This window comes from Fibrobacter sp. UWB5 (assembly GCF_002210295.1).
Classification (GTDB): domain Bacteria; phylum Fibrobacterota; class Fibrobacteria; order Fibrobacterales; family Fibrobacteraceae; genus Fibrobacter.
This window is the reverse complement of the sequence record NZ_MWQH01000013.1, coordinates 1-40,525: the sequence shown is the minus strand read 5'-3', so window position 1 is coordinate 40,525 and position 40,525 is coordinate 1. Positions and strand designations below refer to the sequence as shown.

At 52.0% G+C, this 40,525-nt stretch carries 34 protein-coding genes; 15 read left to right on the top strand and 19 right to left on the bottom strand.

The features are described 5' to 3' along the window. Window positions 1-128: 128 nt before the first annotated feature. Genes B7989_RS13515 through thiS form a run of 3 tightly spaced genes read right to left on the bottom strand, consistent with a single transcriptional unit; the run spans window position 129 to window position 1,798 of the window. Window positions 129-905: a thiazole synthase gene (locus B7989_RS13515; RefSeq protein ID WP_088628990.1), complete on the bottom strand. Its 777-nt coding sequence runs from the start codon at window positions 903-905 to the stop codon at window positions 129-131. Between the two features lie 33 nt (window positions 906-938). Beyond that, window positions 939-1,604: a thiamine biosynthesis protein ThiF gene (gene thiF / locus B7989_RS13510; RefSeq protein ID WP_233144434.1), complete on the bottom strand. Its 666-nt coding sequence runs from the start codon at window positions 1,602-1,604 to the stop codon at window positions 939-941. After that, complete coding sequence (gene thiS, locus B7989_RS13505; RefSeq protein WP_233144433.1) at window positions 1,604-1,798, bottom strand: sulfur carrier protein ThiS; 195 nt, start codon at window positions 1,796-1,798, stop codon at window positions 1,604-1,606. The genes thiF and thiS overlap by 1 nt, the downstream gene beginning before the upstream one ends. Before the next feature lie 140 nt (window positions 1,799-1,938). Here thiS and B7989_RS13500 point away from each other — a divergent pair, with 140 nt between their 5' ends. Beyond that, entirely contained in the window at window positions 1,939-2,904 is a 966-nt protein-coding gene (locus B7989_RS13500; protein ID WP_088628989.1) for a hypothetical protein, read from the top strand. Between the two features lie 2 nt (window positions 2,905-2,906). On the opposite strand, the gene B7989_RS13495 is transcribed toward B7989_RS13500, so the two are convergent. The 4 genes from B7989_RS13495 to B7989_RS13480 form a co-directional block, all read right to left on the bottom strand. Then, complete coding sequence (locus B7989_RS13495; RefSeq protein WP_233144432.1) at window positions 2,907-4,796, bottom strand: family 43 glycosylhydrolase; 1,890 nt, start codon at window positions 4,794-4,796, stop codon at window positions 2,907-2,909. 81 nt (window positions 4,797-4,877) lie between these two features. Then, window positions 4,878-6,878 carry a family 43 glycosylhydrolase gene (locus tag B7989_RS13490; RefSeq protein WP_088628988.1) on the bottom strand — a complete coding sequence of 667 codons (2,001 nt, stop codon included), beginning with the start codon at window positions 6,876-6,878 and terminating at the stop codon, window positions 4,878-4,880. 227 nt (window positions 6,879-7,105) lie between these two features. Further along, window positions 7,106-8,047 (bottom strand): malate dehydrogenase, encoded by a 942-nt coding sequence (gene mdh, locus B7989_RS13485; protein ID WP_088628987.1) that lies wholly within the window; start codon window positions 8,045-8,047, stop codon window positions 7,106-7,108. Between the two features lie 125 nt (window positions 8,048-8,172). Further along, on the bottom strand, window positions 8,173-9,066 hold the full coding sequence (locus B7989_RS13480) for a hypothetical protein (protein ID WP_088628986.1): 894 nt from the start codon (window positions 9,064-9,066) through the stop codon (window positions 8,173-8,175). Window positions 9,067-9,141: 75 nt separating this feature from the next. On the opposite strand from B7989_RS13480, the gene yfcE reads away from it, so the two are divergent. Continuing rightward, window positions 9,142-9,711 (top strand): phosphodiesterase, encoded by a 570-nt coding sequence (gene yfcE / locus B7989_RS13475; RefSeq protein WP_088628985.1) that lies wholly within the window; start codon window positions 9,142-9,144, stop codon window positions 9,709-9,711. A gap of 1 nt (window position 9,712) precedes the next feature. Continuing rightward, window positions 9,713-10,966, top strand: a complete 1,254-nt coding sequence (locus B7989_RS13470; RefSeq protein ID WP_088628984.1) for a hypothetical protein — start codon at window positions 9,713-9,715, stop codon at window positions 10,964-10,966. A gap of 2 nt (window positions 10,967-10,968) precedes the next feature. Here the strand turns inward: B7989_RS13470 and B7989_RS13465 are convergent, their stop codons facing one another. The 4 genes from B7989_RS13465 to B7989_RS13450 all read right to left on the bottom strand — a co-directional run bounded on the left by B7989_RS13465 (window position 10,969) and on the right by B7989_RS13450 (window position 15,726). Beyond that, entirely contained in the window at window positions 10,969-11,715 is a 747-nt protein-coding gene (locus tag B7989_RS13465; RefSeq protein WP_088628983.1) for an amino acid ABC transporter ATP-binding protein, read from the bottom strand. Continuing rightward, window positions 11,705-13,195, bottom strand: a complete 1,491-nt coding sequence (locus B7989_RS13460; protein WP_088628993.1) for an ABC transporter substrate-binding protein/permease — start codon at window positions 13,193-13,195, stop codon at window positions 11,705-11,707. Before B7989_RS13460 ends, B7989_RS13465 begins: the two co-directional genes overlap by 11 nt. 65 nt (window positions 13,196-13,260) lie before the next feature. Then, window positions 13,261-14,967: a PCMD domain-containing protein gene (locus B7989_RS13455; RefSeq protein ID WP_088628982.1), complete on the bottom strand. Its 1,707-nt coding sequence runs from the start codon at window positions 14,965-14,967 to the stop codon at window positions 13,261-13,263. A gap of 18 nt (window positions 14,968-14,985) precedes the next feature. Further along, on the bottom strand, window positions 14,986-15,726 hold the full coding sequence (locus B7989_RS13450) for a hypothetical protein (RefSeq protein WP_088628981.1): 741 nt from the start codon (window positions 15,724-15,726) through the stop codon (window positions 14,986-14,988). Between the two features lie 63 nt (window positions 15,727-15,789). Between B7989_RS13450 and B7989_RS13445 the strand changes: the two genes are divergently transcribed. The 4 genes from B7989_RS13445 (at window position 15,790) to argH (ending at window position 20,386) form a co-directional block, all read left to right on the top strand. Then, window positions 15,790-16,677: a TIGR01212 family radical SAM protein gene (locus B7989_RS13445; protein WP_088628980.1), complete on the top strand. Its 888-nt coding sequence runs from the start codon at window positions 15,790-15,792 to the stop codon at window positions 16,675-16,677. A 71-nt stretch (window positions 16,678-16,748) separates the two neighbouring features. After that, window positions 16,749-17,273 (top strand): adenine phosphoribosyltransferase, encoded by a 525-nt coding sequence (locus tag B7989_RS13440; protein WP_088628979.1) that lies wholly within the window; start codon window positions 16,749-16,751, stop codon window positions 17,271-17,273. A 111-nt stretch (window positions 17,274-17,384) separates the two neighbouring features. Next, a complete protein-coding gene (locus B7989_RS13435) occupies window positions 17,385-18,872 on the top strand; it encodes an NCS2 family permease (RefSeq protein WP_198959563.1) in 1,488 nt (495 codons plus the stop codon). Window positions 18,873-18,949: 77 nt separating this feature from the next. Beyond that, window positions 18,950-20,386: an argininosuccinate lyase gene (gene argH, locus B7989_RS13430; protein WP_088628978.1), complete on the top strand. Its 1,437-nt coding sequence runs from the start codon at window positions 18,950-18,952 to the stop codon at window positions 20,384-20,386. Between the two features lie 57 nt (window positions 20,387-20,443). Here the strand turns inward: argH and B7989_RS13425 are convergent, their stop codons facing one another. The 6 genes from B7989_RS13425 to B7989_RS13400 form a co-directional block, all read right to left on the bottom strand. Further along, entirely contained in the window at window positions 20,444-21,718 is a 1,275-nt protein-coding gene (locus B7989_RS13425) for a hypothetical protein (RefSeq protein WP_088628977.1), read from the bottom strand. Further along, complete coding sequence (locus B7989_RS13420) at window positions 21,712-23,061, bottom strand: hypothetical protein (protein WP_144265086.1); 1,350 nt, start codon at window positions 23,059-23,061, stop codon at window positions 21,712-21,714. The genes B7989_RS13425 and B7989_RS13420 overlap by 7 nt, the downstream gene beginning before the upstream one ends. 11 nt (window positions 23,062-23,072) lie before the next feature. Continuing rightward, window positions 23,073-23,507: a hypothetical protein gene (locus B7989_RS13415; protein WP_088628975.1), complete on the bottom strand. Its 435-nt coding sequence runs from the start codon at window positions 23,505-23,507 to the stop codon at window positions 23,073-23,075. Between the two features lies 1 nt (window position 23,508). Then, entirely contained in the window at window positions 23,509-24,318 is an 810-nt protein-coding gene (locus B7989_RS13410; protein ID WP_158212930.1) for an FISUMP domain-containing protein, read from the bottom strand. A 103-nt stretch (window positions 24,319-24,421) separates the two neighbouring features. Next, complete coding sequence (locus B7989_RS13405) at window positions 24,422-25,705, bottom strand: FISUMP domain-containing protein (RefSeq protein ID WP_088628973.1); 1,284 nt, start codon at window positions 25,703-25,705, stop codon at window positions 24,422-24,424. A gap of 165 nt (window positions 25,706-25,870) precedes the next feature. After that, the gene (locus B7989_RS13400; RefSeq protein ID WP_088628972.1) at window positions 25,871-27,283 is read right to left on the bottom strand and encodes a glycine--tRNA ligase; all 1,413 of its coding nucleotides are present in this window, start codon (window positions 27,281-27,283) and stop codon (window positions 25,871-25,873) included. A gap of 210 nt (window positions 27,284-27,493) precedes the next feature. Here B7989_RS13400 and B7989_RS13395 point away from each other — a divergent pair, with 210 nt between their 5' ends. Further along, entirely contained in the window at window positions 27,494-28,453 is a 960-nt protein-coding gene (locus B7989_RS13395) for a peptidoglycan DD-metalloendopeptidase family protein (protein ID WP_088628971.1), read from the top strand. A gap of 18 nt (window positions 28,454-28,471) precedes the next feature. Next, entirely contained in the window at window positions 28,472-29,386 is a 915-nt protein-coding gene (locus tag B7989_RS13390; protein WP_088628970.1) for a tRNA-dihydrouridine synthase family protein, read from the top strand. Here B7989_RS13390 and B7989_RS13385 read toward each other — a convergent pair. Continuing rightward, window positions 29,383-30,576 (bottom strand): sodium:proton antiporter, encoded by a 1,194-nt coding sequence (locus tag B7989_RS13385; RefSeq protein ID WP_088628991.1) that lies wholly within the window; start codon window positions 30,574-30,576, stop codon window positions 29,383-29,385. The genes B7989_RS13390 and B7989_RS13385 overlap by 4 nt on opposite strands. Window positions 30,577-30,625: 49 nt before the next feature. Here B7989_RS13385 and B7989_RS13380 point away from each other — a divergent pair, with 49 nt between their 5' ends. Continuing rightward, the gene (locus tag B7989_RS13380) at window positions 30,626-31,468 is read left to right on the top strand and encodes a type II secretion system protein (RefSeq protein ID WP_158212929.1); all 843 of its coding nucleotides are present in this window, start codon (window positions 30,626-30,628) and stop codon (window positions 31,466-31,468) included. Between the two features lie 3 nt (window positions 31,469-31,471). On the opposite strand, the gene thiH is transcribed toward B7989_RS13380, so the two are convergent. After that, on the bottom strand, window positions 31,472-32,731 hold the full coding sequence (gene thiH, locus B7989_RS13375; RefSeq protein WP_088628968.1) for a 2-iminoacetate synthase ThiH: 1,260 nt from the start codon (window positions 32,729-32,731) through the stop codon (window positions 31,472-31,474). Between the two features lie 270 nt (window positions 32,732-33,001). On the opposite strand from thiH, the gene rpsO reads away from it, so the two are divergent. From rpsO to B7989_RS13350, 5 genes are all read left to right on the top strand, one after another. Next, on the top strand, window positions 33,002-33,274 hold the full coding sequence (gene rpsO / locus B7989_RS13370) for a 30S ribosomal protein S15 (RefSeq protein ID WP_072978575.1): 273 nt from the start codon (window positions 33,002-33,004) through the stop codon (window positions 33,272-33,274). Window positions 33,275-33,331: 57 nt separating this feature from the next. Beyond that, on the top strand, window positions 33,332-35,551 hold the full coding sequence (pnp, locus tag B7989_RS13365) for a polyribonucleotide nucleotidyltransferase (protein ID WP_369829071.1): 2,220 nt from the start codon (window positions 33,332-33,334) through the stop codon (window positions 35,549-35,551). 168 nt (window positions 35,552-35,719) lie between these two features. Continuing rightward, window positions 35,720-37,420 carry an HD domain-containing phosphohydrolase gene (locus tag B7989_RS13360; RefSeq protein ID WP_158212928.1) on the top strand — a complete coding sequence of 567 codons (1,701 nt, stop codon included), beginning with the start codon at window positions 35,720-35,722 and terminating at the stop codon, window positions 37,418-37,420. 28 nt (window positions 37,421-37,448) lie between these two features. Then, entirely contained in the window at window positions 37,449-39,188 is a 1,740-nt protein-coding gene (gene ispG, locus B7989_RS13355; protein WP_088628965.1) for a (E)-4-hydroxy-3-methylbut-2-enyl-diphosphate synthase, read from the top strand. Window positions 39,189-39,230: 42 nt separating this feature from the next. Continuing rightward, window positions 39,231-40,397, top strand: a complete 1,167-nt coding sequence (locus B7989_RS13350; protein WP_088628964.1) for a phosphoglycerate dehydrogenase — start codon at window positions 39,231-39,233, stop codon at window positions 40,395-40,397. Window positions 40,398-40,525 lie beyond the last annotated feature (128 nt).

Below are 40,525 nucleotides of genomic sequence, written 5' to 3'. Positions count from 1 at the left end.
CGCCAGAAGGCTTCTTTAGAACCACCAGCCTAGCTGGTGGTTTTCGTTCTTACAAAAAGGACGAGCGAAAAGCTCGTCTTTTTTTCGTTACCCCTTCGCCTAGGGGCGAAGCCCCTAAAACCCCGATTTTAATCTCTCAAGAAACCCGTCAGCGGGTCAGAGGCAGAGGCACCGCGGGTCAGCACACGGCCAAGGCCAGCGAGGTACGCCTTGCGACCCGCTTCGATGGCGAGCTTGAAACTCTGGGCCATCATGGGCAAGTCGCCGGCGGTAGCAAGAGCGGTATTCGCCATAATCGCGGCAGCACCCATTTCCATGGCGGCACAAGCTTCGGACGGTTTGCCGATACCTGCATCCACGATAATCGGGAGGTCGATTTCATCGATGAGAATCTGGATGAATTCGCGAGTCGAAAGACCCTTGTTAGAGCCAATCGGAGACGCCAGCGGCATCACGGCTGCGGCACCCGCGTTCGCGAGGTCGCGCGCCACGTTCAGATCCGGGTACATATACGGCATCACGACGAGACCTTCTTTCGCCAAGGTTTCAGTCGCCTTGATGGTTTCGTAGTTGTCGGGCAAAAGGTATTTGGTGTCGCGCATGATTTCGATCTTGACGAAATCACCGCAGCCGAGTTCGCGGGAAAGACGCGCGATGCGCACCGCTTCAGCGGCGTTGCGTGCGCCGGACGTATTCGGCAACAGCGTCACACCCTTCGGAATATAGTCCAGAATGTTTTCATGGTCCTTGGTGTTCGCACGGCGCACCGCGAGGGTCACAATCTGTGCCCCGGCATCGCGCACAGCAGCCTCAATCAGCTTGAGGGAATACTTTCCGGAACCTAGAATAAAGCGGGAATTGAATTCGTGACCACCGATAACGAGAGTATCTTTCTTGTCTGCCATATAGCCTTCTTTTTTGCGAAGGTAAATATAGAATTATTCCATTCCAAGAATCAGGCGAATCACAGTCAGGGCCTGGTGAGCGGCGCAAAGCATCACGCGGGGCGCAATGAGCCCGATTCCGTCATTCACGTCACTTTTGCCGTCACCGCAAACGTAAAAGCGTTTGGTCACCTTGCGGGTCGTAATCAAATTACCGCTATCGTAGCCCGCCATGCCAGAAGCAGCAACCAGGAACTTTTCGGGCATGTTTTCAAGCACCGTGTTCACAAGCATCGCCTTGGCCTCGGCATTGTCAAACGCCTCGCAAATCACGTCGGCCTTGCCAAGCAGCGCCTCCGCATTTTCGGCGGTCACCTTCTCGAAATGCGTTTCGTATTCCGTATACGGCGCAATCTCTTTCAAGTTTGTAAGCAATGCTTCCGGCTTCGGCCTGCCCACTTGGCACGCCTTGTACTGCTGGCGATGCAAATTCGTCACATCGACACAGTCAAAATCAATCAGAATGAGTTTACCGACACCGGCACGAGCCAAAGAAATCGCGATATTCGAACCGAGGCCGCCCAAACCGCAAACAGCAACCGTTGCCGCCTGCAACTTTCGCACGGCTTCTGCACCCTGCCGCTTTTCAAGCGCAGCGTGCATCTCGTTCTGCGAAGGTATGCGAGAAGGTTCGCGCATCTGCGAAAGATTAGCAGTCATCACCCGCCGCCTACAAAATTCACAACCTCGACGACGTCGCCGTCGGCCAGCACCGTTTCGGCATACTTTGCCTTGGGCACAATTTCTTCGTTCCGTTCGACCGCGATGCGTACGGTATTGAACCCGGTTTCTGCCAGGTACTCGGCAACCGTCTTTCCGGCGGCATCGACACTCTGTCCATTAATCGTAAGCATGTGAACAAATATAAAAAAACAACAATCCATCATCATGCCTCGTTTGTAGGCAATATATTTGTTTTGTAATTTATACAACATATTCTGTCATACATTCGCAATTAAAACTTATATTTGCAGGCAAACAAGGAGACACCAGCGTGAAAAAATATTCTCATGCATGGATTGCCTTTATGGCAATCAAGCGTTTGGAAATTATCGCCACCACCACCGACGAAAATGTGATTACAGGCGTCACCGATAAAGTCCGCACCGAAGCCAAGGCACTAGTCAAATGGTTCAAGAACTACCGCGACTTCGTTATCAAGGGAGCCTGGTACCCCGACGATGTTTTCAAGGACATGGCAACGAGCCACATCGTCAAATACCGCCCCGCCGAAGACGGCACCTACAACACCTTCGGCAGTTTGCCTTCGACCCATAGCATTTACACCAAGATGTCCAAGGAATCGCCGCTCAAGGGCAAACCCTACACAATTGAAGGTGGCAACTGCGCAGACCGCTGCGAAGCTATTTCGCACAGCATCATCGACAATTTCAAGATGCTCAACCGCGAAGAAAAGGGCTGTCCCATCGCCACCTCCGGCAACCACATCGCCATGCGATTCTTTATCTTGAGCCACTACATTGCCGACTGCCACATGCCCCTGCACTGCGACTGCCGCCCCTATTCCGACGGCAAGGGCATTCACGGCGGAATTGAAAAGAAATGGGAAGACGCAATCAGCAAGGCATACAAAATCGACAAGGACAACAACCGATTCTTCTACGACCCTGACGGATACCCGCTACCGCTGACAGCATCTTCGTTTACCACGAACGTGGAAAACGACATTGCATCCCGCAAGTACATGCACGGCTGGGGAGGCAAGAACAATAACGTGTGGGACTACATGAGCGTCGTTTCGCAGTATTCCTACCTGTTCTCGTATTTCTTGATTCCCGAAAATTTTGAAAACACGAAATCCATGAAGGAATTCGAAACGGAAACCGAATGGGGCAAATATTTCGAGATGTACAGCACCATGATTTTTAGCGATGCCATTGATTCCGTCGCCCGAATCTGGCTGCACATCTGGATCAAGTACAAGGACTGGCTGAAGTAACCCTAGAACATCACCCTATACGGAATTTGCTTATTATACCGACGGCCCTTGAGGTCGCGGTATTTTTTGTTTTGAGCAGGCAACTGCATATTGTTGCGCGGTGCAATGCGACGGATGGCTGTCGTCGAATCCTTCAAGCCTTCGTCGAACTTGATGTTACCGAGGAGAGTTTCGCCGCCGAGGCCTTCTGCGGTCAGGTAGAAGTCCTGCACGCCCTTGAGCTCCGGCAGGTTGGAGCAGCGCACGTCAATCCACTTGCTCGCATCACCCGCCGAGGGTAATTCGCACTTGGAAATCACGTCGCCCTTCTTGCTATCCTTGCGGATGTTCAGTATGCCGCCTGCGCCGTTCTTCACCTGCACAAGCACGCCCGGGCCCGCAATGGAATCCGTAATCACGTTCTCGAAAATTGCATAGCCGCCATCCTTGATGGCGAACTCATCTTTCTCGGTGAGTCGCACGCGGATACCGTTATCGAAGCCGTTCGCCGGAATCGTATCGCGAATGATGCGCAAGAAATCAAGCCTGTCAAGTTCCGCATAATGCTTGCCCTTCGTAATCTCGATAAAATTCGAACCGCGCTTAAGTTTCGCGGGAATGTACACCACCGACTTCTCGGGGAACGCGCTCCACGCGCCTGTCAGCGGCAGATCCACTTCCTGGTTCTTGCCGTTGATGCTCACAAAGTGGGAACTGCCGTTCGCGCCGTCTTCGGTCCAGTTATTGTCATAGCGGTAGCGAATCAGGTAGTCGCCCGCCTGCGGGATAATCATCGGCAAACGAATCTTGCTGTCTTCGTAATTGATATAGGCGCAGAATTCTCCGTTCGAGGCCATCGAGCTGCTTGAAATATCCACATGAGTCAAAGCGCCTTGTTCCGCTTCGGCGCTCAGGTAACGCCCGAGGAACGGTTGCCCGAGTTCCGGCCAACCGTCATCGGTATAGACGATGTCGCGAACTTGTATGTAGGAATTTCCGCCGTCATTCTTGTCGTAGTAATGGTTTACAAAACGCTGGCGGTTCACGTCCTGGAACGCCTCGCCGCCCGCAGGCCCGTAGTAGCGTCCGTATCGGCTCAACAGAATCGTGCCGCCGCCATTCAGGAGCGCCTTGCCGCTGCGGTCCACATACCCGCCGTCAATGCGGTTGGAGCGCCCCACCGTCGTCTTGTAGGAATTATTCTCGAGGTCAGCGCCCTTCTTGCAGCAGTTATCCCACGCCGTAAACAGGTAGTAGTAGCCGTCGTGCTCGATGAGGCTTGCGCCCTCGATGCCCGAACCGCCGCGGTTCGCGATGTTGATCATCTTCGCACCGTCTTTCACTTTGCCTGTTTCTTCGTTCAGTTCCAGAATGTGGATACCCGTGCCCCACGAACCGAACGCCATCCAGACCTTGCCATCGTTGTCCTTCAGCACCGCCGCGTCAATCGCGTTGTAGGCATCGCTCTTGACCGTGTGAATCACCTCGCCCATGTCCGTCCAGCCGTAGCCGGGCTTGGTCGGGTCGATTTCCTTGCTCGCCATGAACCCCATGCCCGATGAACGGATGCCCATCTCGGAACCGCAATAGTACATGCGGTATTCCCCGCCAATGTAATGAATGTCCGGCGCCCAGATGTCAATCATATTCGGCGCGTACTTGTAAAGCCACTTCGAAAATTCCGGCATGGCGGGATCGCCGTTCTTCCAGTTCAGCGCATCCTCGGAAAACTGCATCAGCATGTGGTTGTCCGTCGTCGCGAGCGCATAGCCGTCCTCGTAACGGATGATGTCCGGGTCATGCCCTGCCCAGCGCGTCTCCTTCGCGTACCAATCGGCCGCAAAAGCCGAACAAACCAAAGTAAGTATTGCCGCAGTCGTTACGACAGACGCCTTGCCAATCCCGAAATTCATTTTTCCTCGCTTTACCCATACACCACAAATCAAAAATACACTAAAAAGTTTCACCTTGCAAGCAAACATTTTCTAGCAGAACTAGAACATCACCCGGTACGGGATTTGCTTGTCAAAGCTACGGCCCTTGAGGTCGCGGTAGCCCTTGCGGGCGGATGCCGGAGAATCGTGGCGTACAGCACGCGGGGCAATCGCGGTCGTACCCGAAGAACTCGAGGTAATGTCTTTGCCGCTGGAGCTAGAAATCGGGTCACCGCACGGTTCCTGATTGCAAACGATTTCTCCCGATGAACTCGCAAACACGATGTTCTTCACAATCGCTTCGCCCGAAACGCCGGATGCTGTCAGGTAAAAGTCCTTCACGCCGCCAATGCTCTTAAGATTCGAGCAGTTCACCGTCGTCCAGCCCTTAGACGTAAATTTCTCGTTGGCCGCCACCAGTTCGCATTCAGAAAGAACGGTCCCATCCTTCTTACCGTCACGAATGCTGAGCTTGCCGCCCGTAAGGCTCTTCACCTCGACAGCCACTTCCGTAGCCACGATGGAATCCGTCACCACGTTCTCGAAAATCGCGTAGCCGCCATCCTTGATGGCGAACTCGTCGTCCTTCGTGAGGCGCACACGGATGCCGTTGTCAAAGCCGTTCGCCGGAATCGTATCGCGAATCACGCGCAAGAAATCGATGCGATCGAGTTCCGCAAAGTTGCCGTTCGGCGAAGGTTCAATCTCAATGAAATTGCCGCCGCGCTTGAGTGTCGCAGGCACCATCACCACAGACTTTTCGGGGAACGTGCCCCAAGAACCTGTCGGCGGGAGCGCCACCGTCTGCGACTTGCCATTCACCGTCACCTTGTGCTCCGCGGCAGCATCGCCACCGTTAGCGTAGCGGTAACGCAGCAGGTAGTTACCCGCTTGCATAATGTTCATCGGCAAGCGAATCTTGGAACCTGCGGTATTCACGTAAGCGAGATATTCCCCATTCGAGGCCGTATTGCTCCGCGTGATTGCAAGGTCGCCCGACACCGCACGCGTCAGCGCACCATGTTCGACTTCGGCACTCAAATAACGCCCGAGGAAGGGCTGTCCCATCTCAGCCCAGTTATCCTCGGTAAACACGACATCACGAATATGAATATGGTTGTACTTGTCGCCATTCAAATCATAGTAGTGATGCACAAAGCGCACACGGTTCAAGTCCTGGAAGGCCTCGCCACCGCCCGGGCCCACATAGCGTCCGTAGCGTTCCAAAAGAATCGTGCCGCCGCCCGTCGCCATATTGTAACCGGCGCGGTCCTTGTACGGGCCCGTCACCTTGTCCGCGCGGCCGTAAGCCGTCTTGTAGGTAGTCTGCTCGATATTTGCGCCCTGCTGGCAACACTTGTCCCACGCCGTGAACAAGAAGTACTGCCCATTATGCTCAATCAGGCTCGGGCCTTCTTCGGCGCCGCCGCTTTCCTTGCTCGTACGGCGGGCAATGTTGTAGACCGTCTTGTCGTCGCTCGCCTGGTAGCCCGTAGTCGCGTCCAGCTTGATCAACTGAATGCCGAGTCCGAACGAACCGAAAGCCATCCAGTAATTGCCCTCGGTATCCTTGACCACGTCGGCGTCGATGGCGTTATACGAATCTGTCCCCTGCTTCGTATGGAAAACATGGCCATGGTCCTTCCAGCCATAGCCAGTGCTTCCCGGCATAATCGAGGTCGTCGACTGGTAACCGATAGCCGAATTGCGCACGCCGAATTCCGACACGCAATAGTAAACGCGGTATTCGCCGTTCATGTAGAAAAGGTCCGGAGCCCAGATGCCCTCGGTCTTGGGCGCGTAGGTATAGGCCCACTGCGGAATGGCGCTCACGGTCGACTTGTGGTCGCGCCAAGTGTAGGCATCTTCCGATGTCCACAGTTGCAGATTGTTGTTCGTGCTCATGAGGGCGTAGCCGTCCTCAAAGCGGATCATGCTCGGGTCATGCCCTGGCTGCAAATTGTCCTTCGCGTACCAATCGGCCGCGAAGGACGTTGCAACACCAAGCGACGCTCCCAATAGCGCCACGAAACCAAAAGATTTTCCCAGGCCCATAACCATTATAAACTCCCTGACGACACGTCTAATCTAAATATATCTTTAAACCCTCCAAAAGTCAATAGATTTTTCATTAAAAAGTCCACACTTTTAGTAAGATAAAACAGAATTATGCAGGTTTTATCAAAATTTCAAAATAAAAAGTCCACACTTCGCGTAACTACAAAAAAGCCCACCCTGAAACAAGCTCAGGGCAGGCTCTTCAAGTCCAATACAATTGGGCGCGAAGGTTACGTATGTGCGTCGACCCATTCAGCGTTCTTGCGGCAGGCGTCAACAGACTTTGCGAAAGCAGCCTTTTCTTCGTCGTTCATAGAAACTTCGATGATCTTTTCGACACCGTTTGCACCGACGACAACCGGCACGCCGCAGTAGAGACCGCTAACGCCGTATTCGCCGTTCAGCTTGGCAGCGCAAGAGAACACGTTCTTCTTGTCGAGGAGGTAGGCTTCAGCCATGTGCACGGCAGAAGTAGCCGGGCTGTAGAAGGCGGAGCCGCGGCCGAGGAGGTTCACGATTTCGCCACCGGCACCGGCGGTACGCTTGGCGAGTTCGGCAAACTTTTCCTTGCTCATGAGCTGAGAAACCGGGATGCCACCGACAGTGACACATTCCATGATGGAAACCATGGTGTCGCCGTGGCCGCCCATCACGAGGGCCTTCACGTCTTCGACAGACACGCCGAGTTCGTCGGCAACGAAGCAAGCGAGACGGGCAGAGTCAAGCACGCCAGCCATACCGATCACCTTGTTGGCCGGGAGACCGGACTGCTTCTGCATGTTGTAGACCATGGCGTCGAGCGGGTTCGTAATCACGATCACGAATGCATCCGGAGCGTTTTCCTTAATGGCTTCAGCGACGGTCTTGATAACGCCGCAGTTCTTGTCCAGAAGGTCGTCACGGCTCATGCCCGGCATACGCGGGAAACCGGCGGTAACGATCACGACATCGGCACCCTTGATAGCAGAGTAGTCGGTAGAACCCTGAAGATCCACGGAGGAGTTGATGACAGAGCGGCCTTCCATGATATCGAGGGCCTTACCCTTAGGCATACCCTGAGTCTGCGGAATGTCGATAAGAACAACGTCGCCAAGATTCTTCTGGGCGATGACGAGAGCCATTGTACCACCGATTTGACCAGCACCAACGAGTGCAATCTTCTTTCTTGCCATGATTTTAACCTTCCTTTTAAGGTAATTAGAATTTTACGCATCAAATATAGCACTTTTTCGTGTTTCAGACAATGGAAAAAACGCCCCTCAAAGCCGAAAAACGGAAAAAATAAGCTAGCCCCGCCCTAAAACAAGTCCAACGTGCTATCCAGGTAGATTTCTTCCCGAACAGGGAGCTGGAATTCGGGTTTGACCATGTAAAAAAGCAAGAATTCCAGGATGAGGGCACTGCCCAGGCTGCGGCCCTCGATTTTGAAATGGCGGAACCCTTGCGGGGCATAAACCTTTTGAATGTCTTCAATTCCGATAAATCCGGGATTTTTCATGGCATCGGAAAACCGGTAACCCCTTTGGGCGTTCGGAGAGGCGCAAACGTGGTCTTCGCAGCTTTCGCCGAGGTTCTTCCGGCTCACGTTCTCATAGCAATTTTTCCGGTCGGGGCACCCGAACCAGCAGCATTCATTGCACAGGAATTCGACTTTCTGCTTTTGCGTTGCCGACAAAGAGTTCAGTTTGGCAAACTGCTTGTTGAGCCTGAAATCCGGCACTACGTAACTGAAATCATCGCGGTCCAGTTCCTCTTCGAATCGACCAAAATCCGTCAGGACCTTCGTCGTGGATGACACGAAATAGAATCCCGGATACTTCGCCTTAAGGTAATCGAGCAACAGGTCCGAATGGACGATAATTCCGCTCGGCGCATCGCCATTTTTCTCGAACAAGGCGCACAAATCGTTACATTTCTTGTCAGAAAGGTGTTCTTCCCGGAGAAGGGAGTTACTGAAGGTCAGGCGCGCCGAGATGCCAAATTCTTTCATGAAGGCAGCCACCTCATCGGGATCTGCATCGCCAAATCCGACACGGCCACCACCCCACAGGCAATCGCTGGGCGCACCGTAAATGGAACCGATTTCGCACCACTCGTAAAAGTATTCCCGATGCTCGCGGAACAGCGGCAAAAAAGCCTTGTATAGGTCGTAAAATTCGAACAGGCCGGGAAGGTGGTAGAAAACGTTCATCGCTCCAAATATACCTATTTTGAATGAAATCTCCCCCATTTTATAGCTATATTATGGAAAACGGGATTTTCTTTTATGCGTACTCTTGTTCTTTCTGATATCCACGGTTCTGCGTTCGCCTGCAAGATGGCGCTTTCTTACCTCGACAAGCACAAATGCGACCGCATTTTCCTTTTGGGCGACCTTCTTTATCACGGTCCCCGGAACCCGCTGCCCGGCGGACACGACCCGCAAGGCGTTGTCGAGCTCTTGAGCCCTCTTAAGGAGAAAATTACCGCCGTTCGCGGCAACTGCGACGCCGAAGTGGACCAGATGGTGCTGGGATTCCCCTGCCTCGCGGACTACGCCGAATTCGAAGAAAACGGACTGCGCCTATTTTTGAGCCACGGTCACCTGTATGACCCGTACCTGTTCAGCCACTACAAGGCCGACGTGTATTTTTCCGGTCATACACATATCTTTACCGCCGAAAAGAACGCTGATGGAGTCTACTGCCTGAACCCCGGCTCCACGAGCCTGCCCAAGGGCGGAAACCCGCCGACCTTCGGACTCTACGAAACCTTCGACGGCACCACTCCCCCGCGATTCAGCGTACACCACCTGGAAACCGGCAAGGAACTCGCGGCCGTCGAAATCGTGAAATAACATGCGAAAGCTATTTGCAATCGTCTTCTTTCTCGGAATCGTGCTTTGGGGTACGCCGGTTTTGGCGCAAGATGTCAACGTCTGTTCGTTTGACTCGACCCTGATGGTTCATTTTGTCCGTGGGGATCTTTCCGAAGTCCCCGCCATATTGGACTACATCAAGGAAAATGCCCCAAAAATTCGTAACGAGCTCTGCAAAGACGAATTAATGCAAAGCGAGCTCACCCATTTGGCCGGTAAACTCTACTGGACAGATAGACCCGGGCATGTGTCAGTCCCTATCGCCTACACTAGGTACATGAATTTTGGCGGTCAAGAAGTAAACGGGAGAACTCTGACTGAAGAAGAAAACGCCGTGTACAACCTAGTCATGGACTACATGATTTCGAAATACGACATGCTCTATGCGCTCGCCAAGAAGACTAGCCTGCAAAAGAATTCTAAGCTGAAAACAGGCGCGTTCGTCGAATACATGTTTACTTATTGGCTAAAGCCCGAAGATGTCGGCTCTGCCGCCATAGAAATCGCCAAGACGCCGGCTGGAATCGCCGCTGACGCGGCAACCTCCTGGGCAACCTTGTGGATTCAAAAAGAAAGCCCTTACGAACGAGATACCTACTACGATTTTGACTACAGTTGGCTATTGTTTGCCCGAGACAACTTTTTCAGGCGTTACCCCGATACTCCCTATAGAACCGCGTTACAAGCCTTGATTAATCAGGACATTGTCACCGAATTACACGAAGCGGACAAGAATAGCGGAGTTTTAGGCCTTTGTGTCGGAGTTTCTGTAGGAAAATCGCTCATGACATCCGGCCTAGAAGCCGTTAACGAAAATTTCACCTTCAGCGTTCCGAACGCAAGAATCCAGGTATTCCGATTCGTATTCCAGCTTCAAGTTGACCTGATGTTTGCAGACGGAATTTCTGCCGCAGGACTGGACGCCATGATCGGCCGCACCTACGAATTCGACGAATACGGTTTCGACGTGTTGGCGGGAATCGGTTTCGATGAATTCTATGTGGGCCAAGACTCCATCATGAATCTTGCATTCATGGGTGGCGTCCAGGCCATGAGACGATTCCCCTTGGGCGACATGGCAAACATCACCCCTAAACTGCAGTGGATTTTAAAGACAGTCCATTTTGACGACCCGGTCAAGAACCGCAAACGCCGCGCCTTCATCAATCAATTCAGCATCGGCATTTCGTTCGAAGGCCGACAACCGCTTTCACGTCTGAACGCGTTTAAATAGCCCTATTTCTTCAGTGCCGAGAGAAATTCCTTGAGGCGGGAATCTTTCGGGTTGTCGAAGATTTCTTCGGGGGAGCCGTCTTCCTTGACCACGCCATCGGCAAAGAACAGCACGCGGTTGGCGACTTCGCGGGCAAAGCTCATTTCGTGCGTCACCACAATCATCGTCATGCCAGATTTTGCCAAGTCCTTCATGATCTTGAGAACTTCGCCGACCATTTCGGGGTCCAAGGCACTTGTCGGTTCGTCAAACAGAATTGCCTCGGGCTGCATGGCCATGGCGCGGGCAATCGCCACACGCTGTTGCTGGCCGCCAGAGAGCTGTGCAGGATAATGATCGGCCCTATCCAAGAGACCGATGCGGTCCAGAAGTTCCTTCGCACGCTTTTCGGCATCCGCCTTGTTCAAAAGCCCCAATTTCACAGGAGCGAACATGATATTCTTGAGTGCGGTCATGTTCTTGAACAGGTTGAACTGCTGGAACACCATGCCCACGCGCCTACGGATACTCGGCTTCGAAACGCCCTTCGCCAAAATGCTCTTGCCATCCAACAGGATGTCGCCACCCGTCGGCTTTTCGAGCAGGTTCAGCTGGCGCAAGAAAGTGGACTTGCCGCAACCCGAAGGTCCGATAATCGCAATCACGTCACCGCGATGAATGTCGAGCGAGATTCCCTTGAGAATCTGCTTGTCGCCGTAAGATTTGCAAAGGTCCTTGACCTGGATTAAAGTTTCTGCATTAGCGTTCATTTTTCTTCAACCTCTTTTCAAGCTTTGCAACACAGGCCGAAAGCCCGGCAACAATGACAAAGTAAATGGCAGCCACGGCAAGGAGCGGGAGCATCGCCTCGTAGGTCATGCTACGGATAATGTCACCGCCGCGCGTCAAGTCCATCAGGCCGATGTAGCCGCAAATGGACGTTTCCTTGATGAGCGTGATAAATTCATTCGTAAGCGCAGGGAGCGAGTTCTTGAATGCCTGCGGGTAAACGATGTGGTAAAGGACCGTGCGGAACTTGAGGCCGAGACTGCGCCCCGCCTCAATCTGGCCCGGGTCCACGCCCTTGATGCCGCTACGGATAATTTCAGAAACGTATGCACCCGAGTTCACGCCGAAGGCCACAATCGCCACAAGGATCTTGTTCACGTTCACCGACGAGAAGACTATGTAGTAGATGATGAGCAACTGAATCATCATCGGCGTGCCACGAATCACGGCGAGGTACACTTTAGCAAGTGCGTTCAGCACCTTGTAGCGACCGTTGAATTCATTGCCGGTGCGAATCTGCGCCACAATAAAGCCAATCAGAATGCCGAGCAGCGCCGCAAAGAGCGAAATGATGAGGGTGTTGCGAAGACCCAGAGCGATAAACTTCCAGCGGGAATCCTTCACGAAATTCTTGCGGAAGTGTTCGGCAAAGCTCTCGTCGCTTTCCACCGCCTCGTCGCCGCGGACAATCACGACAATCTTCGAAAGCGTATACGGTGTCGTGAAGTTGATGGACTTCTTGCGTTCCTCGGTCACGGTAAAGCCAGCGAAGCCGACATCGGCCTTGCCCGAAGAAACCGCATTGATAATCGCATCGAATTCGATGTCCTGAATTTCGACGGTACGGTTCAGATAGTCGGCAATATAGTTGACCACTTCGATATCGAAACCGGTAATTTTGGCGTTTTCGTAGTATTCGTACGGCGGAAACTGTGCGTTCGTAGAGAGCACAAGCTTACGCCCCTCGGTTACCTTCTTCTGATAATGATAGTTACCGGTACGATAGATATAGGTATTAAAGAGCGAATCGTAGACGCCATCCTTTTTCATGGCATCGAGCGCCTGGTTCACGGAATCGAGCAACGCCTCGTTCCCCTTCGCGACAACGCCCGCGTACATTTCTTCGACAAAGACTTCATCTAGAATGCGGAGCGACGGATTTTCACGCACGAACGCCTTGGCGGGCTGGTCATCACTCAAGACCGCGTCGATTTTCCCCTGTTTGAGCGCCTGCACGGCATCAGCGAGTTTCGTGTAGCGGTCCACATCGATTTTCGCGGTATCGCCCCCGAAATCGGATGCGTAAATATCGGCGGTATTGCCGATCTGCACGCCCACCTTCTTGTGGCCGAGATCATTAACACAATGGACTTTATTGGGGATTACCGCCTGCTTGCTATCGCAAGACACCAGGGCGAGCGCATAAAGCGCGATGAGGATTGGGAGGAGGAATTTTCGCATCTTTTTCACCTTAGTCCAAAAGGTAGTTAAAAGGCCGTAATTTGGGAACCCCTTGTGAGTTTTATTTAATAAATCAATTTCAAATCATCTACAATGAGCGTAGCACCTGATACGCCCTTGTAGTGATTTCCGTCGGCACTGGAGGCGAACACCACGCGAATGTGTGTCACGGGTTCTTCGCCCGTTCCCTGCACGAGGCCGTTATTGATAGCGGCCTTATTCGAAGATTTCAACTTGGTATCGAATGTCGAAGAATTTTCGATGGGAGATCCTTCAAGAGGTTCGCCATACTTGAGTTTCAGGCGAAGCGTGCGCATGCCATTTTCGTCGGGTTCCGAAACGCTTACGACGTCCGGATTTTCGCGGCCGGAGTTATCCGCCTTAGTGGAGCGGAACCAAGCCGAAGCCACCAGCGTGTTGACATCGGTGGACTTGCGGTTCACATTCTTGTTGCCGGTGCGGTTTTCAAGCAGAATATAAATGTCGCAGCTGTCGCCCTTGCCTTCGTAGCTGAACTTGACTTCCATGAATTCGGGCCTTGCCGCAAAAGGCTTGCCAAAATCCAGAAGTTCATTGCCATCGGGCCAAGTCGAAGAACTGGCCATCGAAAGCGTGCCCACGCCATTGGGATTAAAGTCGGCCGTATAGAGGCTCCCGCTTGCAATCTTAGTAAGCGCGGAACCAGTTTTAATCATTGCGCCAATCATAGAACCCGAAGTTTTCTTTTCGGTGGTTGTCAAAATCGTATTGGCGTTGCCCCAAATAGAATCCGGCGTGACATCATTCTTATTCCAGGAGTTGAAATTTTCGCCTGGTAACTGGTAGCCCGCCTTCACCGAATAAATGACGCTTTCGTCTTCATTCGTCACCTTGACCTGAACACCCGCGCCAAAATCGTAAGACTCTCCTACCGTCACATTGGCCGTAGCACCTTCTGAAACTTCCATCGCCGAAAGTTCAAGGGCGGTCAAGTCCGTACGGAAAGCAAGGTCGTCTACATGAATGGACTTGCTTTCTTCATCGATAACGGCTTCTTTACCGGCAATCGAAAGCGAAAGAATCTTGGGAGCCTCGGCGGTGCCAGGGTCTTCGGATTCCGAAGAACTTGAAGTGGCAGCAGAGCTTTCGGGCTCGTCAGATTCCGACGAACTTGAAGTGCTTGCAGAACTACCCGATTCATCAGCTTTTTGAGAACTGCTAGAAGATTCCTTGGACTCCGAACTGCTGGACTTGTCGCTCTTTTCGGAACTGCTCGATTTACTTTCTGCAGAGCTACTGGACTTGGCCGAAGAACTGCTAGATTCAGAACCACTTTCAGGTTCCACATTCGGGATATTGAAAGTCAACTGCCAAACAGATTTTTTACCGCTTTCAGAAACCACAACCACATAAAGTACATGGCTAGAAGGAATTTGGATCGTTTTGCCCGATTCAATAGTCTCTTTGGAATACTTCACCTTCTTGGCAAGCGAATCGAGCCCCGCAGAATCCGTCGGAAAATCATCGATATCGCCGTCCACCAAATGAAGCGTTGCAAAATGGCTCAGATTGAGTTCTTCAAGCGTCACCGAGTCCCAAGTGTCAAGCGAATCGGGAACTTCTACCAGGTCAAATTCAATGCGGTGCTGTTCCGAATATATCGCCGGCGAGCCATCTTGTTCGGCAACGGCGATTTCTTTGAGCTCACGGTAATCCGAGGTATCAAACGTATCGTAATCGGCGGTACATGCGCCAAGAAGCATCATCAAAGCAAGGAAAATCCATTTTTTCATATTAGCACTCCCCACTTATTAGAAGAAATAAACCAGCGAAAAATCCAAGGCCAACAAATTGATCTTGAAATTCACGATATTGTACAGCACCTCGCTGCGAGATTCCCCGTTTTCTTCGATTTCCATAAACGACGAACTCAAGCCCAAAAGGCCCACCGAGGTTTCAAAGGCCAAGCGGTCCAGCACCATAATGCTTAAGCCCGGATTGATGCCGAAATTGAATGTCCAGCCGTGATTTTTCGTCTTGGACATTTCTTCGCCGTCATCGGATTGCGAAATGCCGTAGGAATATTCCACCTTGAGCGAAGTTTCGTTAAAGAAATAGATGGTTCTGGAATCAAAAACCTTCAAGTAGTTCTTGAGAAACGGCTGTACAAAGAATCCGTTGCTCACGTACTTGCGATGTTCCTTGACATCGGCAATGTCTTCGAGAATGGAGAAATCGATATCCACAAAAGTTCGGCTATACCCCACTCGGGCACCGATGGCCATGGCATCACGGATAAAATAGCCGCCAAAGCCTTCGGCCGTAAACGTGTACCCCTCGGCCTTGTAAATATCGCCGAAAATGATATTCAGGGCATCTTCATCGGATTCTCCCTGCAGCAAGAACAAGGTAGCACCCGTCAAGAAGTTTCCACGGTGAATCGCTTCGTCTTCTTGAACGGCATGAAGGTTACCCAGAAGTCCCCCTTTTTCAGCAAAAGCATGGGACGCCAAAACCAAGGCTAAAAAGAGAAAAAGAAACCTATACATCATAGTGGCTAAATATAATTAATATTTACATTCGGCTTGGTTTCATTAAATGCTATATTATGACATATGCATTACACTCCCTACCGAGACTTACTGCTGAAGGTTTTCCCGAATTACCTGAAGGTGCGCAAGCTCCCCCTGAACGGCGGCATGAGTTGCCCGAATCTGGACGGCACCAAGAGTTTTTCGGGTTGCAGCTACTGCAATAACCGCAGCTTTAGCCCGGTATTTGACCAGGCGAAGGTCTCGATTCAGGAACAGCTCGACAAATTTGTGCCGAGGCTCCGCGAAAAGTACCCGAACGCAGGCATTTTGGCCTACTTGCAGCCGTACACGAATACGCACGCGCCGCTGGAACACCTGAAGGGAATCATCGACCCGATTATCAAGCATAAGGAAATTGCGGGCCTTGCCATCGGCACGCGCCCGGACTGCCTCGAAGAAGACAAGGTCGCCTACCTCGCGGAACTTAACCGCAAAAAGCCGATTATCGTAGAAATCGGCCTGCAAACCGCAAACGATTTGACACTTGCCGCCATCAACCGCAGGCATACCCTCGCCGAATTCACGGACGCCGTCAAGCGTTGCCAGGCGGCAGGACTCACTGTGACCACGCACGTGATTGTGGGCCTCCCCGGCGAAACCATGGAAGATTTCAAGCATACCGCACAAGTGGTTCGCGACTTGAAGCTTGCCGCCGTCAAGATTCACCCGCTGCACATTGTGGCAGGCACCGTGATGGCACAGGACTACGCCAACGGAGAAATCAAGCTCCTGACCTTCGAGGAATACTGCGAAGCGGTGGCCGAAATGATCAAGATTATCGGCTTTGAGATCGCCATCGAACGTTTTAGCGGCGAAAGCCCGAGCGACATGCTCATTGCCCCCAACTGGTGCGGCGAAAGAGACAAGATTATCGCTACTGTAGAAAAGTTGCTAAACAAAGCTGATTGACTAGTTTAAAAAGGAGATTCCCGGTCAAGCCGGGAATGACATGTCACGAGAAATTCTTATATTACAAAAGAATGAAACGAATTGAGGACTACATTATCTCTGTTCCGGATTTTCCGAAGCCGGGGATTCTTTTTCGCGATATCACAGGGATTCTCAGTGACGCCGACGGTCTGAAGCTTACGCTCGAAGCGTTCTACAAAATGCTTGAAAATGTCGAATTCGATGTCGTTGTCGGGCTGGAAGCTCGCGGATTCCTTTTTGGGGTCTCGATTGCGGAACATTTTCACAAGCCGTTCGTGCCTGAACGCAAAAAAGGCAAGCTCCCCCGCGAAACGGTCGACGTAGAATACGACCTGGAATACGGGAAAGCATGCATGGAAATTCACAAGGACGCCATAAAGCCGGGACAGCGGGTTCTCATTGTCGACGATCTGCTTGCAACTGGAGGGACAGCGAAAGCGGCCGCGGCACTCATCGAAAAGCTTGGAGGGAAAGTGGAACTTTTCGCGTTTGTGATTGAACTTTTTGACTTGCATGGGCGCGAAGTGCTCAAGGGTTACCGAGTGGAAACGCTCACCAGGTTCCCGGGGCACTAAATAATCGGTTTTAGTTGAAAAGGAGATCCCCACCTTGGTGGCCATGCGCACAAAGCACTAAAAGTGCTAAGTGCTGTCCGCCCGCCTTCGCGGGCAAAAGAAGAAGAGAAAATGAAAGAGAACAAGAAAAAAACATTCATGTACAAGGCCGGTCGTGAACTCAAGAAAGAATTTTTCTTTCTCGAGAAGTTCTTCAAACTGAGCGAAAACCAGACCAACATCCACACCGAAATTTTCGCAGGCCTCATGACCTTCATGACCATGGCCTACATTCTGGCGGTGAACCCCGAAATTCTTTCGGCCTCTGGAATGCCCAAGGGCGGCATCTTCATTGCCACCGTCATTGCGGCCGCCGTCGGTTCTGCCCTCATGGGCTTTGTCGCGAAATACCCCTTTGCACTTGCCCCGGGCCTTGGCATTAACGCCTTCTTTGCCTACACCGTGGTGCTGAGCATGGGCTACAGCTGGCAATTCGCCTTGCTAGCCGTCTTTGTCGAAGGCATCCTGTTCCTGATTCTCTCGATTGTTCCCATCCGCGAAAAACTCTTTAACAGCATCCCCCTTTCGCTTAAATCGGGCGTCGCCGTCGGCATCGGCATATTCATCGCCTTTATCGCTTTGCAGGGCGGTAAAATCGTCATCGCCAACAATTCCACCATCGTAAGCCTCATCAACTTCCACATGGTCGACATGCACACGAATGGCATCTGGGCGATTCTTACCCTGTTGGGCATTATCGTTACCTCGGCCTTCTTGATTAAAGGAATCCGCGGCGCCATCCTGCTTGGAATTTTTGCGACCTGGCTGCTCGGCATTGTCACCGAATTTGTTGGAATCTACGTTCCGAACCCGGAAGCCGGATTCCATTCCGTAATTCCGCAGTTCGGCGATTACCTGCAGACTTTGGACCGTTCCTTCCGCGAATTCGGAATCACCTGCGGTGCGCTTTTCCATCCGGAATCCTGGACGCTCACCCAAGGCGATGCGATTGTCGGCCAAGGATTTTCGCTCTTCAAGTCACTCGATTTCTTTGTCGTGATTTTCGCTTTCTTCTTTGTAGACCTGTTCGATACGCTGGGCACCCTGATTGGCGTTTCGTTCCGAGGCGGATTCCTGAAAGAAGACGGCAAGCTCCCCCGCATTTCTCAAGCGCTCAGCTGCGACGCAATCGCCACCTCGATCGGAGCCATTTGCGGCACCTCGACCACGACCACCTACGTGGAAAGCGCCGCCGGTGTCGCCTACGGCGGAAAGACTGGCCTCACCGCCGTCTCGGTCGCCCTCTTCTTCTTGCTGTCGCTCTTTTTTGCCCCTGTCTTCATGGCGATTCCGGGCTTTGCAACAGCTCCCGCGCTCATCATGGTCGCCTACTTCATGATGACATCCATCGCTAAAATTGACTGGACCAACCCGAGAGAATCGATCCCCGCCTTTATCTGCATGATTGCCATGCCGCTCACCTATTCCATTTCGGACGGCATCATGTTCGGCGTCATTTCTTACACCTTGATAAACGCTCTCACCGGCAAGATCAAGAATGTACACTGGGTCATGATTGTGCTCACCGTGATATTCTTGCTCAAGTACGCTTTGATGTAGAAACAGAACTTAGAGCTTAGTTGGTTGAGCTTAGAAAATTTTATATTTGCACGCGAAAAAAACAAAAGGATTTGCAAATGGCACAGAACAAGAGCAACGTGAAAACGAAATCTGGTGACAAGAAGGGAACTCAGACCAACATGTGGACCGGCCGTTTTGCTAGCGGCATGGCGCAGAGCATGGTGGACCTGAGCTTTAGCTTGCAGTTTGACGCTGAACTCATCGAAGAAGACATCGAAGGCAGCATCGGCCACGGCAAGGGCCTGGTGGAATCCGGCGTGCTCAGCAAGGCCGACTACAAGAAGATTTGCGACGGCTTGGCCAGCATCCTCAAGGACTACAAGGCCGGCAAGAACCTGTGGCAGGAATCCGACGAAGATATCCACATGGCCGTGGAACGGGTGCTCACCGAACGCATCGGCGCCCTCGGCAAGAAGATTCACACGGGCCGTAGCCGTAACGACCAGGTCTGCACGGACTTCAAGCTTTACATGCGCCACCGCGCCGCCGAAATCCGCGCCCTTGAAGTTTCTTTGATGGAAACGGTTCTCGACCTCGCCAAGAAATACTTCGGCAAGATGATGCCGGGTTACACCCACCTGCAGCAGGCACAGCCCATCTACTTCAGCCATTACCTGATGAGCATGTTCTTTGCCGTGAGCCGCGACGTGAAGCGCCTCGACAACTTCCTGGAACTGCATAGCGAACTCCCGCTCGGTAGCGGTGCCATGGCCGGTTCCGCATTCCCGTACCACCGTGCCCTCGTTGCAAAGGAACTCGGATTTAACGGTGTTAGCCCGAACAGCATTGACGCCGTGAGCCACCGCGACATGATGCTCGAATTCGAAGCCGACCTCGCCATCATCGCGAACACCATGAGCCGCTATGCCGAAGACTTTGTGAACTGGAGCACCAGCGAATTCGGCTACCTCACCCTGCACGACGCCTTCTCCAGCGGATCCTCGATGATGCCGCAGAAGAAGAACCCGGATTCCATGGAACTCATCCGCGGAAAGTCCGGCCGCATGCTCGGTAACTTCAGCGCCCTCTACACGCTGGTGAAGGGAGCTCCGCTCAGCTACAGCCGCGACCTGCAAGAAGACAAGGAACCGGTTTTCGACTCTGTCCATAACGTAAAGGTGATTCTCCGCGTCATGAAAGAAGCCTTGGAAAGCGCTCGCTTTAATTTCGACAAGATGCACGCGAAGATGCTGCCGGCGCTGCTGGCTACCGACCTCGCTGACTTGCTGGTCGAATCCGGCGTGCCGTTCCGCGACGCCCACCACGTGGTCGGTAGCCTGGTCGGCGAAGCCGCCCGCCAAGGCCTCGAATTCACGGACCTTAGCGATGAGGCCTGGGCCAGCGCCGGCGTCCCGAACGTCAAGCAGATGAAAAAGACTCTCACATTCGAATACAGCGTGTCCCGCCGTAACATCGAAGGCGGCACGGGCCCCAAGTCCGTGAAACAGCAGTTCGGCAAGGCCGAAGCGATCCTCAAGAAGTTCAAGAAGTAAGCTTCAGCCGCGATTCAACAGCAATTAGAAAAGCCTCTCGAACGAGAGGCTTTTTCATTACCAGAATTCAAATCCAAGACCGAGACCGAACGTATGGCGAAGCGCATTAACCGTCTTTTTGTTACCATTATAAATCACACGATCGTATGCGGTTCCAAATTGGAGCATATATTTCAAGCGTAAGTTCAAGACATAAGAAGAAGACGACAAATCTTTAGGAGTCGATGCCAGCAAACGAACATCCAAATTATTTCCTACAAGGTATTCCATATCCGATACGACATCGGCTGTCACGTAATCCGTTTCTGAAATACCCAGGAAAGGCTCAACTCGCACGTATCTAGAGTCAAACACAGTAACGCCAATCGAAAGTCCCCACGATTCGTCCTCCGTTTCATCACTCATATAAGTTCTTTCCATATCGGAATCGGCTATCGAATATGCCTTGGGAACAGAAATTATTCCATACGCCCAAAAGAGATTCAAACTGATTCGCCTATATCGGGCAGTTAATTCACCCATGAACGAAGATCCCATTTTATCATCCATATAATCCGTTATCTCTCCGCTCAAGAATCCTAGCCACTTATAAAGATACAAGCCCAAACCGCCCGTATAGTACTTGTGCTTAAACGGATCGACACGGAAATCGCGAAGGGGTTTCATCACCTTTTCGACATACGGAAGAGTCTGTTCGTCAAGGACCCTCGCATAAGGCGAAACGGGATAAGTATCGACGAATTTCTTGCCGTGATCCAGAAGCAAGCCTGCACTAGTCGTATCATTGACCTGTTTCCAATGGATGGTGCGACCAAAAAAATTATCCGACATCCAGACAATCGCAATTTCTGAATAGAGGAGCACTCGGTATAACTTTTTATACTCATCAGAAACATCCGAGCTATCTACACGTGCACTCAACGAATCGGCTTTCTGTAACGTGAACGGGTACAAATCACGGTACAGGTAAACCGCAAGGGGATCCTTTTCTGCAACGCGATTTTCGAGTTCCGGTTTGTACGTCGAATCAAGCATGATACGGCGCAAGTCAGCATAGATATCGATTCCTTGCGCAAAATGATTAAGTTCCATGTTGATGAGGTATTCCTCGAAACGAGTGAGAGGAGCTCCCTCTTTCGCATTGGATTTCAAGTAATTGAATGCCTGGTCCGCACGTTCGCTATCACCCGTCTCGAGCGAAGTTTTCAGGACATCGCGGGCGCGCAAGTAAAGCGTTCTCTTCGAAGGTTGCACAGACGATTCCTGTGCCAAAGGCTGAGAAACGCCAAGCAACAAAAGGACAATAAAAACGAGAGCTGAAAATCTTACCATAGATACAATCCCAGGCCGAAAGCAAAGAAGGGCGTTACACCGGAACCCTTGAGGAACGTGTCGTCAAACTCCATATACGAAATACCGAACTTGCCGACCAGCGAGAAACTCGTGAACATGGAGTTCGAAAACAGGAAATACGCCGTGCCGAATTTGTAATCGACATTCACTGCCAAGGTGTATGCTCCGCCTTCGGAATACATATCATTGCTGCCCGCACTGATGTATTCCTTTTCTTCACCAGGCTTAGCCACATAGCAGTCTTTCTTGGCTTCAAGAATCATGGCTGGCATACCAAGCCCAATATAGGGGCGAACCTTTAAATAGCGGCTATCATAAACAACGTAACCTAATCCGAGCGAATAGGTTGCAACGCCAGACGCACCGGAAGGCAACAATTCAAAGGAGAACGAAATTCGGCTAAATTGCAAGTAGATTTCAAGATAGATAGACGGGTCTTCATATTCAAACAAATCGGAACGGTACAAATCGTCCATCCCGAAGGCAAGACCGCCCGAGACCAGGAACAAATTGGCCCCGAGACCGCCGGTGTAGAATTTCTTGGCGATATTTTCTTCCTTGTGTTCCGCACGATCCTTGAACATGAGCGCCGTAAAATCATTACGGAAGAAAGGCCCGGCAACACTATTTTCAATCCATTTTGCATCGGGGTGGTCCGGATACTTATTGAGGTACATTTGCGAGAGTCTTACGATACGGTCGTTGACCCTTTGGTCATGGTAGGCATCGCTCAAGAGTAAGAGAATCTTGAGTTCAAGCTTATCGCTTTCGGGCATCGAGGTACAATTGTCAATATCCGTTTCTACATAGGCAAGAAGCGTCTTTGACGTATCCAAAGAACTCAAGGAATTCTTAAGGTACTGCGTGAGAGCGTCGTTTTGGGCAAAGCGAGCCTGGTCACTGATTACCTCATGATAGAATTGCTTGTACTGATTCACCTCATACTTTAGCAACTGGGGCCACATCTTTTTGACAATCAGCACAGCCTCGGCCTCGACATCCGCCAAGCCAACAAAGTTTTCATTCCTCATGGCATGCAGTTCTTCAATACCTTGCGAAATCTGCGCCGTATCTCCTTGCTTTATGGACTCGAGGAGTGATTCACGCAATTGGTAAACCTTTTCCATTTCCGTCCCCGATTCCGCCATGAGCGATTGTTCAAACGCTTCGTTCGCCGACATCGAAGTCGCAGAGTCCGTGGCCTCCGCATTCTCCGGTTCCTGCAGCAGGGATTTTTCAAAATCATCAAATTCGCCCGCGAAGGCAAAAGGAGCCGTCAACAACGCAACAACTAGCAAGAAATTCAATTTACGAATAATCACAAGCACCTCCCCTATTCCTTTGCCTTTGCCGCCTTAATTTCCTCCTGCCACTTGGTAATCAGCGGAGCTTCGGCGTACAATAAGTCAACATGCAAAGTCAGGCAGTGCGAAATCGACGTCATATACTGCGTATAAAGATAAGCAGTCTTTGTCTCGGCATTCTTGACGTACACAATGTTTGCGCCAACACGTCTAGCCTCTTGGCGTAAAAATCCGATCGTACCCACATCGGAACAACCCGAAGAGGCTTCCGTCTGGATTGTTCCGAGATAATTGAATTCGGGCGGCAAGACAGGAATCGCGCCAGCATTCACGAAAACGATCTCGGATAAGGAATCAAGCGGAGTCGGGTTTTCAGGCAAGCCGATAGAATGACGCGGAGGGCCAAAACATGCCGAAAGGGACAGCGCAAAGAAAACAAGAAAAACAAGTCCGATATATCTCATATCACCAATCCCCCACGCAACGTACGTTCATATAGTTGTCCCAGTCTGGGCCCCAAGTTGTGCCAATAATTGAGTTATGGTAATACAAGGTTATCGCATACGAGGAATGATAGCCGTACTTTTCACCCGTCCAGAAAGCAGCTTCCACGCCAAAATAGCTGATGTAGTTATTAAGGTATTCCTTGTAACCAGCCGGGTAGGCATTAAAGCCGAGTTCGTCGGTCCCTTGCGGGGCATCATCCGAGTAATCCCAATAATCTTTCGATTTCAGGACATAGCCGTAATCAATGCCGCCGATAAATGCAACAAGCTTTTCCACATCTTCTTCTGTAGGCATGCGCATTCCTTCGGGGCACACACTCGAATAATTGTCGCCACCATACGCAGCATCATCCCACCTGTAGTAACGTCCGCACTTGATTCCATAATCATCACATTTAGGATTGGTGCGACTATATTCTGTTTCGTAATCCAGGTTCTCCGCCATCCATACCAAATCTTTTAGAATAATCACTTTATATACTTTTCCATCGCGGCTATCAGTGATTTTTTCAGATTTTACCCTCTTGAACTTTTCATGGAGGGCTTTCATGGCTTCCGTATCTTCGTTGACATCGTACAATTTCTTGTCTGTGTCTGCACTACGCAAGGCCACCCAGTACCCTTTACTGCAGGCATAATCCTTCCCATGTTCATTCACATGAACGACAAGACCTTCTCGATCGTCGGTGCAATCGGGAAGATCGCCTCTTGCCTGGGCATTGTACGAAGGAGACCGATCATCGTAATTTTCCTTGGGAGCACTGCCCACATCTGTTGTGCAAGCCCCCAACAAAGAAACTAGCGAAGAGAACAGGAGATAACGTAATTTCTTCATCGTGATTATATATAGAATAAGCGAGTTTTAAAAAAAACTATTCTTCGATGCACCTGACCGAGAAGGCATTTTTGGCATCCTTCTCCTCTATCGAGATTTTCTCATCGTAATAACGCAGCCAAAGCACCGACTTGTCGCTCCCCCACATATAGGAACTGTAAGTCACATCGAAGTAATCTCCCGATTCGCGTCCACCCGCAGGCATGGCGTTAAAGCCCATATAATTCGTTCCACGAGAGCCCTTATCCGTCCAACCATCACGAGAACGCAAAGAGCTTCCAAAGCCGACGGCACCATAAATAGTCTGGAAATCACTCTTTGTCGGAAGGCGCCAACCTGCAGGGCAAACCGTTTGTGCAGCCTCGAAAGAATACAGACGGCCATACTTGTCGCAATTCTTTTCGTCATCGTTGTAGCACCAGCTATCATCGGTCTTCACCGCCGCATTTTCGGCCATCCAGTTTTGAGTTCCGATTTTAATCGTCTTATAGGACTTTCCGTCAATCTCCATTTGACCATAATCAAAAGGAATATTATCGAGGTAAGACGAATCCACGTCGCCTTCGATTTTTGCACTCTCGGTACCCATGGCGAGAACACAGCGAACAGACATTCCGTGGTCTTTGTAATAATTTCCATTATCCAAATGAGCGTTGTCGTAACGGAGTGTCCATCCGGAACTTGTAGCCGCATCTACCTGGGCACTTGACCAGAAGAACGCATACTTGCCTGCACTCATAAAGCCGCCTTCGCTGTTACGACGGCCAGCCGGGAGTGCCGCAAAGCCAGAACGATTGAGTGCCTTGGGAATATTGAGTTCTTCTTCCCAGCCCTCGACTGCCTTCATATCGGCTCCAATCGGATCCCCACCATTCATGAACATGAGATATTGAGCAAGGTTTTGCCAATCATCAACCGTAGGAAGTCTCCAGTTTTCGGGACAAATCCCATGCACTCCATACGTATAGTCATATGTGTACGTTGCAGAGCTGGAATTGTATTTCGATTCCAAATTCATTGCGGCAGTCCAGGAATACAACGGCCCATATTTTTCACAATCGCCGTCGTCTTCGTGGCACCACATGTTGCCTTTCAAATTGGGAGTCTTGGAGCTATCGGCATAACGTAGGTTTTCGGCCATCCAAAGTTGACCATTTACCTGAACCACGGAATACTTTTGACCGTCTCGATCATCCGTAAACTTACCATTGGTCAACTTTACCGACAAAGTCGCCGAATCATTCCAATCGTAATTGGCCGACTCATCATCGCAAGCCACAAACCACGCCAAACAAGCCAATGAAAGAACGAGTCTTTTCATATATCCTCCTTTCTCAAAACTTTACGTTCTAAATATAAACAAAAAGGAACCCGCGAGCGGATCCTTTTTGTGTTACATGAACAAATGTGATATGTGGAATGCGAGATGTTATATGAGAAATGTAAAATTACTCATTTCTCATTACACATTACTCATTCTTATTAATCAGCAGCCGAGCTTTGCGGACAGGTAAGCTTCGAGTTCGTCGATTTTCACCAGTTCCTGCTTCATGGAGTCGCGTTCGCGGACCGTCACGAAGCCGAGCTTTGCCGGATCGGATTCACCTTCGCCCACCGTGTCGAAGTCAACGGTCACGCAGAACGGCGTGCCGAGTTCGTCCTGACGGCGGTAGCGCTTACCGATGGACTGCGTTTCATCGTATTCCACGTTCCAGCGGTTGAGAAGCTTCTGGTAGAGTTCTTCGGCCTTGGCCTTCACCTGGCCCTTCTTCACGAGCGGGAGAACGGCAACCTTCACCGGAGCAATCTTCGGGTCGAAGTGGAGCACGGTACGTTCGTCGTTTTCGAGCTTTTCGACTTCATAAGCGTCGCAGAGGAGCACGAGGAGCAGACGTTCCACACCGAGGGACGGTTCCACCACGTACGGAATATAGCGCTTGTTCTGGACAGGGTCAATGTATTCCTGCTTGACCTTGGATTCGTTCTGGTGCTGCGTCAAGTCGTAGTTCGTACGAGATGCAATGCCCCAGAGTTCGCCCCAACCGAACGGGAATTCGTATTCGACGTCGGTGGTACCGTTGGAGTAGTGAGAAAGTTCTTCCTTGGCATGTTCGCGGAGACGGAGCTTTTCCTTGTTCACGCCGAGATCGTTCACGAGCCAGTCGAAGCAGTACTTGCGCCAGAAGTTGTACCAGTCAAGTTCGGTGCCCGGTTCGCAGAAGAATTCCAGTTCCATCTGTTCGAATTCGCGGGTACGGAAGATGAAGTTACCCGGAGTGATTTCGTTACGGAAGGACTTACCGATCTGGCCCACACCGAACGGAATGCGCGGGCGGACGTTATCGACAATGTTCTTGAAGTCAACGAAGATACCCTGAGCCGTTTCCGGACGGAGGTAAACCTTGTTGCCTTCGCCTTCGATCACGCCGATTTCGGTCTGGAACATCAGGTTGAATGCGCGGGGCTTGGTCCAATCGGTCTTGCCGCAGGTCGGGCATTCGATCTTGTTGTCCATCATCATCTGGTGGACTTCGTCAAAGTTCTTGCCGGCGCAGCAGCCTTCGCCGAGCTTGTCTTCCAAAAGTTGGTCGGCACGGAAACGTTCGTGGCAAGCGAGGCAGTCGACCAGCGGGTCAGAGAAGTTGCCCACGTGGCCAGAGGCCTTCCAAACGCGGGGGTTCAAGAGAATAGAGCTGTCGAGACCAAGCACATCCTGGCGGCTGGTCACGAACTTCTTCCACCAGAGGTTCTTGATGTTGCGCTTCAGTTCCACGCCATACGGACCGTAGTCCCAAGTATTGGCGAGGCCGTCGTAGATTTCGGAGCCGGGGAAAATGAAACCGCGGCGCTTGCAGAGGGAGATGATGTCCTTGAGGGCATCCTGAACTTTCTTTGCCATTATATAATCCTTTATCGGCTAATCTAGCCGGACTAGGAACCTACCTGGATGATAGGCCCTGACGGGGGCATAATTTAGAAAATTATACAACACCAATAAAGCCTAATTCCTCAAAAAAGCGATATATGTATATAACTACTTACATTCAGGATGACGCAAGGAAAATAAAAGTTTTAGAATCCCTAGAAATATATTATATTGCTGAAATCTATGCGAATGTTTGGTTTTCTACTGTCTATTGTATTGTTTTTTACAGCCTGTGCTTCAAACAAAAACACAGCCCAAGATATTCAGCCCACTACCGAGCCTGAAACACAGATTTTAGCACCTTCTGAAACGGAAAGCGAATTTACCGGCAACCCGATTCTTGACGAAGCCGACGCCGGCAATTCCGAAATCGCCGCCAACGACGTTACCGCAGCCGACTCCGACATAGAAGGCCCCGACGGTGAATCCGAAATGAGCCAGGAAGAAGCGGACGCCGAACTCGCCGCCGATATGGCTGAAGGCGATTCCGCATCGCTCGAAACGCTCCCCAAGCTGACGCTTGACATGACCACCGCCTTTGTGCCCACCGCAAGCCGCCGTATTTCGGCCCCTTACGGCATTCGCACCTACCGTATGCACCGCGGCGTCGATATGGGTCTTTGCCACGGCGAAGACCGCACCATTGTGGCCGCCTTTACAGGAGTTGTCACCAAGGTCCGTAACCAAGGCCGACGCAAGGGCTACGGCAAGTACGTCATTCTGGACCACGGCAACGGGCTCACCACGCTCTACGCCCATCTTGCCAGCTGGCAAGTCCATGTCGGCGACACCCTGCAAGCCGGCGATACGATCGGCGTAGGCGGCAACACGGGCCGTTCCTTCGGCGCCCATCTGCACTTCGAGATGAAGTATCACGGCAACTACATCGACCCGTCCACGATTTTCAACTTCGAAGAAGGCACCTTCCAGAGCGCCCTCATTACGATTGAACCGAAGGAAATGCTCGCGGTCGAAGACGGCTACCAGAAGGAACTTTCCAAGCACCGCTACTACAAGGTGAAAAGCGGCGACTGCCTCGGCAAAATCGCCCGCAAGTACGGCATTTCTGTAACGCGACTCAAGCAGCTGAACGGCATCAAGGGCAACACCATTCGCCCGGGTCAAGTGCTCCGCTGCTCGTAAATCGCGCAGTTCGTAACCATGCTCCCCATTCACTTTGCCCCACTCCAGGGATTTACCGAATCGGCCTACCGACTAGCCCACAGCAAGTTCGCCCCTGGAATCCATACCTATTACACCCCGTTTCTCAGGTTGGAAAAAGGCGAAGTCCGGGCCAAGGACCTCCGCGATTTGCAGACGGAGCACCCTTACCATCTCGTGCCACAAATCATCGTACGCGATGTCGAGGAATTCAACCTTCTGACCAAAGCCGTTACGGAACTCGGTTTCCAGGAAATCGACATCAACATGGGTTGCCCCTACCCCATGCAGACCAAGTCGGGCCGCGGCTCCGGAATCCTCCCGCACCCCGAAAAAGTCCGCGAAATCCTTGACGCCATAAGCCAGCTAAGCCGAGCAGCAAGCGCCCCCAAGTTCAGCATCAAGATGCGCCTCGGACACACCTCCCCGGAGGAATGCCTGCAACTGCTACCGCTCCTAAACGAAGCACCCCTCGCCCACATCACCCTTCACCCGCGGGTCGGAATCCAGCAGTACAAGGGGGCTCTTGACTTCGAGACGTTCGACAAATTTTACAGAGATTGTAAACAACCGCTGATTTTTAACGGCGACATCACCGACCTAGAACAAATGAAATTCATCGAGACCCGCTACCCGAAGATCGCGGGAATCATGATCGGCAGGGGCCTCCTCGCAAACCCGGTTCTCGCCGCCCAGTACGCCGGACTCCCCTGCAGCTCCGCGACCGAAACCTTGCTCAGAATCCACGCCGACATCGCTGCCGACTACGCCCGCCACTTGCAAGGAAACGCCCAAATTTTAGACAAAATCCGCCCTTTCTGGACGTATGCGGACCTTCCGAAGAAGACACGTAAGAAAATCGAGAAATCCAAGACCCTCGAGGAATACCTCGAAGCCGTCAACGAGTTAGCTTAGCCGTTCTCGGCCGAATCCACCGGTACCAGCCGCTTATAGGTTTTATCTATAAAGATGGCTCCGAGCGGGGCCGTCACCATAATCGCCACGGCCGCAAGCGTGAGCACGTTGTTGCCGCAGGCAAGCCCAAAACTCAGGGGCACGCCACCGATGGCCGCCTGCACCGTCGCCTTGGGTACATAGGCCAGCATGCAGAACAGGCGTTCCTTGTAATTCAGCGGAGTGCGCCACATGCAAATGGCCACGCCCGCCATTCGAAAGAACATGGCCCCGAGCACCACGAAAATCGCGCCGATTCCCGCCGTAAACGCATAAGCCACATCCAAGGTGCTACCCACCAACACAAACAAGATGATTTCGGCCGCCACCCAGAACTTGGTGAACTTGCCGCTAATGCGTTTTGCAAGTTCCGGATGCTTGCCGTAAATGCAGGCCGCAATGGCGACCACCGCAATCATGCCGCTGAACGGCACCACATGGCTAATGTCATGTTCCAACTCGTTCAACAAGAAGGCGAAACTCAAGATAATCAGCACCTTCACCGTATCGCGCATGTGCTTGTGCTTGAAGAACCACACCAAGGCATAACCGCAGGCCACTCCCACCGCCGCACCGAGGGTTATGGACACAGGCACCGAAAGAAAACTCGTCGCCGAGACGGATTCGCCCTTCAAAAGCGCCAAGAACGCCGCGAAAGTCACCAGCACATACACATCATCCAAGGAGGCTCCGGCCAGAAGCATCTGGGGAATACCATGCTTCAGCCCGCGCCGTTCCTCGCGCATTTTGAGCATTCGCGGCACCACCACCGCCGGCGACACCGCCGCTATGGCGGAACCCATGAGGGCGGCCTCCCAATAAGACACCCCCATCAGCGGCGGCGCAAGCAAAACGACACCCACAATTTCAATAGAAGCGGGTACAAAGCACATCAAGAGGGCTGCGCGGCCAATCCGCTTGAATTCCCGCATATCTAAAGTCAACCCCGCTCGCGTCAAGATAATCACCAGTGCCAACTGCCGTAAATCCGCCGAAATATCCAAAAAAGCCGGCCGAAGCAGGTTCAGTGCATGAGGTCCGAGAATAATCCCCGTCAGAATCATCCCTAGAATGCTCGGGAGCTTCAGCTTGACGAAAATCGAGCCTAAAAGTAACCCTAACAAGAAAATAAGAGCGAGAGAAGTCAACATAATGCAAAAATTTAGTGCCAAAAATAGAAAAACAGCTATATTTTGGCACATGAAGGAAAAAATCCATCTGAAACATGGTTTTACCATGATTGAAATCATGGTGGTCATCGTGATACTAGGAGTTCTCGCCGGAGTTGGCGCCCCTAAGCTTATTGGTTATACCGAAAGAGTCAAGGAAAAAGCAGATATGATGAAGTTGTATTATCTGCGAGATGCCTTGAACAGGGCCCTAATAGAAAATGAAGAAGCCTTATACCAAAGTTCTTTTGTATCCGGCGGAGACAGCGCAGCAATAGCCAACCTCAAAAAATTAAAAGACAAACTGGCAAGCGAAAAGGGTGTTGATTTATTCGTTATAGAAATGCACCCGAATAGGGAACAAAATATTCAGCATAACCACCCTAGCATTAATAGTGGTTCCGAAATGAGCAAAATTATTGGGAGCACTGGAGTTTGGTATGATGCTTTGAGAGATGCCGGATTTGAAGGAGTTGCAGATATTGTCGCATTAAGAAATGGTACCGTCAAAGGCAGTTTGGATAAAGATGGTGAAACCTACCGTGCATATTCCTATACAGATGATAATGGGAAAACTCAATATCGAACCACCCCCAGAAATCCCATTTTCATGAGCAAATTGTTGAATAGAGGAAAAAACGACGATTTGAAGAATATAACAAGTCAAGGTGATAACACCACGAATTACCGTCTGACAATGAGTTTCCAGTGGACTGATAGAAAAGAAAGCAACCACTCTGTAGAAGTCGCGTTGCTTCCCGCCAAGGCCAAAATGCGCGCCAATAAAACTAAAAAAGGCGGAGCTCTTATGTCCGATAACGGAGTCTGCTTCTCAACCTATGGAGATATAGGTTGCGCGGACTACTATTATTAACCGTTATACATACAAGTAATCGTTCAATACTGGCTGCAGGCCTTCGCCCGAAATGTCGCTGTACATGGCGTTGAAGCTGCGGCCATCATTTATTTCAAACTGCTCGTCGCCGCCTTCGCCGTCGTCGTGACCGCTGTACTTGCTTTCGTGGTCGCCAATGCCCGTAGAAACACCTGCAGAAACCTTCGTCGCCGCAATCTTCACGATGCCGTTGCGGAATTCCTTGCTTTCGCGGCTGGAAACCGTAATGCCCACGTACGGCAAGAAGATGCGGTAAGCGCAAAGCACCTGGCAGAGTTCCTTTTCGTGAACATCCAGCGGGTCGATTTTGTCGTTATTGATAATGGGGCGGAGTCGCGGGCAGCTCAAGCTCATTTCGGCATGCGGATACTTCTTTTGTAAGTAATACACGTGCAGTGCCGAGGCGAGCGCGTCGCGGCGGAAGTCCGAAAGACCAAGCAATGCAGAGAACGCCACGCCGCGCATGCCCGCCATCAGGGCGCGTTCCTGCGAATCGAATCGGTACGGGAACACGCGCTTGTGACCCATCAGGTGAAGTTGTTCGAAACGAACCTTGTCGTAGGTTTCCTGGAAAACCGTCACGTAGTCTACCCCGCATTCGTGCAGGTAGCGGTATTCGTCGACGTTGACCGGGTAGACTTCAATGCCCACCATGCGGAAATACTTGCGGGCCAGTTTGCAGGCCTCGCCGATGTATTCCACGCTGCTTTTGGCGCGGCTTTCGCCGGTGAGAATCAGGATTTCTTCCATGCCGCTGTCGGCGATGACCTTCATCTCGTGCTCGATCTGCTCCATGGTGAGCTGCATACGCTTGATGTGGTTGTAGCAGTTGAACCCGCAATAGACACAGTAGTTTTCGCAGTAGTTCGCGATGTAGAGCGGCGTGAAGAAATAGACGTTATTGCCAAAGTGCTTGCTCGTCTCGATTTTCGCCTTCGCGGCCATCTGCTCCAGGTACGGAGCGGCCGCCGGAGAAAGGAGCGCCTTAAAATCCTCGAGCGAGCAGCGTTCATGTTCCAGAGCGCGCTTGACGTCCTTGCCGGTGTACTTGCTGTAATCGTAGTTCTCGGATTCGGAAAGGACCTTGTCAGCGATGTCCGACTGGATCACTTCCATGCCGGGCAGGTAGTCCATTATATTAGTACGTGCACTAGGGTCGTTTTCGATGCGGTGCTTTTTCGCAAGCGCCCCTTCGGAAAGGTTGCCTGAATCAAACAGATAGTTGTTGTCTTTTCTTTCCACGGCGCGAAAATATAGAAAAGATGCCCAAATCTTGCTAGAAGTCGTTTTTTCCTAAAATTTTTCCCTTTTTTGCTCTATTTTAGCCCTAAAAAAGGAGATTCCCGGTCAAGCCGGGAATGACAAATCCGCTTTTTTACCTATATTTACGCGCAAATTGCATTTTTGCCTGGGTCCTGTGACCAGATTCGCCAATTCCACTGGTGCAAGAGCAGAGAAACTCGGACAAAAACATGTAATGAAACAACAAACACAAAAAAAGGAATGGCTATAATGGCTACTATCACTAAAGAAAAGGCTGCAGAAATCACCGCTAAGTTCGGAGCAAACGAAAAGGACACCGGTAACGTCCGCGTTCAGATCGCTCTCCTCACCGAGAAGATCAAGAACCTCACCGAACATGCAAAGACCCACAAGAAGGACTTCCACTCCCTGCGCGGTCTGTCCATGATGGTTTCTAAGCGCAAGAACCTCCTCAAGTACTACGGCGAAAAGGACATTATCGCCCAGCGTGCCTTGATCAAGGAACTCGGTCTGCGCGGCTAATTCTTCAGACTGGAGAAATTTATGTCTATTGACGCATACCATCAAAAATACGGCAAGATGCTCGACCCGAAGGAAGTGTCCGTAACGCTTCCCGATGGCCGCGTCATCACGTTTGAAACGGGCCGTATTGCCAAGCAGGCACGCGGTGCTGCAGTCGCCAAGATGGGCGATGCATTCGTGCTTTCCACTGTCTGCTACGGCGAAGAAAAAGAAGGTGATTTCTTCCCTCTCACTGTGGAATATCGCGAAAAGGCTTACGCCGCTGGTCGCCTCCCGGGTGGCTACAGCAAGCGTGAAGCTGGTCGTCCCTCTGACGAAGAAACTCTTTCTGCCCGTATCATTGACCGCCCGATTCGCCCGATGTTCCCCGAGAACTTCACGCGCGAAGTCCAGGTAATTGTGCAGGTTCTTTCTGCTGACCGCAAGTTTGCACCGGATGTGCTCGGCGTGTCTGCAGCATCCCTCTCTATCGGTCTTTCTGAACTGCCCTTCGAACAGCAGGTTGCCGCCGTACGCGTGGCCGTGGTCGATGGCCAGAACATCGTGATGCCCACCTACGAACAGATGGCCTGCGCCGATCTGGACCTGGTGGTCGCCGGTACCGAAGATTCCGTCTGCATGGTGGAAGGCGGTGCCTACGAAGTGTCCGAAGACACGATGATCAACGCAATTCTCGCTGGCCACGAAGCTATCAAGGCCATGTGCAAGGCCCAACAGGAACTGGTGGACCGCTGCGCCAAGCCGAAGATGGAGCTCAAGCCGCAGCACGTTGGCGAAGCCCACGAAAAGCTTCTCGCCACGGTGAAGGAAGTCGTGTGGGACGAACTGAACAAGGACGTCCACTCCAACATGGTGAAGACCGACTTCTATCCGGCTATGGCAGACCTCTGCGCGAAGATGCTCGAAGACGAACGCATTCTCGCCATCATCGGCAAGGACGAAGAACAGGATCCTGCTCTCGTTGCAGACGCTAAGGCAATCTTCAGCGACTACGAACGCACAGCCATGCGCGAAATGATCCTGAACGAAGACGTGCGTCTCGACGGCCGTACTACGACCGAAGTCCGCCCGATCGAAATCGAACTCGGCGTTCTCCCGAGCGCCCACGGTTCTGCAATCTTCCAGCGTGGCGAAACCCAGGGTCTCGTGGTCTGCACGCTCGGCTCCAAGGCCGACGAACAGCGCTACGAAAGCCTGCAGGGCGAAGGCTCCAAGAGCTACATGCTGCATTACAACTTCCCGCCGTACTGCGTGGGTGAATGCAAGCGCCTCGGCATGAGCCGCCGCGAAATCGGTCACGGTCACTTGGCCGAACGCTCTCTCGCCGCCGTTCTTCCGCTGCCGGAAGACTTCCCGTACACCATCCGCGTGGTTTCCGAAATTCAGGAATCCAACGGTTCTTCTTCCATGGCCTCTGTTTGCGGTGGCTGCCTCAGCTTGATGGACGCTGGCGTTCCTATCAAGGCTCCGGTCGCAGGTGTCGCCATGGGCCTCATCTCCGAAAAGGGTTCCGTGAAGGAAGGCGGCAAGATCAAGATCTTGACCGACATCACCGGTACGGAAGACCACCTCGGCGATATGGACTTCAAGGTGACGGGTACTGCCGAAGGTATCACTGCCTTCCAGATGGATATCAAGATCCGCGGCATTACGCCGGAACTCATGCGCGAAGCTCTGGAACAGGCTCGCCAAGGCCGTCTGCACATTCTCGGCAAGATGGCTGAACTCGGCCTCGCCGCTCCGCGTCCGAAGGTTTCCGAGAAGGCTCCGACCATGATCAAGATGCGCATCCCGACCAACAAGATTCGCGACGTCATCGGTTCCGGTGGCTCCGTGATCAAGGGCATGCAGTCTCAGACGGGTTGCACGATCAACATCGACGACGATGGCAACATCGACATTGCCGCCCCGAGTGGCAAGGCCGCTGCAGTTTGCCGCCGCATGATCGAAGAACTCACTGCCGAACCCGAACCGGGCCGCAAGTACAAGGGCAAGGTCAAGACGATCCAGCCGTTTGGCGCGTTCGTCGAAATCCTCCCGGGTCGCGACGGCCTCGTGCACATCTCCGAACTTGCCGACCACCGCGTCGATAAGGTCGAAGACGTCGTTCACGTGGGTGACGAAGTCGAAGTGCTCTGCCTCGGTGTTGACCCGAAGGGCAAGGTGAAGCTTTCCATGAAGGCTTTGCTCCCTCCGAAGCCCGCTGCCGAAGCACCGGCCGCTGAAGCTCCTGTTGCAGAAGCTCCGGCTGCACCTGAAGCACCGGCTGAAGCCTAATTCAGAACAAATTCTGTAATACAGATTGTTGCAGTCGTCAATCAAAAGATTGGCGGCTGTATCTTTTACACGCTTTTTAGACAGATTTCTTTTTGGTCCCCCACTCGCACGAGTAAATTTTAATTTATATTTAATATGGGGTGTGTTGTACAAATAGATGGGATTTGTATGGTCATTATTTTTTTGACGTTTTTAACTGTTGTCGCAGCGCTTAACTTTTGTCTGCAATACCGAGTCAATCCAAAGCAGACTGGCCCGTACCCGCTGCTCTTTTTCTGCGCCTTTATCGCTTGTTTAGGCCATCTGTTACTTGCTTTTTCGACCAACGTGGACCAGGCGATTCTTTCGAACAAGATGATTTATCTTGGTTCGATGTTCTTGCCCGTTCTGACCTTTAAGGCATGCCTTTCTATTTGCAAGATCAAGTTTCCGGCATGGAGCTACGATATACTCCTGTTGATTGTCTTTGTCGTCTTGGCTCTATCGATGACGGTCGGATTCAATGGATTCTATTACAAGACCATCAAGTTCATCCAGACTAACGGCGTAGGCAATTTTAGCGCCGAATACGCAATCGGGCACGACATATTCAATTTCGTCATGGTGGGCTTTGTCATCATCAACGTAAGCCTCATTGTGTTCGCCTTTATTAAAAAGAAAAACGTCTCGTTCAAGAGTCTAGTGGCGCTGTCTTCGATTGAAGCCGTATCTATTCTTTCGTTCTTTATTTCACGCGTGGTCGAAACCGACACCTTGGTCATGCCCGCGGTGTACGTGTTCGACCAGTTTGCGCTCCTGTATATTTGCTTTAGAGTCAAACGCTACGACGTGGAAGATATTATTTCGCAGGTTCTCGAAACCCAGAACACCGACAGTTACCTTCTCATTTCTACGAAAAACAAGTTCCTCGGTTGTAACGCGGTGGCCTACGAGACCTTCCCTGACCTGAAAAATTGCCGTATTGACCACTCCACCCCCGACAATTCTGAACTGAACCATTTGCTGATTGCCTGGAACAAGGAACTGAAACAAGGCGACGAGACTATAGAAAAGAAGTTTGAGCAAGACGGAAAATACTACAAGATTCTGCTTCGCCAGCTTCCGCTTTCGGGTTCCGAAAAAATCAACATGTTCCGAATCGAAGACGAAACCAGCATGCACAATTACATCAACATGTTGGGTACGAACAACGTGCGCCTTGAATTGATGCTCAAGGAAAACGACACGCAGATTCGTTCGATTCAGGAACAAATGGTCGTGGGTATGGCCCACATGGTCGAAAGCCGCGACAGCAACACCGGTAGCCATATCAAGCGTACAAGCCGCGTGGTGCAAATTCTGGTCGAATACCTGCGCAAGGACCCGACTCTTGGACAGTCCGAATTCTTCTACGACAGCCTGGTTTCGGCAGCCCCGATGCATGATATCGGCAAGATCGCAATCGATGACCGCATTTTGAGAAAGCCCGGCCGCTTTACTCCGCAGGAATACGAAGAAATGAAGGAACACCCCGAGAAGGGAGCCATGATTGTCGAAAACTTGCTCACGGCAGTGGAATCTCCGGACTTTGTGAAAATCGCAAAGAACGTCGCCCGATACCACCACGAACGTTTCGACGGTTTCGGCTACCCCAAGAAACTCAAAGGGACCGAAATTCCGTTCGAAGCCCGCATCATGGCCATTGCCGACGTGTACGACGCCTTGGTGTCCAAGCGTTGCTACAAGGCCGAAATGTCGTTCAGCGAAGCCTACGATATCATTATCGAAGGCATGGGCACGCAGTTTGACCCGGCACTAAAGGATTGCTTTATCGCCTGCCGCAAAAAACTTGAAGAATATTATCAAAGCTTGAGCGAAGACGAAGCCTAAATTGCGAAAAAATGCTATCTTTGGGCGCATGACAAAGTTTAGCGAATTCCCCTATGTTGCCGACCGCTTTAACGCAGTCCGCAGGGAAACTGTACAGGTTCGCGTTGGCGACGCACTTATCGGGGGCAATGCCCCCATTTTAGTTCAGTCCATGACCACCACCAAGCCCAAAGATGTGGAGCGCACGGTGGCCGAAACTTTGGCACTTGCCAAGGTAGGTTGCGGACTGGTTCGCATTACCGCCCCGACATTTGCAGACGCCCAGGGTCTCGAAGAAGTGATGAAGCAGGTGCGTGCCGCCGGTTGCAAGGTGCCGGTTTCTGCCGACATCCATTTCCAGCCGAAGGCCGCTTTCGAAGCCCTCAAGTGGGTCGAAAAGGTCCGCATCAATCCGGGTAACTTTGTCGACACAGGTATTTTGACACTCGACCAGCAGACGGACAAGTCTTTTGACGAAGGCAAGGAAAAGGTGGCCGAAGCCTTTACGCCGTTTGTGCAAGAGGCCAAGCGCCTCGGTCGCGCCATCCGCATCGGCGTGAACCACGGTTCCCTTGCCGCCCGTATGATTTACCGCTACGGCGACACGGTGGAAGGCATGGTGGAAAGCGCCATGGAATATTTGGCCGTGTGCGAAGCCGAACATTTTGACCAGGTGGTTTTGAGCCTCAAGAGCAGCAACCCGCGCATAGCCATTGCCGCCTACCGCATGCTCGCCGCCCGCATTAAGCAAGAAGGTTTCAAGCCGTACCCGTTCCACGTGGGCGTCACGGAAGCGGGCGCGGGTGCCGACGGACGACTGAAGTCGGCCGCGGGCATCGGCGCTCTGTTGCTTGACGGTCTTGCCGACACGATCCGCGTATCGCTCACCGAAGATCCGGTGGCCGAAGTCCCGGTGGCTCAGGAACTTATCAAGGCATGCGCTCTCCCGACAAAGCCGGTGAGCTACGCGGTGCCCGTTCTCGAAAAAGACCCGTACCACTACGAACGCCGCGAGACCGAAGTCGTGAAGGTGTCGGGCGTGGAAATCGGTGGTTCTAACCCGGTGAAGGTCGGCGTGAAAGCCGATGCGATTGCACTCACCGGCGAACGCCGCAATGCGGAATTCGCTCTCCCCTGCTTGAACGAAAAACCGATTGTAGAATTCAAGGACGCCATGGATATCGCGGGCTTTGCAGCGAATCCAGCTGCCGTGCCTGCCGGTTCCGTATTCTGCTACACGGGAGCCGAGATGGTTTCCGGCGTGCGCGCCCTTGCCGCCGCTTTGGAAGCGGCAGGTCGCAAAGACCCGATTTTACTTTACGCCAAGATTAATGACAACGAACGTGAAACGCTCCGCGTTTCCGCCGACATCGGAAGTCTCGTCACCGACGGTCTTGGCGACGCCGTCGTGATCGACGGTTACAAGGGCGCCAAGGAAAGCGTTCTTCTGGCCTTCGACATTCTGCAGGCTGCCTACTGCCGCCGCAGCAAGACGAACTTTATCAGCTGCCCGAGCTGCGGCCGCACCCTCTACGACATCCAGCAAGTCATGGGCAAGATCAAGGCCCGCTTTGGTCACCTCTCGGACATTTCCATCGGCATCATGGGCTGCATCGTGAACGGCCCGGGCGAAATGGCCGACGCCGACTTCGGTTACGTGGGCGGTGGCCCCGGCCGCATTACCCTGTTCGAAGGCAAGACGGCCGTCAAGAAGAACATCCCCGAAGAAGACGCCATCGAAGAATTGGTGAACCTCATCAAGGATCGCGGTCGCTGGGTAGAACCGTAACGAATCACGCAAAAGTTTTAAACATTAACAAAGGACAATACAATGGCAACTATTAAGACGATGAACAACATTTCCAAGAAAGGCCTGAGCCTGTTTGGCTCGTTCTACCAGGTTTCCGATTCTATCGAAAAACCGGATGCCATCTTGGTGCGTTCCGCCCAGGTTGATACCGACAACTTTGACGGCCTGCTGGCTGTCGCCCGCGCCGGCGCTGGCGTGAACAACATCACCATCGACAAGGCTTCTGCAAAGGGTATTTGCGTGTTCAACACTCCGGGTGCAAACGCCAACGCCGTTGCCGAACTCGTGATGACCGTGCTCGGCATGGCCGTCCGTAACGTGGACAAGGCTGCCGCATGGGTCAAGGGCCTCGACACCAACGATCCGGACCTCGCCAAGACCGTTGAAAGCGGTAAGAAGAAGTTTGCCGGTATGGAACTTGCCGGTAAGACTCTCGGCGTGATCGGTCTCGGCAAGATCGGCGTGCTCGTCGCCAACTATGCCCGTTGGAAGAACATGCGCGTGCTCGCTTACGAACCGTATCCGAACGCCGCCAACATGCACGAACTTTCCAACAAGGTTGAAATTGCCGACCTCGACACCGTGATTGCAAATTCCGACTTCCTCACCGTGCACGTTCCGTTCATCAAGGGCGTGACCGAAAACTTGCTCAACCGCAAGAACCTCGCCGGCTTCAAGGGCAGCTACATCATGAACTTCGCCCGCGGCGGTATCGTGGAAATGGCTCCGGTCAACGACATGCTCGCTTCTGGCTCTCTCCAGGGCTACCTCTGCGACTTCCCGGATGCAGACCTCATCAAGAACGACAAGGTCACCTGCTTCCCGCACCTCGGTGCTTCTACCGAAGAAGCCGAAGAAAACTGCGCCGTGATGGCCGTCGAAGAATTGAAGGACTACATCGAATACGGTTGCGTCCGCAATTCCGTGAACTTCCCGGCCCTCGTTGATCACCCGCATTCCGGCGTCAAGAGCCGCGTGGTGGTCATCAACCAGGACGTTCCGAACATGATTTCTGAAATCACGAAGGTGTTCGGCGCCGAAGGCATCAACATTGCTTCTTTCAGCAACAAGAGCAATGGCAAGATCGGCTACAACCTCGTTGACGTGGAAAGCAAGGTTGATGATTCTATCGTCGAGAAGCTCTCCAAGCTCGACAAGGTCATCAAGGTCCGCGTCATTCATTTTTAATACGAGTCGCTTGAGGCTCACGAAGACCGTTCAATTTTATTGAAAAAAGTGACCCGCCGGCATAGCCGGCGGTTCTTCATATACGGGCATAGCCCTAGGATACTAGCAACGCGTTGCACGCGTTGACG

Coding starts and splice junctions, on each gene's coding strand:
- B7989_RS13455 (WP_088628982.1), bottom strand. CDS start 14,967: ATGAAAAAATGGATTTTCCTTGCTTTGATGATGCTTCTTGGCGCATGT.
- rpsO (WP_072978575.1), top strand. CDS start 33,002: ATGGCTACTATCACTAAAGAAAAGGCTGCAGAAATCACCGCTAAGTTC.
- B7989_RS13425 (WP_088628977.1), bottom strand. CDS start 21,718: ATGGTAAGATTTTCAGCTCTCGTTTTTATTGTCCTTTTGTTGCTTGGC.
- B7989_RS13380 (WP_158212929.1), top strand. CDS start 30,626: ATGAAGGAAAAAATCCATCTGAAACATGGTTTTACCATGATTGAAATC.
- B7989_RS13450 (WP_088628981.1), bottom strand. CDS start 15,726: ATGATGTATAGGTTTCTTTTTCTCTTTTTAGCCTTGGTTTTGGCGTCC.
- B7989_RS13440 (WP_088628979.1), top strand. CDS start 16,749: ATGAAACGAATTGAGGACTACATTATCTCTGTTCCGGATTTTCCGAAG.
- B7989_RS13435 (WP_198959563.1), top strand. CDS start 17,385: ATGAAAGAGAACAAGAAAAAAACATTCATGTACAAGGCCGGTCGTGAA.
- B7989_RS13395 (WP_088628971.1), top strand. CDS start 27,494: ATGCGAATGTTTGGTTTTCTACTGTCTATTGTATTGTTTTTTACAGCC.
- B7989_RS13350 (WP_088628964.1), top strand. CDS start 39,231: ATGGCAACTATTAAGACGATGAACAACATTTCCAAGAAAGGCCTGAGC.
- B7989_RS13460 (WP_088628993.1), bottom strand. CDS start 13,195: ATGCGAAAATTCCTCCTCCCAATCCTCATCGCGCTTTATGCGCTCGCC.
- ispG (WP_088628965.1), top strand. CDS start 37,449: ATGACAAAGTTTAGCGAATTCCCCTATGTTGCCGACCGCTTTAACGCA.
- B7989_RS13390 (WP_088628970.1), top strand. CDS start 28,472: ATGCTCCCCATTCACTTTGCCCCACTCCAGGGATTTACCGAATCGGCC.
- B7989_RS13490 (WP_088628988.1), bottom strand. CDS start 6,878: ATGGTTATGGGCCTGGGAAAATCTTTTGGTTTCGTGGCGCTATTGGGA.
- B7989_RS13415 (WP_088628975.1), bottom strand. CDS start 23,507: ATGAGATATATCGGACTTGTTTTTCTTGTTTTCTTTGCGCTGTCCCTT.
- B7989_RS13465 (WP_088628983.1), bottom strand. CDS start 11,715: ATGAACGCTAATGCAGAAACTTTAATCCAGGTCAAGGACCTTTGCAAA.
- mdh (WP_088628987.1), bottom strand. CDS start 8,047: ATGGCAAGAAAGAAGATTGCACTCGTTGGTGCTGGTCAAATCGGTGGT.
- B7989_RS13400 (WP_088628972.1), bottom strand. CDS start 27,283: ATGGCAAAGAAAGTTCAGGATGCCCTCAAGGACATCATCTCCCTCTGC.
- B7989_RS13495 (WP_233144432.1), bottom strand. CDS start 4,796: ATGAATTTCGGGATTGGCAAGGCGTCTGTCGTAACGACTGCGGCAATA.
- B7989_RS13385 (WP_088628991.1), bottom strand. CDS start 30,576: ATGTTGACTTCTCTCGCTCTTATTTTCTTGTTAGGGTTACTTTTAGGC.
- B7989_RS13445 (WP_088628980.1), top strand. CDS start 15,790: ATGCATTACACTCCCTACCGAGACTTACTGCTGAAGGTTTTCCCGAAT.
- B7989_RS13480 (WP_088628986.1), bottom strand. CDS start 9,066: ATGAACGTTTTCTACCACCTTCCCGGCCTGTTCGAATTTTACGACCTA.
- pnp (WP_369829071.1), top strand. CDS start 33,332: ATGCTCGACCCGAAGGAAGTGTCCGTAACGCTTCCCGATGGCCGCGTC.
- B7989_RS13405 (WP_088628973.1), bottom strand. CDS start 25,705: ATGAAAAGACTCGTTCTTTCATTGGCTTGTTTGGCGTGGTTTGTGGCT.
- B7989_RS13515 (WP_088628990.1), bottom strand. CDS start 905: ATGGCAGACAAGAAAGATACTCTCGTTATCGGTGGTCACGAATTCAAT.
- argH (WP_088628978.1), top strand. CDS start 18,950: ATGGCACAGAACAAGAGCAACGTGAAAACGAAATCTGGTGACAAGAAG.
- thiS (WP_233144433.1), bottom strand. CDS start 1,798: ATGCTTACGATTAATGGACAGAGTGTCGATGCCGCCGGAAAGACGGTT.
- B7989_RS13470 (WP_088628984.1), top strand. CDS start 9,713: ATGCGAAAGCTATTTGCAATCGTCTTCTTTCTCGGAATCGTGCTTTGG.
- yfcE (WP_088628985.1), top strand. CDS start 9,142: ATGCGTACTCTTGTTCTTTCTGATATCCACGGTTCTGCGTTCGCCTGC.
- B7989_RS13360 (WP_158212928.1), top strand. CDS start 35,720: ATGGTCATTATTTTTTTGACGTTTTTAACTGTTGTCGCAGCGCTTAAC.
- thiF (WP_233144434.1), bottom strand. CDS start 1,604: ATGACTGCTAATCTTTCGCAGATGCGCGAACCTTCTCGCATACCTTCG.